This window comes from Sphingopyxis sp. (assembly GCF_050725615.1).
In the GTDB taxonomy this organism is placed as follows: domain Bacteria; phylum Pseudomonadota; class Alphaproteobacteria; order Sphingomonadales; family Sphingomonadaceae; genus Sphingopyxis.
On sequence record NZ_JBOHHU010000007.1, the window covers coordinates 1 to 57043 of the forward strand.

The window sequence follows — 57043 nt, forward strand, 5'->3', positions numbered from 1 at the left end:
CGGTGGCGCTTCGGCGCCGCCGGCCGCCATTCCCTGCAGCGACGGATGGACATGACGACAGACGAGCAGGCATCCGAACGCACCACCGGCGGCTGCCTGTGCGGCCGGGTCCGATACAGCTTTGGCGGTTCTCCCCTCCTCACCGCCATCTGCCATTGCCGGAACTGTCAGCGACAGTCGGGCAGCGCCTTCGGGATCGTGGCGGCGGTGCCCGACAGTGATTTCGTTCTCGACGGCGAAACCCGGATCTTCGACGACAGCAGCGACAGCGGGCGGACCGTCGCCCGCGTCTTTTGCCCGGCCTGCGGCTCGCCGATCCTCTCGACGATCGCACCGATGCCGGGCATGGTGCTGATCAAGGCAGGGACGCTCGACGACCCGAGCGGGCTGCAGCCCGCCATCGAAGTCTATTGCGACCGCGCCCTGCCCTTCCTGCCCGCGCTGGCCGGGACCGAACGCCACGCGCGATCGAACATCTAGGATCGACATATGACCGCGATTTTGAACCTGGCCGGCAAAGTCGCCGTCATCACCGGCGCCGCATCAGGCATCGGACGCCAGACCGCGACCCTGTTCCATGCACTCGGCGCGCGGCTGCTGCTCACCGACATCGACGCCGACGGGCTGGCCGCCTTTGCCGCCGAACTGGGCGGCGACGTGCTGACCGCGACGCATGATGTCACCTCCGAAGAGGCGTGGCACGCGGTCTTCGGACAGGTCGACGCGGCGTTCGGCCGGCTCGACATCCTCGTCAACAACGCCGGCATCATGGTGTCGAAACCCTTTGCCGACGCCGGGATCGAGGTGCTGCGGCGTCAGATGGCGATCAATGTCGAGGGCATCTATGTGGGCATGCGCGGCGCGCTGCCGCTGATGCGCGCGACCGTCGCGGCGGGGGCGCCCACCACGTCGATCGTCAACATCTCCTCGGTCTATGGCAAGGTCGGCGGGGCGCAATTCGCCGCCTATAGCGCGACCAAGGGGGCGGTGCGCGCCCTGAGCAAGGCGGTCGCGATCGAACTCGCCGGCACCGGCATCCGCGTCAACACCGTGCTGCCGGGTCCGGTGGCGACCAATCTCGGCGCAAGCTGGGAACCGCCGACCGATGCCGACGGCCATCCGCTCACCCCCGAAGCCGCGCTCGCCGCATGGACGACGTTGATCCCGATGGGGCGGCTGGGCGAGGCGACCGACATCGCACCGCTGATCGCCTTCCTCGCCAGCGATGCCGCCGCCTTCATCACCGGATCGGAATTCATCGCCGACGGCGGCTATACCGCCGCCTGATATCGGAGTGCAGACCATGGACGTCCAAGCCGCCGTCATTTCCGCCCCCGGCGCCGATTTCGCCATCGACACGCTGACCATCGGCGAACCGCAGGCCGACGAGGTACTCGTTGAGATCGCCGGCGTCGGCCTCTGCCACACCGACCTTGTATTCCGCGACGGCTTCGCGCCGGTGCCGTTCCCGATGGTGTTCGGGCACGAGGGAGCGGGGATCGTCCGCGCGACCGGTTCGGCGGTGACGAGCGTCGCGCCCGGCGATGCGGTGATCATCGGTTTCAGCAGTTGCGGTCATTGCGCGCGCTGCGACGAGAATCTGCCCTCCTATTGCCGGTCCTTTCCCGCGCTCAACTATGCCGGGGCGCGGCCCGACGGCAGCACCGCACTGGCGAAGGACGGGCAGCCGGTCGCCTCGCATTTCTTCGGCCAATCCTCCTTCGCTAGCCACGCCCTCACGCCGGCGCGCAACGTCGTGAAGATCGACCCGGCCGGGCTCGACCTCGCGACGCTCGGCCCGCTCGCCTGCGGGCTGCAGACCGGCGCGGGCGCGGTGATGCGTTCGCTCGACTGCGGCGCGGGCAGCACGATCGTCATCTTCGGCGCGGGGCCGGTGGGCCTCGCCGGGGTGATGGCCGCCAAAATCCGCGACTGCGCGCGCATCATCGTCGTCGAACCGATGGCGTCGCGGCGCGATCTCGCGGTCGAACTCGGCGCGACCGATGTCCTCGATCCCGGCACGGGCGACGTCGCCGAGGCGATCCGCGCGCTGCTGCCCGAAGGCGTCGATTTCGGACTGGAGACGAGCGGCCGCGACACCGCCATCGCCGCCGGCCTCGCCGCGCTCGGCAGTCGCGGGATGCTCGGGCTCGTCGGGGTGCCCCCGCGGCCCGAGGACATGCTGTCGGTCAATATCGCCGCCATGATCACCTTTGGCCACCGCGTCATCGGCATCATTGAGGGCGACAGCGATCAGCAAGGCTTCATCCCCGAGCTGATCGCGCTGCACCGCGAGGGGCGCTTTCCCTTCGACCGGCTGATCACCATTTTCCCGCTCGCCGCGATCAACGAGGCGATCGCGGCGCAGCATCGCGGTGAATGCGTCAAGGCTGTGCTGATCCCCTGACGTCAGGGCATCGCGCGTTCAAGCTCGGCAAGGTCGAAATAGTCGCGCCATGCGGCGATACGACCCTCACCATCGATCTCGAAAATCCCCGCGGCGCGAACCGAGGTCCAGTCTTTGCCCGCAAAGCGGAACCGATCGTCGCGTTCGGTGAAAATCGTCGCGCCGTTCGCGGCGATCGCCAGAATCCGCCAGTCGATCTCCTCCGCCGCGAGGAAGGGCGCGAGCATCTCCATCGTCGCGGCGCGGCCATGCGCGGGGTCGAGCGGGATGCCGGCGCAGACGACGCCCTCGGCGAGCAGACCGGCAATCGCCGCGCCGTCGCGCCGATTGAACGCCGCCACCAAAGCCTCGACGACGGCGATCGGGCCAGCGGTCACCCGAGCGGCACCTGCGTCGGCTGTCCCGATCCGGCGGTTACGCCGCCGTCGGCGACCAGGATCGAACCGTGCATGTAACTGGCGTCGTCGGAGGCGAGAAAGGCGACGATGCCCGCCATCTCTTCGGGCTGGGCGGGCCGCTGCGCCGGGATGCCCTCGAACCAGCGTTCGAGCAGGTCGGGCAGCGCCTTGAACGCGTCGGTGGCGGGGGTTTCGACAAAACCGGGGCAGAGCGCGTTGATGCGGATATTCTCGCGCGCGTGATAGACCGCCATCGCGCGCGTCAAATTGATCACCGCCCCCTTTTGCGCGCTGTAGGAGGGATAGGCGCCCTCGCCGCCGAGGCCCGAGATCGACGCGATGTTGATGATCGAGCCGCCGCCGCGCGCGCGCAGATGCGGGATCGCGGCGCGGCAAGCGAAAAAGACCGAGTCGAGATTGACCGCCGTGCTACGACGCCAATCCTCGGTGCTGTGATCGGGGATCAGGTCGATCGCCGCCTTGGCCGCATTGTTCACCAGCACGTCGAGCCCGCCGAACCGGTCGACCGCCGCCGCGACCAGCGCCTCGACATCCTTCTCGTCGCCGACGTCGGCGCGCTGGAAATGGGCGTCGGGGTGATCGAGCTGCGCCAGCGCCGTCGCGCCATTGGCTTCGCTCTGCCCGCAAAACAGGACTTGCGCGCCCTCATCGAGCAACCGCCGCACGATCGCGAGGCCGATGCCCGCCGAACCGCCGGTGACGATGCACGCCTTGCCCGCGATGCCTTTCATTGCGCTCACTCCTTATCCCGCATGGTCGTCAGAAATTGGCCGACGCGACGCGGCGCCGTTCGACCGATTGCGCGAGCTCGCGCCAAATGTCGCCGTCGAGCGCCCGGGAGTCGGCATCATCGCGGGCTTCGAGCCCCGCGTGGAGGCCGATCAGCGCAGCGCGCAGACGGTCGTTTTCGGTTTCGAGCGCCGAGACGCGGAGGTCGAGCTTCGCCGGGGCACAGGGTGCATCCATGCCGTCGACCAACGCCGCGCCGCGCGCCAGCAGCCCGCGCACCGCTTCATTCTCCTCGAACAGCCGTGCCGCCGCCCGATCGAATTCCTCGGCGATCATGTCGATCATCGCCGATCCCATCGCGACATTATTGGCGCGAAAACCGGTGAGTTCGGGAACGATCTCGCTGCGCAACCGCGCGGCCAGATCGGTGGCGGCAACGGGAATGGGCGGTTTCATAAATGCCCCATCAGTTCGAGGATCGCGCGGTCCTGCGCGTTGCGCAGCCACCAAGCGGCATAGGCGTGGATCACCTCGCGCTCGCCGCTCGTCGTGGTCCACGCGTGGGCACAGCTGTTCCAGATGCCCTGCCCCTTCACGCAGTTGAGGAGTTCCCACCAGTGAAGAGCGGCCGGATCGGCGGTCAGGCCGCTGGCGGCTTCCCAGATACGGATCGCCTCTTCGCGCGGCGCGATACCGCTGCGCCGATCATCCTTGCCAAAGGAAAAGACGCGCGCGAGGCTCCACGCCAGATCCTCGAGGGGGTCGCCGCGATGCGCCATTTCCCAGTCGAGTACCGCGATCAGATTGCCATCGTCGTCGTAGAGGAAGTTGCCGGCGCGGAAATCGCCATGGACCATCGCCAGCTTCTGCGCCGGCGGTGGCGGATTGCGGCGCAGCCAGCGGATCGCGGCGCGGGTGATCGGTTCGGGGCCGACGTCATTCTTGTCGAGCGTCGCTTCCCAGAAGTCGAGTTCCTGCATCGCGGTCGTCTCGGGCGTCGCCGGAACCATGAAATCGAGGTCGAGATCTTCGACCGGCACCGCCGCGAGCCGTCCCATCGTGCCCCACATCTGCTCGGCGATATGGGGCAGCTTGTCCTGCCAGGCGGGTTCCTGCAGCTGATATTCGCTGTTGTGATAGCCGCGCAGATCCTCGGCGATCGAGATCGCGCCGCCCATCGGGCCGGGGTCCTCCTCGAGCAGGATCATCCGCGGCACCGCGATGCCATGGCCATGGATCGCGCGATACGCGCTATATTCATGGTTGCGGTCGCTATCGACGTTGCTGACCGGGGGATCGCGGCGCAGGATCAGGCGGTCGCTGTGGGCGCCTTCGCCATCCTCATAGCTCAGGTCGAAACGATAGGTCTCGCGCGAGGCGCCGAGCGGCAGCCGGTGCAGGCCGTCGATCGTCACGTTGCGCCAGTCGGGGAAGCGCGCCGCCAGATAGGCGGTCATATCCTCTTGGGTCAGGGCTTTCATGTCGGCCTCACCATCAGTTTGATGTCGGATCCGCCGCCCGATAGCGACGCGAAGGCGCGGGCGACGTCGGCGAGGCCGACCGACCCGGTCACCATCGGCGCAAGGGCATCGGGGTTCGCCGAAATCATCGCGAAGGCATCGGCGAAATCGGCGGGCGAATAGGCAAAGACAAAGCGCAGTTGCAGCGCCTTTTGCAGGAAGAAGGCGGGTTCGATCGCGTCGCTTTCCATGCAGGTGCCGACGACGGTGATCGTCGCGCCGATCGGCGCCGACGCCCCGATCGCCATCAACATGCCGGGCTTGCCGACGCAGTCGAACAGCACCGCCCGCTCGCGTTTCTTGAGCTCGGGCGCCTGCGCCATCGCGTCGGACAGGCCGAGCGGCAGGCCGAGAGCGTCGAACCAGCTTTCGATCCCTTTGTCTCCCGGCGCGATGACGATATCGGCGCCCATGCGCGCCGCCATGTCGCGCCGCGCTGCATTGGGCTCGACCGCAAGGATCGGACCATAGCCCAGCGCCTTCAGCCGGGTGATGACGAACAGTCCGACCGGTCCGCAACCGAAGACGGCAAAGGCGCAATCCTTGTCGGCACCGCTTTCGGCCACCGCATGGACCGCGACCGACAAAGGTTCGGTCAGCGCCGCGATATCGGTTGCGACATGATCGGGGACGGCGAAGGCAGCGTCGGCCTGGAGCAGCATCTGTTCGGCGAAGGCGCCGTTGAAGCGGTTCGAATAACCGATCAGTTCGACGCCGTCGGGCCCGGCGATGAAGGGCTGCGCGACGACGCGCTGGCCGCGCGCAAAACCGCCGCCCGCCTCCAACACTTCGCAGCAATATTCATGCCCCATCACCACCGGCTTCGCCGGGTCCATGAAGCCGCGAAAGCCCGCGCGGTGGAGCAGATCGCAAAGGTGATCGCTATGATCCTTGGCGTGCAGATCGCTGCCGCACACGCCGCAGACGAGCGGCCGCGTCAGCAATTGCCCGGCGCCCGGCACCGGCTCGGCGATATCGGCCAAGGCGAGCGTGCCGCCGTCGAGGACCATTGCCTTCATCATCACCCATCCCGTCGTCGGCGCCGTCAACGGCGGCGCCCATCATAAGATGGGAGTAGAAAGCAGGGCGGTGGCCCGCCAGTGACGGAAACCCGCTATTGCCTTCAATGGCCGCCGAAAATCTTGGCAGTCATCGCGGCGCGATTGTGGACATTGAGCTTGCGATAGATGCGCCGCAGATGATTCTCGACCGTGAATTCGGAGATGCCGGCGATATAGGCGACCTGCTTGTTCTGCTTCCCCGCGCCGATCAGCTGCGCGATCTGCAACTCGCGCGACGACAGTTTGGCGGCGGTAGCATCGGCACTGGGACCGCCATCGTCGAGCGCCGCCTGCAACGTGCCGCGCCCGCCCGCGCCGGCCAATATCTCCTCGAACAACTGGCTCACCACCATCTGCGAGATCGCGGCGCTTTCCTGCTCCAGCAGGCCTTGCGCGACGTCCGACTTGCGATGCCCGGCCGGATGGCAATGCGCGCCGATCAACAGGTAGAAGTCGGGCAGGACCTGTTGCACCCACGCGCCGACGACATCGACCGAATGGCAGTTGATGAACTGGCGATATTCGGTCGCGCGATCGGCCACGCGGTCAAGCCGGTCCTCGCCCCAGCGGATCATGCGGCCGCAGCGGTCGGTGCGATCGATGACCTGCGTGAAGGGATCCTCCTCGAACACCCGGCCGTCCTTATAGGCATGCTGCGCTTCGTCGGACACGCCATGATGGAACAAATAGGTCAGGTTGGTCGCAGCCGCCGACTGGGCCAAAAAAAGATCGACAGGCTGTCGAGACCGCAAGACGCGATCATCTGGTCAGCCCGGGCCGCAATATCGCGTGAAACCAGCATGTTTCCTCGCTCCTCTCCCTTCGCGCACGGATATCCCCATGTCGCTTCGTTCAAATAGATTTGAACGATTTCGTCCTACCATATTGCGGCCCGGCGAGTCAGTCAATTTCGCAATGCAACGCGTTTTCCGGTGACTGCGCCATGCCGACGGCGGATTGTCAGGCCATGATGCCACCGGCATTGGCGTGCAGCACCTGCCCGGTGATGATGCTGGCGCGGTCCGATGCCAGGAACAGCACCGCCTCGGCGATTTCTTCGGGCTCGGCCATGCGTTGCAGCGGCAGCGACTGGGTCACCGCCTTGACGGCGCCGGTCGTATCCGATTCGACGAGCGCGCGGACCGTGTCGGTCAGCGTCGGCCCCGCCGACACCGCATTGACCCGCACGTCGGGCGCGGCCTCGACCGCCAGCGCGCGCGTCAGCCCCTCGACCGCCGCCTTGCTCGCGCCATAGGCCGCGAGACCGGGGGTTCCGAAGCGCGCGGCGGTCGACGACATATTGACGATCGCCCCGCCCGCTTGCTTGCGAAGTTGCGGCAAGGCGGCGCGGCAGAACATGAAGGTGCCGGTCAGGTTCGCCGCGATCGTCTCGGCATATTGCGCGTCGGTCGTGTCCTCGACGGTGGCGGTCGGAAACCAGCCGGCGATATTGGCCAGGATATCGAGCCGGCCGAAACGGGCGATCGCGACATCGACGGCCGCCTGCGCGGTGCTGGCCGATGCGATGTCGCCGAGGCAGCCGGCCGCATCGGCGACGCCGCGTCCGGCGAGACCGGCCAGCGCTTCGTCGAGGTTTGCCGCATCGCGTCCGACGACGACGACGCGCGCACCGCGATCGAGCAACATGCCCGCGAGCGTCCGCCCGATCCCGCGAGTGCCGCCGGTGACGATGGCGACTTTGTCGGCGAAGTCCTTGGTCGGCATCGCGTGCTCAGTTCAGACGCAGCGCGTGCGCGGCGTCGCGATCGGCGGCGGCGATGACGATGCGCACCCCGGCCTCCTTACTGTCGGGCGAGCAAAGGCCGGCATAGATCACCGTCTGGCCGCGCAGGCTGCCGACCGCCTGGTCGGCGATGCGATAGAGATGTGCGCCATGTTCGACATAGGTCCAGCCGCCGAGCAGGACGAGTTCGACCGCCGCGAGCGCGAAGGCGGTGCGCCGAACCAGCGGCCGCGCAAACCATGTCTTGATCCGCCGATAGATCGTGTCGTCGTCTTCATGCGCCCGCGGCTGCACCACGCCCCAGAAGATGCCCCAGCGCCGCACCATCGCCACGAACTGGGCGACAAGAAAGGCGGCGATGAGGCAGCAGACCATCGCCTAGCCCACCGGGACCAGATCGAGTTCGGTACGCCCGTTGAGGCCGACGGTCGCGCGCGCGGTGCCGTCGGCACCCGCGACGATCAGCGTATCGACCTGTTTCAGGCGATAGATCTTCCCCGGAACGAGCCGCGCAAAACCAAGCTTGGTGCGGCACGGCCCCTCGCCCGGATGGAGCACGAGATTGAGCGCCGTGCCGTCGGTCACCGCGCGCGCGACGATCGCTTCTGGATATTGGGCGTCGGCGAGGATCGGCCCCGTCGCCCAGGCGTCGGGCAGCCCCTTGGTCACCATGTCGCGCACCGTGTTGCGACCGCTCCACGTCATCGAGTCCGCGATGCCTTCGCCATAGCGCGCATCGATCGTCCGCCGCGTCGCCGCGATAACCTCCTCGTCCCCCATTTCGAGCGACGACCACAGCACCATGATCAGCGGGTTGAGTTCGGGCCATTTCGAGAAATCGGCCGGCTTGCGGGTGTCCCAGCCGAGCGGCAGCAGCTTGAAATCGAGCATGCCGTCGTCGGTGACCCGGATGAAGTCCTGCTTCAGCACCTGCCACAGCCGTTCGGCCTGGTCGGGCGCATAGGGGGTCATAAAACGGATGCCCCAGGTTTCGCCGAACAGCCCCGACAGGCTGGGCACCTGGAAACCGAAGGGGGTCGAGGTGCAGACCTTGATGCGGCCGTCGGCCATCATCATTTCCTCGTGCATCGTATGGTCGAAACGGTCGCTGATCTCGCCGACATAATCGGTGCCGTGGCGGGCATCATGGAGCGCAAGCGAGGTGCGGCCGACAAGGTTGCACATCGAATAGACCCATTTGGGCTCGCACGGGAACCAGCCGAGGTCATAGCGCTTGTAGTTTTTCACCACCTCTTCGAGCATCGTCGCATGGCTGTACGGAAATGCGGTCTTCTCGTCCCAGCGGAAGGTCAGCGCGCCCTCGTCCTTGAACGGCGAGGTGCCGCTCGCGGTCTCGAACAGGCCGAGGCTGACGCCGAGGAAGCCGGTGAGCATGATATTGTCGATATGCACCGGGTTCTTGTCGGGCTTCAGATTGCCCCACAGGCTTTCCCAATACCAATAATTCCACGTCTTGCGGTCGATATGCTTGCGGATCAGATTTTCCTGCGCGGTGTTGAGATAGCCGTGAAACGCAGGAAGCTGGGTATATTGGCCGAGCGCGAGGTTCCACGACATGGTGCAGATCTGATAGCGCAGCGCGCCGTCCTGCCAGGTATCGTCCGTCGAAAAGCCATCCCAGCTGTCGACCGGCTGCAGCGCCAGGTCGAGCATGCGGCGGAACTCCTTGATCTGGCTTGCGGGCATTTCGGGCGCTGCGGTGACCGGATGATCGCGCAGGATCGGCGCGACCTGGGTGATTTCGGCATTCAGCTTTGCCCCGCGCGCTTGCTGGATGGCAAAAGTCGAGCGGCGCTTGGCCGCGAAATAGAGATGCAGCGCGGCGACCGCGGCGGGGATCGCCGGCTCCATCCACGCGACGCCGGTGCCGCCCTCGATCCACGCCGCCGACAGCAGTGCCGTGCCGATCAGCACGCCGGGCGGGCCGAGGATAACCCCGCGCGCCCACCAGATGAACATGATCACCGCAAAGGCGGCGAACGACGCGACCGCCAACGCGATGCTGAGCGCGCTCCCGGCGTACAGGAACCCAGCCCCCGGAAAGAGCAGCCCGAGCCCGAACGCCTTCCATTGCGCACTCATCCCGAGCAGGATCGGCGCGACCCCGGCGGCGAACACCAGCGCCAGCATCGCGTAGAAGCGGCGCAGCCGATAGGCGGTGAGCGGGCCATGCGCCTTTTTCCGGGACGGAATCGGCGGGATGCGTTCGACGATCGGCGGCGCATTGCCCCCCGCCCGATGCGGATTCGCGGCGTCATTCGCTAACAGGGTGGCCATCACTCTCTCCATTCGGGTGGTGCATCGCCCGCACGGCAGCACCGTGCGGGCGATATTGGGCAGCCTTATGTTTGGCTTATCGTAGAACGATTCCGTCAAACGGACAAGGTTACTGTTGTCGCGATCAATAGCGCCAGCTGACCTGGACCCCATAAGTGCGTGGCATGCCGGCGAAGCGGGAGACCGACGCCAGAGTGTCCTGCACATTGGTCCAGTAATAGGTGTTGCCGACGTTGCGGATGAACACCCCGGCGCGGACCTTGCTGTCGGGAATGTTGATCCCCGCGCGCAGGTCGATCAACGTATAGCTGCGCATGTCGAACCGCGCGTCGCGGTTGATCGTCGCGGTGTCGCTGTTCGCCAGCGTCGACGACGTCTTGCTGTTATGCGTCATCGACACGCCCAGATAGGCGTCGACCGAGGATCCGACCGGGAATTCATATTCGGCGTCGGCGATCGCGGTCAGCTTCGGCGCGAACGGAAAGCGCTGCCCCTTGAAATCGGCGGTCGTCGCGTCGGGCTGGAACCCGATGAAGCGCTGGATCTTGGTATCGACATAGGTGCCGCCGATGCTGATCCGGAGGCCATCGACCGGTCGGGCAAGCAGGGACATTTCGATACCCTGCACACGGCTCTTGGGAATCTGCACCAGGCCGTCGAGCGTCCCGAAGACGGGATCGGGCAGGCGGCCGCGCAGCTGCTTGTCCTGATAGTCGTAGTAGAAGGCGGCGGCGGTCAGTTCGAGCTTGCGGTCGGCAATCGGCGCCTTGATGCCGACCTCATAGGCTGTCACCGATTCCTGCGTCACCGGCGTATAGCCGAGTCCGCTGGCCACCGAGGCGGTCGGGAAACTGCCCGACTTGTAACCCCGGCTGACCCGGCCGTAAAACAGCGTGTCGCCCGGCGTCTGGTAGTTGACGCCGACGTTCCACGACAGATTGTCCTCGTTGAGCTTGTCGAACACCGCCGGGTTGTACGGCGTCAGGGCCGGATCGAGCGTGAGGCACCCTCCCGGCTGAACATTGGTGCCGAAGAGCGCGTTCCACCAGGTCGCGGTGCCGCCCTGATAGTCGTTGGTGCAGCCTTGGAAGTCGCGGTTGGTCTTCGTGTAGCGCGCACCGCCGATCAGGGTCAGGCTGTCGGTCAGCTTGAATTCGACATTGCCGAAGAAGGCGTAGGCCTCGATATCCTGATCCGAATAGTTGAAGGTCAGCTGGCCCTGCGGCGAATTGGGAATCGTGAACAGCGGGTCGGACGAGGGTCCCTGGCTGAAATTATAGAACAGCCGATCGAAGGTCGACGCCTTGTTGTAATTGCCGCCGATGATGATGTTGGCGCGATCGAGCGTCGCGGCGAGCCGCAACTCCTGCGAGAAGTCGCGGATATAACCGCTCGTATTGGTATCGACCGACGCCAGGACGGTGCCGTCGAAATCCTGGACCGAGTCGGTCTTGTAATCCGAATAGGCGGTGATCGAGGTGAGCGTCAGCACCTCGCTGAGGTCGATGTCGGCACGCAGGCTGAACTGGTAGAAGCGGTCGTCGCGCTTCGGCCGGCGCCCGAACTGGCCCTGCTCGCTATAGTCGAACTGGCTGTAATCGGTCGAGGCGTTGAAGTCGTTGAAGCCATTGCGATAGATGCCATAACCCCAGTCGGCGGCGCGGGCGTTTTGCGGCGCGAGCGGATAGTTGGCGAAGGCGATGCCGGCCGGGCTGCCGCACGTCGGTGCCGGGGTCACCGCGCAGGTATCGCTCTGAATCTGCGCCGCCTGGGTGTCGCCCTTGTCCATCCAGCCATTGGCATTGAGCAGCAGGCGAACATTGTCGCTGGGTTCCCAGAGCAGTTGAATGCGTCCCTGGAGCTGATCCTGCTTGCCCAGCTTGTCGTCGCGCGTGAAGCTCTTCTGCCAAGCGCCGCCCTGGACGGTACGCAGCGCAATACGCGCCTTCAGCGTGTCGCTGAGCGGACCGCTGACGAAGCCCTGCACATCGAAGGTCGCGAAGCGCGCGAAGCTGGCATCGGCGCCCGCCTCGAACGTATCGGTCGGCTTGGCCGCAACATAGTTGATCGCGCCGCCGGTGGTGTTCTGACCGAAGAGCGTGCCTTGCGGACCTTTGAGCACTTCGACGCGCTCGACGTCGAAGGCCGCGCCCTTGGTGGTGGCGCTGAACGGCAGCTGGATTTCGTCGACATAGACCGCGACGGTCGGCGCCGCCGACAGCGTCGTTTCGTAGAAACCCACCCCGCGCAGCGTATAGACCGGGGTGTTGAACGGCGAGGGCTGGACGGTCAGGCCGGGGACGATCTTGCCGAGGTCGGTCGGCGAGGTGATCCCGCGCGTGATCAGTGCATCGCCGCTTTCGGCGGTGATCGACAGGCCGACGTCGAGAATATTCTGGTCGCGCTTGTTCGCGGTGACGATGATGATGTCGGGATCGTTGGCGGCCGAACTGTCGGTCGCCGCCCCCTGCGGCGTGGCCTCCTGCGCAAAAGCGGGCACGGTGGCCGCGCCGAGCATGGCGAGCGAGCAACCTGTCAATATGACGAAACGCGCGGATTTCATGGCGTATGATCCTTCCCAAAGTGGCCCGCTTTGTTGCGAGTCCATTACGGACAGGAACCCCCATCCGTCGCCGTTCATTTCATATTGACGGACATCCGTCAATATCGTTCGACGATTTCGTGTGATGACAGTGTAAGACGCTTTTGCGACAGAAGATGGACGACCAGCGCGACTTGGGCTACATGAGGGGAAATCTGGGGCAGGAACAACGATGGCGACGAGCATGAAAACGGCGCAAAAAAGCGCGGCTGCGGACGATGTGGCGGAGGCAAAAACGGCGAGCGACGGATCGGTCGCCAGCGCCGCCGACCGGGTGTCGGAATCGATATTGCAGGGCATCCGGTCGGGCTCTTTTGTTCCCGGCCAGCATCTTCTCGAACCCGATCTGACGCGCAGACTCGGGATCAGCCGGGGTTCGCTGCGCGAGGCGCTCAAGCATCTGGCCGCCGCCGGCATCGTCACCCTCAATCGCTTTCGCGGCGCCTATATCAGCACCCTCGACCGCAAATCGGTGCTCGACCTGCTCGACACGCTGGAGCCGCTGGCCCGCCTCGGCGCGCGCCTCGCCGCCGAAAATTGCGGCAGCGAAGCGCAGCGCAAGCGGATGCTGGCCGCCGCCGCGAACATCGACGCCGCGACCAAGGAACGCAATCGCGGTCTCTATCTCGATCGGCGCCGGCAGTTCTATGACGCGATGATCGACATCGGCGGCAATATGGAACTGGCGCGTGCGATGCCGCTCAGCCGCACCGACCTGTTCCGCGCCCAGGTCGAGACGATCCAGACCGAACGACAGCGGATGTTGCACGCATCGGGCTATGCCAAGATCACCAAGGCGATCGTCGAAAACGACCCCGTTTCCGCCGACAAAGCCGTCAAAAAACACTTCGACGGCACCCGAAAAACGATCAACGAACTGCCCCCGCACGCCTTCCCATCCTTGGAAATCTAGGATTTTTGGACAACCGACCGTCCATGCACTCTTGTCGCGTCCGCTAAAATCACTGGACGAAATCGTTCGACACGTTTAGGCCTTCACCCAACGAGCCGCGACGAATCGCGCGCCGCGGGAGAGGTCTGGCATGCTGTGCATCACAGCCATTTATCCGAATGATCCGGGCAGCCGGTTCGATGCGGGCTATTATACCGCCGCGCACGCACCGCTCGCCGAAGCGCTGCTGTCACCGCACGGCCTGCGGACGATTCGCACGACGATCGGCCTCGCCGGCCTCGACGGATCGCCGCCGCCTTTCTGGGCGGTCAGCGAAATGCATTTCCCCTCGCGCGCGGATTTCGACGCCGCGATCGCCGCGAGCGGCGACGCGCTGTTCGCCGATATTCCCAATTACACCAATGTCACCCCGATCCTGCAGGTCAGCGAACTGGCCGCAGCCTAATTTTATCCAGGAGAGCGCGTAGATGTCCGGTTACAATCCCAACACCCCCTATGTCCGTAACGCGATGAGCGACATCGGGATGATCACCGCGCTCGACGAGGTGCTGAACCACCAGATCGTCGACACTTTCTCGACCGTCGCGACCTCGGAGCAGAGCTGGACCGAGAAGATCTGGTCGGCGATCGTTCGCAAGGACGGGACGATGGGGATCGATTTCGGGCTTGGCCGCTATCATAATCGCGGCGTGCTCGACGGCTGGGCGGCGGTATCGCGCGGCAGCGAACAATGGACGGTGCGCGCCAACCGCGAACTGCGCGACGACCCGTCGATCACCCAGGTCGGCCCGCTGACCTATGAGATCATCGAACCGCTGAAGAAGGTCCGCTACGCGCTCGCCAAGAACGACGCGCAGCCGATCAGCTATGACATCGTCTTCACCGCCGAAATGCCGCCCTTTTTTGAGGACCGTCACAAGCAGCGCGAACGCGACGGCTTTCGTGTCGGGTCCGACGTCGTGCGTTATCACCAGATCGGCGTGCCGTCGGGCTGGGTCGAGATCGAGGGCGAGCGCTTCGAGATCAATCCCGAGGAATGGACCGAATATCGCGACCATAGCTGGGGCACGCGGCTCGACGTCGGCGCGCATAATGCCGACGTCCGCCCCTCGTCCGATTTCGGCGACGTCAAATTCGGCGAAGGCGAGTTCGTGCTGATCTGGAGCCCGTTCATGCTCGAAAGCCCGAGCGGCGAGCGGACCAGCTATCATTTCTATTATATGTCGAAACAGGGCCACATCTTCTACTCGTCGGGCTATCGCAATCTGCCCGACGGCACGCAGGAAAAGGTCGCGCGCGTGCGCCCCGAAATGCGCTTCGACGACAAGACCCGGCGCCTGCTCGGCGGCACGGTGCATTTCGACATGCTGCAGGGCGGCACCCACAGCGTCGAGGTCGAGGTCGTCGGCACCTCGGGCGTCCACCTCGGCCCCGGCCTCTATCTCGGCTTCGACGGGCGCAAGCATGGATCGTGGCACGGCCCGCTGACCATCGAAGGCGAATATTTCGCCGACACCATGGATGTCCCGACGCTGCAGCGCATCCGCCAGCTCCGCGATTGCCCGATCAAGGTGACCGAGGGCGACGCGGTCGGCTATGGCATCATGGAAACCATCATCCACGGCGCGCACCCCGAAATGGGTCTGACCGCCGCGAACTCGCTGGTCTGATCGGGTGGCGCGCGACACCGCCCTGCTCGCTGCGGGCCTCCGCGACTATCTGCCGCGCGGCGCCGGAATCACCGGGGTGACCACGCTGTCGGCGGGGCATTCGAACGAGACCTATCTGGTCGACGGCATCGGCGAAGTGCTCCGCATGCCGCCGTCGGAGGAGGGCCTGTTGCCCCCCTATGACATGGCGCGCCAGCATGCGGTGCTGTCGGCGGTCGCGGGCGCGGCGCCGGGCGTACCGCTGCCGCCCGTTCTCGAACTCTGCACCGACCCTTCGGTCATCGGCGACGAATTTTTCCTGATGGGTCAGGTGAAGGGCGACGCGTTCGAATATGCGGTGCCCGACTGGCTCGCCGCCGATCCGGTTGCGGGGGCCGACAGCGTCTGCCGCCAATGGTTCGACGCGCTGATCGCGCTGCACAATATGCCCGCCTCGGCGATGCCGCCGGGCGAACGCACCGTGCAGCAGGAAGCGCAGCACTGGCTCGACGTCGCGCGCGGCGCGGAGTCGATGCCGGTGCTGGTCGATATTCTCGAGGATCTGGCGAAACGCCCGCCCGCGACGAGCGGCCCGGCGACGCCGGTGCATGGCGACCCCAAACATGGCAATTGCCTGTGGCACGACGGCAGACTGACCGCGCTGCTCGACTGGGAAATGGCCCAGATTTCGGAGCCGCTGCTCGACCTCGGTTATGTGCTGATGTTCCACGACCAGGGCGAAGCCTCGCTCGCCGATGCTGGCTTCGACCTGCCGGGCTGGTGGTCGCCCGAACGGATGATCGCCGAATGGGAACAGGGCACCGGACGCACTGCGGTCGACGTCGCGCGCTATGCGGTGCTCGGACAGGCGAAGGTGTCGGCGATCATCTCGGTCGGCGCCTATCTGTTCAACAGCGGCCGCATCGCCGACCCGCGCTTCCAGGCCTTTGCCGGGGTGCTCCCCGCCTATGTCGCGCTGCTCGAAAAGCGGGCGATGGCGGCGGGGTAGCACCCACCCCATATCCCGTCATTGCGAGCGCAGCGAAGCAATCCAGGGCGGTTTACGCCACTCCGGATTGCTTCGCTGCGCTCGCAATGACGAAAGGATTCAGGCCGTTTCCATCCGCACCAGCGGCGCGCCATATTCGACCAGGTCGCCATCCTGCGGCAGGATCGCGGCGATCCGGCCCGCGACGTCGCTGACCACATCGGTCGGCTCGCCGAGCTTGTCGACCTGGCCGATCACCGTCCCGACGTCGACCACTGTCCCCGGCGCCACGCGCGCCGAGAAGATACCAAGATGCGGCGCGGTCACCTCGCGCAGCGCCGCGACGACGGCGGCGACCGCCGCCCCCGCGCGCGCCAGCATCGGATTGGGGCCGCCATCGGCCTTCGCCATGAACAAGGACCAGCCACCCGAACGGACATGCAGGTCGCGCCAGGGCGAGGCGGCAAAGCTGGCGAGCAGCGCGCGGACTTCCTCGATCGTCGAACTCATGCCGCGTCTCCCATCATCGTCAGCAGCACCGGCAGCACCGGCTCGGTGACGATCGTTACCGCCCCCGCGTCACGCGCGATGCGGGCGATATCGTCCTGCGCGAGCGCATGGCCGCGCACCACCGACGCGCCGCCGATCGCATCGGCCAGCCCCTCGGCATCCCCCGCCGCGAGCGCGCGATCGACGTCGAAACCCTCGGGGCCATGGGCAAAATCGAGCACCGCCACCGGGCTCGCCGCGCGCGCCCAGTCGATCAACTGGCGCAGATGCGCATCATCGCGTTCGCTCGGCGCTTCGGTCGCGAGCGTGCCAGCATAGACCAGCCCGGCCGCGCCATCGACTGTCACCACCGTTCCCGTCTTCGCCACCGCGCCGTCGCCGACGCCGACGACGCACGGTCGTCCGAGCGCGCGGCTGACTACCGCAGCGTGCGAGGTCGACCCGCCCTGCTCGGTGACCACCGCGCGCGCGGCGATCATGCCATGAACATCGTCGGGACTGGTCGTCTTGCGCACCAGGATCACATCTTCGCCCGCCGCCGCACGCCGTTCGGCCTCATCGGCGTCGGCGACGAGCACGCCCACGGCCGCACCGGGACAGGCGCCCTCGCCCGTCGCCAGCACTGCGGCGCCATCGGTCGCGCCATCCTTGAGGCGCGGCAACAGGAGCGTGCGGACCTGCTCGGCGCTGACCCGCGACAGCGCAGTCGCGGGATCGATGCGCCCTTCGGCGACCATATCGACGGCAAAGCGCACCGCCGCCGCCGGCGCGCGTTTCGCGGCGCGCGATTGCAGCAGGTACAGCTGGCCCGACTGGACGGTGAATTCGATGTCCTGCACATCGCCATGTTCGCGCTCGAGCCGGTCACTCGCGGCGAGCAGCGCGGCATGCGCCGCAGGCTCGGCCTCCGCCATCGCTTCCAACGGCAGCGGCGTGAATTTTCCCGACACGACATCCTCGCCCTGCGCGCGCGGCAGATATTCGCCATAGGGCAGATTCTCGCCGGTCAGCGGATTGCGGCTGAACAGCACGCCGGTGCCGCTGCGGCCGTCGAGATTGCCGAACACCATCGCCTGGATCGTCACCGCCGTGCCGAGGTCGTGCGGGATATTATTATGCTCGCGGTAACGCCGCGCACGCCGCGTGTTCCAGCTTTCGAACACCGCCCGCACCGTCGCGAGCAACTGATCGCGCACGCTGGCCGGCACCGGGCCGCCCGCCGCCTCGACCGCACCACGCCAGGCGGCGGGTTCGTCATCGGCTTCCAGTTCGACCGGCGCCTTCAATACGATCGACGCATAGAGTTCGAGGAAACGACGATGCGTATCACGCGCAAAGCCGGGCAGCCCCGTCTCGCTCGCCAGCGCCGCTTCCCCCGCATCGTCGACGCCGAGGTTGAGCACCGTGTCCATCATCCCGGGCATCGAAATCGCCGCGCCCGAGCGCACCGAGAGTAGCAGGCGCTTGTCGCCGGCGCCGAAACCACGACGGGTCTCGCCTTCGAGCCACGCGAGGCCCGCGTCGATCTCCTCGACCAGCCCTGCGGGAAAATCGCCGCTGTCGAGATAGGCGAGACACGCCTTGGTCCCGATCACGAACGCCGGCGGCACCGGCAGCCCCAACCCGCGCATCCGCGCGATCGACCAGGCCTTGCCCCCCGCCGCTTCCTTGGTCGGCAATTCCGACCCGTCGAGCCGGATCGTCCAGCCGCTCATTCGTCGCGCTCCGTACCCATGATGCGCAGCAATTCCTCGTGCAGTTCGAACCAGACGGTGTGATAGCTGTCGCGGCGGATATCGCTGACCCATTCGGTGTCGCCATCCTCGGCGGCCTCGAGCGCGGCGAGCAATTTGTCGCCATAGATTTTCAGCCGCGGCAGCCCGCGCGCCAGCCCCGCCAATATCGGTTCGGCCTGTTCGTGCAGCCCGCCAAGCCGATCGACGATCTTCGCATCATAATCCTTGTCGCGATGATCGTTCGCGACCTTCTGCCCGCCGACGTCGAGCGTCTGCCAGTCGGTGATGATCTGCTTGAGCGTCCGGTTGATCCGCTCGAACCCGTCATAGGCGGTGCGGAAAGCGGCATCGTCGCGCAGATGCTGAAAATGCAGACCATAGCGCGATTGCAGCGCGACGCCCGCAAGCGGGGTGAGCGCATAGGCCCCCTTCGCCTCGATCGCGCGGCCGGTCGCGACCGCTTCGGCCAGCAGCGCGGTCGTGCGCTCCTCCGACAATCCGACGAGTTCGCCAATGGCCTTGGCGGGTGCATGGCGCTTGATCGCGGCGCCGTGCAGCGCGAGGTCGCGGTCGTTCATGCGTCCGCTCCCGCCAACAGCCAGACGCGGCCGACACGCTCGACGCCCTCCTGATAATCCTCGGTGGTCTTTGCGGGCGCGCTCGCCTCGATCACCACCGTGTCGCCCTCGCGGATGCCGGCGATCTTGGCGTTCATCAAACAGGGAATATTATATTCGCGGGTCAAGATGCCGAGGTGCGAGCGCACCGTGCCGCCCGCGCAGATGACTCCCGCGAACTGTTCGATGATTGGCGCGGTCAGCGTGCCGCCGCTGTCGTCGATCACCGCGATCGTGCCCGGCGGGACGCCGTCGGTCAGATAGGCGAGCACGCGTTCGTTGGACCGGATATAGCGCGCGGTGCCTTGCATGTCCCGGGGATGCTGGACGACATTGTCGCCAACCCCGCGCAGCGCACGCCCCTCGCCATCCGCCTCGCCGCTCGGCGCATCGGGATGGACAAAACCGGCGTCGGTCGCGGCATCGTCGCCCGCGGCCTTATAGGCGTCGGGCCGCTCGGCGACCGAAATGCTCGCCGACCAGTCGAAGCGGTGGCCGCTGGCCAGCAGCCGCGCCTCGATCGCCGCGAAATCCTCCCTGGTCAGCAGGTCGTCGGCGCCGGCAAGGGTGAAGTCGTTCCAATTCCGGCCCGATTCGGACAACCGGTTGCGCACCAGTTCCTGCACCAGCCCCAATGTGGCCTCGACCAACGGCGAGGCCGGCGGCTTCACATAGAGCGCATCGTCGATAGGCAGCTTCGCCAACCCTCTTCCCCTAAATGTCGTTTTCTTTGTCCGCTAGGTGACCGAAGGCGGCGGCGATGTCAATAAGTATCGGGCAAAATCGTTCGACGATATTGACCAATGAACCTTCTTGCCGCTATGAGGCGCTCATAAGCAATATTGGGGAAGGATATCGATATGGGCCTGCCGGCAAATCCGCGCATCCTGGTGGTCAACGACGACGGCATTGACGCACCCGGCATCGTCCTGCTCGAAGAGATCGCGCGCCAGTTCAGCGACGACGTCTGGGTCGTCGCCCCCGATGAGGAACGATCGGGCGCCGGCCATTCGATGTCGATCAGCCACCCGGTGCGCGTCGTCCAGCGCGACGAACGCCATTGGGCGGTGCGCGGCACCCCCACCGATTGCGCGCTGCTCGGCATCTATGAATTTATGACCGACAGGAAACCCGATTTGATCCTGTCGGGGGTCAACCGCGGCCCCAATCTGGCCGAAGACATCACTTACTCGGGCACCGCGTCGGCGGCGATGGAGGGCGCTGTGCTCGGCATCCCCGCGATCGCACTCAGCCAGATCATCCGCTACCAGAGCGAAATCCACTGGGACACCGCGCGCAAATATGCGCCGATCGTGATCAGGCAGTTGCTCGAACTCGACTGGAAACCCGGCCTGTTCGTCAACGTCAACTTCCCCAACTGCCCGGTGGGCGAGGTCACCGGCATCCGCGCAACGACGCAGGGCCAGCGCCCCTCGGGCTGCTTCCGCCCGGTCCGCCGCGTCGACGAGCGCCACGTCCCTTACTGGTGGATCAAGATCGGCTTTCCCGACGGCGGCGACGACGATGGCAATGATTTGCACGCGGTGCTCGACAACAAGGTGTCGGTGACGCCGCTGCAGTTGGAGATGACCGCGCATGCCATGGTGCCGGAGATTGCGGCGTTGTTTGCGGAAGCGGGCGCGAGCGCCGATTGAGGCTTTGCTTCGGGGGGTGATTTGCCCCCCTATTTCCGTTCGTGTCGAGCGAAGTCGAGACACCCCGCAGGTAAGCGCTTCCAAGCGTGTCTCGACTTCGCTCGACACGAACGGGATTCTATGGGTCGGTTCACCTACCCCCGCGCCAAAATCGTCACCGCCGACATGCCGTCCTCGACGCCGTAGAAGCCGCCGCTGTTCTCCGCGATCGCGATGCGCGCGCCTTCGACCTGCCGCGCGCCGGCTTGCCCACGCAGATGGGTGACCAGCTCGAAAATCTGGCCCAGCCCGGTGGCGCCGAGCGGATGCCCTTTCGACACGAGCCCGCCCGAGACGTTGACCGGGATGCGCCCGCCAAGCGCGGTCTCGCCGCGTTCTGCCGCAACTCCGGCTTCGCCCGCCGCACAAAGGCCGAGCGCTTCGGTCTGGATCATTTCGCCGATCGAACTCGCGTCATGCACCTCGGCCACGTCGATGTCGCTAGGACCGACGCCCGCCTTTTCATAGGCCCGCATCCCGACAAGACGGGTGACGTGGTTCGCATAATCGTCGGGCGCGCGGTCGCTGCCGGTCTGCGATTCTGCCGCCAGCACCCGTACCACGCGGGCGTCCGGGAAACGCTTCGCCCAATCAGCGCTGCACACGATCGCCGCCGCCGCGCCGTCGCTGATCGGCGCGCACATCGGGTTGGTCAGCGGCCAGGCGACCGTCGGCGCCGCGAGCACCTCGTCGACCGACATGGCCTTGCGATACTGGCTGAGCGGGTTGTGCACCGAATGGCCGTGATCCTTGGCCGCGACCGCCGCGATCTGGCGCTGGGTCGAGCCATAGGTCGCGATGTGCAGCCGCGCCTGCGCGGCATAGGCCTGCATCAGGATATTGGGGCTTTCGCTTTCGCCCCCCGGCGGCACCGGCGCGAGCAGGTCGGCGGTCTTTGCAAGATAGGCCTCGGCCTCGACCAGGTCGCGCGGCTGCTGGAACACCGCAAATTTCTTGGCGCGGTCGTCCGAATAGAGCTTCTCGACCCCGACGATCAGCACGCATTCGGCCAGCCCCGCGCGGACATAATCGACCGCGACGTGCAGTCCCATCGTCGAGCTGGCGCACGCCGCCTCGACATGCAGCGAGCGCGCCCCCGAAATGCCGAGCGGACGCAGCGCATATTCGCCGGGGATCGACATCTCGCCCGCAAAAAAGCCCTGGATGACATTAGCATAGAGCGCCATGTCGATCGCGCTCGCCGGCACGCCGCTGTCCGCCAGCGCCTCGCGCACCGCCCATTGGGTGAGCTGCTCATGGCTCTTGTCGAGGTGGCGCCCGAAGGGCGTCATGCCGACGCCGAGGATCACGGCATCGCGCATCAGATCGCCCGTCCCGCAGCGGTCCAGCGGTCACGCCGCAACTCGGCGCGCAGCACCTTGCCCGCATTGCTGCGCGGCAACGCGGCGACGATCTCAATCGCCTTTGGCGTCTTGACCGGTCCCAGCGCCTCGCGCGCCGCCGCCATCAACGCATCAGCGTCGATCGTCGACCCGGCACGCGGCTCGACCACCGCGACCACCGCCTCGCCCCATTTGTCGTCGGGCACACCGATCACCGCGCAATCCTGAACATCGGGATGCGCAAGGATCGCCTGTTCGACCTCGGCGGGATAGATGTTGAACCCGCCGGAGATGATCATGTCTTTCTTGCGGTCGACGACGTAGAACCAGCCGTCCTCGTCGCGCACCCCGACATCGCCGGTGTGGTGCCAACCGAACGCCGAAACTTCGGCCGTCGCCTCGGGATTCTTGTAATATCCCGCCATCACCAGCGGCCCGCGCACGACGATCTCGCCGCGCTCACCGGGGGGCAGGATATTGCCCTCCTCGTCCATGATCTCGACGATCGACAACAGGTTCGCACGGCCGCAGCTCCCCGGATGCGCCAGCTCGCCATCGGCGTTCAGATGTTCGTGCGGCGGCATCGCGGTGACGCACATCGGCGCCTCGGTCTGGCCGAAGCTGGCGTTCATCACCGGGCCGAGCACGGCAATCGCTTCCTTCAGCCGGTCGAGCGACATCGGCGCCCCGGCGTAGCTGATATATTCGAGGCTCGAGAGGTCGGCGGTCCGCACGCCCGGCTCGGCGAGCAGCATGTAGATCGCGGTCGGCGGCAGGAACATATAGGTCACGCGGTGGCGCTCGATCGCGTCGACCACCGCCGGCGGATCGAATTTCGGCAGCACCACCACCGTCCCGCCGAGTGCCATGCTCGCGAGCGCGAGCGGCCCCGCGGCATGCGTCATCGGCGCGGCGACGAGATTCACCGGCGGTACTTTCATCGGCATCGACGCGACGAGGCTCGACACCAGCGCCTGCCAGTTGCGGTTTGACAGCATCACACCCTTCGGCCGCCCCGTCGTCCCGCCGGTGTTGCCGAGGAAGGCCAGCTCATCCTCATGCCCCGAGCGCCGCTGCGGCGCCGGTTCGTCCGAGGCATCCAGCATATCCTCAAGGAAGATATCGGCCTCGGCAAAGGGCCGGTCGAGCGCGACATAGCGGCGGATGTTCGGACATTCGGCGCGGAAGGTCGCGATGCGGTCGGCGATTTCGCTGTGGACGAACAAGGTATCGACGTCGAGCAGGTCGAGCAGATAGGCATTTTCGCCCACCGCCGCGCGGTTGTTCGCCATCACCCACACGCCGTCGGCGCGCAAGATGCCAAGAATGGCCTCAAAGGCGGTCATCGCATTGCCGCTGAGCACCGCGGCGTGCGCGCCGGGCGCAAAACCGTCGGCGATCAGCGCGCGCGCGATGGCGTGGCTACGCGCCGACACCTCGGCATAGGTCCGCGCGCTGTCACCCGCGATCATGCATGGCTTGTCATGCGCCATGCGCGCGCCGCGATCGAAATAGTCGATCATCCGCACGGCGGCACTACCTCCGCATGACGAGGTCGAGTTCGGCCGACTTGATCTGCACATAGGGCGCGTTCGCCACCTGCATCAGCCGCCGTACCTGCTCCATCTCGGGCGAGGAGATCGTCGGATAGTCGCGCTTCAGCGGCCCGGCAGCGCGCATCTTGTCGATGTCGGTCGCGGGGACCAGCGCGCGCAGGATCAGCTCGTCCTCGTCGTCGGTGCCGTGCTGGCGCTTCAGATCCTCGAGCGTCGGCTCGGGCGGCGGGCTGCCGAAAATCTCCTTGGCGCGCGGCGCGGCGGCGATGCGGTCCATGACGTTCGGATCGATTGGGGCTGGCGGCTCGCCATAATAGCCCGCCGCATATTGGATCACCTCGTCGGGGATCGCGCCATAGCGTTTACCGGTAACGATATTGAGCACCGCGAGCGTGCCGACGAGCTGCGCGAACGGCGTCGCCATGCCCGGATAGCCGAGCTCGCGGCGCACCGCCGCCACCTCGTCGAGCACTGCGGGGAGCATATCGAGCATATTCTGCTGGATCAGCTGGTTGCGCAGCGTCCCCATCATCCCGCCGGGAATCTGCGTGGTCAGCGAGGTGACGTCATATTCATAATGCTGGTCGTGCAGATAGCCGGCCGTCTTGGCCACCTTGCGGAAATGATCGGACACCGGGTGGAGCTTCGACACGTCGATGTCGTGGGTGTGACCCAGCGTCTCCATATTCTTGACCATGATGTCGATCGACGGGATCGAGGGACCGTTCGCCATCGAGCGCGCGGCGGTGTGCAGCACCGTGACCCCGAACTCGACCGCGTCGCAATAGGCCTTCGCCGATTGCCCCAGCATGTTGTTCGAATGCATCTCGACCGGCTTGCCGCGCGCATTGGCGACGATCGCGGGCACCAGCGTCTTGATCCGGTCGCGGTCGAGTACCCCGCCGGTGTCATAGAGCAACAGGCTGTCGACCTCGGGGATCGCCGACAATTTGTCGGCCTTGTCGGCCCAGAAAGCGTCGTCGTGCACCGGCGACAGGGTGAACAGCATCGTCGCCGCGACCTTGCAGTCATATTTCTTCGACAGCTTGGCGAGCCGCGTCATCTTGTCGATGTTGAAGAGGACGTCATAAATCCACCAGCTGCGCACGCCATGGACGCACAGCCGCTCCATCCACAGGTCCATCAGCACCTGCGGGGTGAAGCCGAAGGTCACCGACCCGTTCGAGCGGATCCCGCCGCGCACCGGCGTGTTCTTGATCTGGCTCATCATCAGGTCGAAGCCCGCCCAGGGATCCTCCTGGCAATGGCGGACGAGCACCTCGAACAGAGACGATCCGGCCAGGCTGATCGTCGAATAGCCGGTCTGGTCGATCGTCGGCAGCACCGGATAGGCCTGCCCCGCCTGCATCCGCATGCCCCACAGGCTCTGCTGGCCGTCGCGGCAGGTCTCGTCGAGGAATTTGATATGCGCCATGGACTACTCCGCTGCGATCGCCGGTTCGGCGAGCATCTTTTGTTCGAGCCAGCGCGTGTGGAAGGCGTTGGCGATGAAATCGGGGTGGCGGACGATCTGGCGGTGCAGGTCGATCGTCGTCGGCACGCCTTCGACGGTAAAATCGTCGAGGGCATCGGTCAGCCGCGCGACCGCCTGCGCGCGATCCTTGCCATGGACGATCAGCTTGCCGACCATCGAGTCATAGAAGGGCGGGATCGCGGCGCCGCTGCCCATATGGCTGTCGAGGCGGATGCCTTCGCCCTCGGGCGGCGCCCAGCGGCTGATCGTGCCGGGCACCGGGGTGAAGCCGCGCGCGCTGTCTTCGGCATTGATCCGGCATTCGATCGCGTGTCCGGTCAGCACGACATCATCCTGGTCCATCGATAGACCAAGGCCGCCCGCGACGCGCAGCTGCTGCTGGACCAGATCGACGCCGCTCACCATCTCGCTCACCGGATGCTCGACCTGGATGCGCGCATTGACCTCGATGAAATAGACCTCCTGCCGCATCACGTCGTACAGAAACTCGACCGTGCCAGCATTGCGGTAGTCGACGCTCGCGGCCAGATCGACCGCCGCCTTGTGCAACTCGGCGCGTAGCGTGTCGGGCATGGCGACGCTCGGCGCCTCCTCGATCAATTTCTGGTAGCGGCGCTGCACCGAACAATCGCGCTCGCCGAAATGGACGACCTTGCCCTGCCCGTCGCCGATCAGCTGCACCTCGACATGGCGCGCCTCGGGAACGAAGCGTTCCATGAACAAGGTGCCGTCGTTGAACGCCGCCAGCGCCTCGGCGCTCGCGCGGCCATAGCCCGCCTCGACCTCGTCGGCGTTGTTGGCGATCACCATGCCGCGTCCGCCGCCGCCTGCCGCGGCCTTCAGCAGCACCGGATAGCCGATCTGGTCGGCGATCCGCCGCGCGTCGGCCGCGCTGCCGATCTCGCCGCTGCCCGGCACCAGCGGCACCCCCGCCGCCGACGCCATTTCGCGCGCCCGCAATTTGTCGCCCAGCGCGTCGATGATCCCCGGCTGCGGCCCGACAAAGACGATGCCATGGTCCTCGCAGAGCTGCGCGAACATCGCACGCTCGGACAGGAAACCATAGCCGGGATGCAGCGCGTCGCATCCCGTCGCCTTCGCCGCCTGCACGACCAGCCTGGCGTCGAGATAGCTTTTCGCCGCCGGCCCCGGTCCCATCACCACAACGCGGTCGACGAGCCGCGCCGCCGCGCTGTCGCGATCGGCTTCGGACACGCCCAGCACGGTTTCGATATTGAGCGCCTGCGCGGCGCGCGCGACGCGGAGCGCGATTTCGCCGCGATTGGCGATGAACAGGCGGCCGATCGCCATGCTCAGTCCTTCACGATCACGAACAGGGGTTGGTCCGCCTCGACCAGCGCCCCGTCGCTCGCGAGGATCGCGTGGACGATACCGCCGCAATCGGCGCGAACGGTGGTGAACAGCTTCATCACCTCGACCAGGCATAGTTCGGATTCGGCAGTCACCGCACTGCCGACCTCGACATAAGGCGCCGAGCCCGGCTTGGGCGCACGATAGAAGGTGCCGAGATAGGGCGCCCGGATCACCACCGCGCCCTCGGGTATGTCGTCCCCGGCGGGAGCGGACGGCGATGCGGCGGCAGGGGCGGCCGCGACCGGAGCCGCGACGGGGGCAGCAGCGACTGCCGATGCCGACGCGATGCCCGCGCCCGTGTTCAACCCGACGCTGTTGCTGTCGTTCGACAGATAGATTTCGACGCCGTCGCGCACGACATGCAGTTCGCGCAGCCCCGATTTCTCGAACTCGGCGATCAGCTGCTCGAGCTCGCCGCTCCGGTTGACGCCGCTCATTGCCCCGCCCCCCGCAGGCCTTCGATCGTCGCCCGACTCAGTCCCGCGCCCTTGCCCGCGATCCGCGATCCCCGTTGCTCGTCGCGGTACATCGCCTGCACCGCCGCATCATTCGCGTGATATTTGACCGTCGTATCGCACAGGAAACGATAATCGGCCGCCATCTGCCGCGGCACGAAGGCGGCGGCGCGCGCATTATATTCGGCGAGGGTCAGCGTCCCGGCGGTGGTTGTGTAACGATCGGCCTTGGGCCCGAGATGCGTGACGCCTTCCGCGATCGGCGCCAGCGTCGGCGCCCCGCCTTCGCGACCCAGCGTGCTGTACGGAATCTGCGAGATATAGCGCACCGGAGCATTGTTGTGCTGCATCATCGCATAGTCGCTGATCCGCTGGCTCGGCAGGTCGACCAGACCGACCATCTCGCCCAGGAAATCGCGCCCGAACTCGTCGTTGAGCAACGGCCGGAACCGGTCGGCGCGGGCGTCGATCGTCATCCAGTCATTGACGTCATAGACCCCGGCGATATGCGCGAAATCCTTCGCCATCGAAAAATAGACCAGCGCGCCCGCGTCCATCATCTGGTCGCGCGTCCAACCCGCGACGCGCTTCCACAGCGCAACGGTCGCGACCCGGACCTTTTCGGTCAGATCCTCGAAGGTGTCGGCGAGCTCATCGGCTGACCCCATGCCGACCGGCACAAAACCTTCGGACAGCGCATCCGACGTATAGAGTCCGACCCCGGTCAGCTTCTCGGCGGTGAATTCGGGGCGCGATTCAAAGCTGCCCCAATCGTCCATCAGATAGAAATGGCACCCCGTCGCCTCCATCGTGACGGTCAGATTATTATAGGGAATGTCGCCGGCAATCCCGTCGAGCCAGGGATAGTCGCCCTCGGCCAGATCGCTGAATTCGCGAATGATCAGCTCGCGCTCATCGTCGAGCTTGTACGGACCATTGTTGTTGAGCGACACGCGGCTCTCGCACGACACGAGGAAGCCATATTGCGATACGGTGGCGAGGAACGCCTGCGCCGCCTTGTGCAGCCGGTCGCCTGCGACGCAGGCGTGGAGGTCGGCGTGGAAGCGCTGGACGCGGCGCTCGGGCAGCAATTGCACCCGCTGCCCGAACTCGCGCGCATTGAGATGCCCGTCCTCGCGCTGCTGCGCCAGTTTGAAGCGCCGCCAGAAATCCATCACATAGGCGACATCCTCGGCGCCATCCTCGGGCGCGAGCATGCCGAAATTGATCAGCATCTCACGGCCCAGCAGATAGAAGGTCGGCAGGCCCCAGCCGGGCAGGTTGCCGAATTTGCCGCCCATCGCGCGGGCGCGGTCGCCGACCTCCTCGGCCGACATCTTCGCTTCGACCTTCCGCAGCAGCTCGGGATAGCGATAGAAACAGCAGAGGTACGAGAGCAGCATGTACGACGGCACGGGGAACAGTTTCGATTCCTGCACCGTCCGCGTCACGCACAGCCAATAGGTATCGTCGCCCAGCGTCTGGATCGCATTATTGGCTTCCAGCAATCGCGTGTAATTCAACATCACTCACCCCTTGCCCGGGCCTTTCGTTCACCGTGAAAGCCCTGATCGCATCGCCGGACTAGCACCCTTGACGCCAAAGCGAAAGAGTGTTTAGGCGAAATCGTCGAACGAAATCGAACTTTCTTGCGCGTGGCGGTCGAGCCTGATTCAGCATATCCGCTTGATTCAATATGCTTATCATCCTCGCCATCGCCCAGTGACGGAAATACGTCATGCCAGGATAATGACGATTTTTGGCACCACGGCCAGCGGGACGGCCCACCGAATCACGGGGGCCGACGCAGCCAGTTCGGGAGAGACTTTGATGACCCTATCGGACCCGCGGCGATGAGCGCGCTGACGCAGGACGCCAATGCCGGCACCACTGCGGTGCGCGACGCCTATCGCTTCGACGAGGCGGCGCTCGCGCGCTGGATGGCGGACCATGTCGACGGCTTTTCCGGGCCGATGACGGTCGAACAATTCAAGGGCGGCCAGTCGAACCCGACCTACAAGCTGGTGACCCCGACCGCCGCCTATGTCCTTCGCCGCAAGCCGCCGGGCCAGGTGCTCGCCGGCGCGCACGCGGTCGACCGCGAGGCGCGTATCCTGTCGGCGCTGGGAGCCACCGGTTTTCCCGTCGCGCATATCCATGGCCTGTGCACCGACGACGGCGTCATCGGCAGCTGGTTCTATGTGATGGAAATGGTCGAGGGCCGGATCTTCTGGGACGCGACCTTTCCCGATGTCGCGCGCGACCAGCGTCCGGCCTATTTCGATGCGATGAACGCGGCGATCGCGCGGCTCCACGGCCTCGACTACCGCGCGCTCGGGCTCGAGGATTATGGCAGGCCCGGCAATTATTTCGCGCGCCAGATCGATCGCTGGTCGAAACAATATCTGGCGGATGGCGACGCCGGGCGCGACCCCGATATGGACGCGCTCGTCGCATGGCTGCCCGCCAACATTCCCGACGGCGATGAGAGCAGCATCGTCCATGGCGATTTTCGCTGCGACAACATGATCTTTCATGCGACCGAGCCGCGCGTCATCGCGGTGCTCGACTGGGAATTGTCGACGCTCGGCCACCCGCTCGCCGACTTCGCCTATCATGCAATGATGTACCAGATGCCGCCGCATATCGTCGCGGGGCTGGCCGGCGCCGATCTCGCCGCGCTGAATATCCCGTCGGAGGCGGATTATGTCGCAGCCTATTGCGCCCGAACCGGACGCGACGGCATCGCCAATTGGGATTTCTACATCGCCTTCAACTATTTCCGTCTCGCCGCGATCTTCCACGGCATCAAGGGCCGCGTCATCCGCGGCACCGCCGCGTCCGAACATGCGCGCGAGCGTGCCCAAAGCTTCCCGCTACTGGCGAAACTCGCGCATCGATCGATGCAGAAGTGCCGGGCCTAAAAAAGGGACGAGAGACATATTGAGCCAACGCCGCCGCTTGCGGCCGGGAGACGCGCGAAGGCAGGCGCTCCTTCGCGGAAGAAAACCGCCCCGCCACCTCGTCTGCGGCGCCATGTGGGGCCCGCAAAACCGCCGAATGCGGCGCAAAACCAGATTCCGCGCCACGATACTTGTCTTCGCCCCGACACGCTGATAGAGGCGCCCCTCGTTGCCGCTTTAGCTCAGTTGGTAGAGCACATCATTCGTAATGATGGGGCCACAGGTTCGAGTCCTGTAAGCGGCACCACTCCTCCCTGCTTCTCTGCTCTCCACCCGGAAATCCGATCCGGCGACCTGTCCTCGCGCGCCCATTTCGGGGCCTTGGCATCATGGCGCGCCCGCCCGGCTCCGAGGGGCCCGGCGCCTAGGCGGCGACGCCCCCTCAAGATGCGCGATTTTCCTGCCACAACGGCTTGTAGAAGATGCTCTCCGGGGACCGTCTTTTCGACGATCCCCCAGCGTTTTTAGTGCTTCGAGAGAAATGGTGCCAGATACAGCCCCTTGGCATCGGCCTTTTTATAGGATGTATCGCCCGCCCGAAAGGCGCTGATTTCTGCGGCTTTCAGCGACATTTGGGGGCATCGCTTTTTGTGATTTGGGGGCATTTGGGCATATATGCCCCCAACCATGCCCCCAAGTCCGACGGATTATCCAGAAACGCCATGACACACCCCGCTGCAAAGAGGGACAACTATTGGCAGATTTCTGCCGCTTTTTCAAGCATTGGGGGGCTTTGGGGGATAAGGAAATGGTGCCCAGAAGAGGACTCGAACCTCCACGACCTTGCGATCGCCAGCACCTGAAGCTGGTGCGTCTACCAATTCCGCCATCTGGGCACGGGGTAGGAGCGGGCGCTTAGCGGCGGGGCCGTCGGCTTGTCAACCGCGCAGCGGGCACAGCCACGCATTTTATCGCAAAGTCGCGCTTTTCGGTGCGGCGGCGGCGCTCTCCCCTTGCCCGCCCCCGCGCTTCGCGGCATGGGAACCCGACGGCGGACACGCCAAGGCAGAATCATCACGGGCTCATGCGATGCGAAATCTCGACGGACAATTGATCACGGTGCTGGGCGGCGGCGGCTTTATCGGCCGCTATGTCGTGCAGAAGCTGCTCGCCCGCGGCGCGCGGGTGCGCATCGCCGAGCGCGAGCCGCGCAAGGCCGTCTTCCTGAAACCGCTCGGCGGGCTTGGCCAGACGCAGTTCGTCGCCGCCGATGTCCGCGACGCGGCGAGCGTGGCGCGCGCCATCCAGGGCAGCGACGCGGTGATCAACCTCGTCGGCAGCTTCGACGACATGCAGGCGGTGCACGCGGCGGGCGCCGGCCATATCGCCAGCGCGGCCGCGAACGCGGGCGTCGCGACGCTGCTCCATGTCTCGGCGATCGGCGCCGACCGCGAAGCCGCCTCGGCCTATGGCCGCAGCAAGGGCGACGGCGAAGCCGCCGTGCGCGCCGCCTTCCCCGCCGCGACGATCCTGCGCCCCTCGATCGTCTTTGGCCGCGAGGACAAGTTCATCAATCGTTTCGCGGCGATGATCCGCATGGCGCCGGTGATCCCGGTGATCGCGCCGGGCGCGAAATTCCAGCCGGTGTTTGTCGGCGATGTCGCCGACGCCGTCGTCGCGGCGCTCGACGCCGCGCCGGGCAGCATATTCGAACTCGGCGGGCCGCAAGTGCTGACGATGGCCGCGCTGCAGCGCTGGATCGCCGAGGCGACGGGCCGCAGCCCCTTATTCGTCGACGTGCCCGATGCGGTCGCCGGAGCGCTCGCCAGCGGCTTCGGCTGGGCGCCCGGCGCCCCGATCACCAAGGACCAATGGCTGATGCTCCAGCGCGACAATGTCGTCGCGGCGGGCGCGGCGGGCGTTGCCGACCTGGGCATCGTGCCGGCGTCGCTGGCGTCGGTCGCCGACGGCTGGCTCGTCCAGTATCGCCGCAACGGCCGCTTCGCCGAACTCGCCGCGCGCTGATCCCGGCTGCCCATCGCCCGCGCGCCTTGTTCCAAGGTGTGCGACGCGCAGTTCAAATAGCGGCTGGCCAAGCATCGCGGCGCGCCTTAGGGCAAGCACAGGACGGGGGCGTCCGGCATCGACCGGACGCCCTCGCCTTGTATTGGCCGCCAATCGCAGGACCTCCATGACCGAAATTATGACCGCCATCATCCTCGGCATCGTCGAGGGGCTGACCGAATTTCTGCCGGTATCGTCGACCGGCCACCTGATCCTCGCGACCGAATTGCTCGGCTATGACGCGTCGCGCTGGGCGATCTTCAACATCGCGGTCCAGCCCGGCGCGATCCTGGCGATCGTCGTGCTCTACCGGAAACTCTTCTGGGACATGTTCACCGGCCTGTTCCGCCGCGACCCGGTGGCGATCGCCTTTGTCCGCAATCTGTTGCTCGCCTTTTTCCCGGCAGTCATCCTCGGCCTCGCGCTCGGCGATTATATCGAGTTGCTGCTGGAAAATGCGGTGGTCGTCGCCTGGGCGCTGATCGTCGGCGGTTTCGCGATCCTGCTGGTCGAGAAATATGCCAAGCCGAAAGAGAGCGGCGGGGTCGCCAATCTGTCGGTCCGCCAGTCGATCCTGATCGGCCTCGTCCAGTGCATCGCGATGATTCCCGGGGTCAGCCGCTCGGGCGCGACGATCCTCGGCGCGATGTCGCTGGGGGTCGACCGCAAGACCGCCGCCGAGTTCAGCTTCTTCCTCGCGCTGCCGACGCTGACCGGCGCGACCGCGCTGCAACTGATCAAGCATCGCGATGCGATCACGACGAACGACCTCGGCCTGATCGGCATCGGCGCCTTCGTCTCGTTCGTCGTCGCCTGGGCGGTGATCAAGGCGTTCCTCGCGGTGGTGACGCGTTACGGCTTCACCCCCTTCGCCTGGTACCGAATCATCGTCGGCGCCGCCGCGCTGGTCTGGCTTGCCGCCAGATAGGGCCGAATTTATACCATTAATGTAAGATAGTTGCGCGGGAGACGATTTCGCGACCGAACTGCCGGAAATTTAGGTCAATATAACTGACCTAACGGCGATTTCTTTCGTGACAAGCCCCGTTTGACGATGCAATCGCCCGGCAACGAAGGGGAAATTGCATGGCTGCCGATCGCATGCTTCAATTTGTGGGGCGTGACCAAAATTATCCGGACAAGCGCTCCGCCGAAGACCGCGCGCGCGATTTCCGCGAAATCGCCGAGCGCTATGCCGCGCCCGACGCCGACGAACAGGCCGCGCGCTGCTCGCAATGCGGCGTGCCCTATTGCTCGGTGCACTGCCCGCTGCACAACCATATTCCCGACTGGCTGCGCCTGACCGCCGAGGGCCGGCTGCGCGAGGCCTATGAGCTCAGCAACGCGACCTCGACCATGCCCGAGATCTGCGGCCGCATCTGCCCGCAGGATCGGCTCTGCGAAGGCAATTGCGTGATCGAATTTTCGGGCCATGGCGCGGTGACGATCGGCAGCGTCGAGAAATATATCACCGACACCGCCTGGGCCGAGGGTTGGGTCGAACCCGTGCATCCCGGCAAGCCGACCGGCCAGTCGGTCGGCATCATCGGCGCCGGGCCCGCAGGCCTCACCGCCGCCGAATATCTGCGCGTCGCGGGGCATGAGGTCCATGTCTATGACCGCCACGACCGCGCCGGCGGGCTGCTGACCTATGGCATCCCGGGCTTCAAGCTCGAGAAGGACGTGGTGATGCGCCGCGTCGAGCGGCTCGAGGCCGGCGGCATCCACTTCCATCTCGGTTTCGAGGTCGGCGCTGACGCGACGCTCGACGAGCTTCGGCAAAAGCATGACGCGATCCTGATCGCGACCGGCGTCTACAAGGCGCGCGAGATATCGGTGCCCGGCAACGAAGCCACCGGCGTGATCGCCGCGCTCGACTATCTGATCGCCTCGAACCGCAAGGGCTTCGGCGACAGTGTCGCGGCGTTCGACGACGGCAGCCTGAATGCAGCGGGCAAGCATGTCGTCGTCATCGGCGGCGGCGACACCGCGATGGACTGCGTCCGCACCGCCGTGCGCCAGGGCGCCAAATCGGTGAAGTGCCTCTATCGCCGCGACCGCGAGAATATGCCGGGGTCGCAGCGCGAGGTCGCCAATGCCGAGGAGGAAGGCGTCGAGTTCGTCTGGCTCTCCGCCCCCGAAAGCTTCACCGCCGACAAGAGCGTGAAGCAGGTCGCCGTCGCCGGCATGCGCCTCGGCGCCCCCGACGCCAGCGGTCGCCGCAGCCCCGAAGCCGATCCCGGCCGCAATTTCGACCTGCCCGCCGACATGGTGATCAAGGCGCTCGGCTTCGATCCCGAGGAACTGCCGCACCTGTTCGGCGCCCCCGATCTCAGCGTCACGCGCTGGGGCACGCTGCGCGTCGATCACCAGACGATGATGACCAGCCTGCCCGGCGTCTTCGCGGCCGGCGACATCGTGCGCGGCGCCAGCCTCGTCGTGTGGGGCATCCGCGACGGCCGCGACGTCAGCGACCAGATGGCGAAATGGTTGAAAGTCCGCGCGGAAAGCGAAATGAAGGCAGCATGACCATCAGGGGAAGGAATCAGTCTATGTCGACCTGGAAATCCATGCTGCTCGCCGGCACCGTCGCTTTTGCGCCGCTCGGCGCCCATGCCGCCGCACCCGAAGAGGCGCCGGTCGCCGAGGTGATGGCGAACGACGCCGCCCCCGATGGCGGGATGTCCAAAGAAGCCCTCGCCGACGCCAAGGCCAAGATGCAGAAGGAAATGGACCAGGCCATCGCGCTGGTCGAAAAAATGTTCGGCACCAAGGACCTGCCGCCGGTCGATCCCGCCCGGCTGGCGCTGGCGCAAAAGACCACTGCGGCGCTGATCCCCGCCGGCGGGCTCGAGAAGATGCTCGACAATGTCTATGGCAAGATGTTCGACACGATCATGGAAGAAATGGGGGCGACGTCCGACCTCAGCCTGTCGATCAAGACCGGCGTCGAAAGCGACAAGATCGCGGCGCTCGACGCCGACACCAAGAAGGCGGTCGCCGACCTGTTCGACCCGCACCGCAAGGAACGCGACGATCAGATGCTGAAGGTCGTCCGGCCGCTGATCAGCGAATTTCTGACCGACCTCGAACCCTCGATGCGCGACGGCCTCGCCCATGCTTATGCCCGCAAGTTCACCGGGCCGCAGCTGAGCGAAATGAACGGCTTTTTCGCGACCCCGACCGGCAGCCTCTACGCCGGCGAGTCGATGGCGCTCAGCGCCGACCCCGAAGTCATGGTCGCGATGATCAAGGCGCTGCCCCCGGTGATCAGCAAGTTCATCGATCGCGGCCCCGAGCTGGAAAAGCAGTTCAAGGAATTGCCCAAGGAAAAGGGGCTCACCGACATGAGCGACGCCGAGCTGGCCCAGCTCGCCAGGCTGATGAAGGTCGACGTCAAGGTGCTGAAGGACAATCGCGACATGTATAACGGCATGGGCGACGACACGGTCGCGGTCGATGCCGCCGCCGACGACTGGAGCGCGGCCGATGGGGCTGCCGACGCCGCCGCAGCCGCCGCCGATGCGGCGGGCGACTTCGACGCCGGTTACGACCGCAGCAACTGGTCCGACGCCGATCGCGAAAAGGTCGAAGCGCTCGAAACCGCCGTCAGCGAAGCGACCTCGGCCGCCTATGAGGCGGAGGCCGCCGCCGCCGCCAACGCCCGCAAGAAGCTCGGCCTGCCCGACCCGGCCGAATAAGCGCCGCCAACAGAATAGCGTCAGGACTGCGAAGATGACCCATTACCCCACCCCCGAACATGCGCGGCTCGAAGCCGAGGGCATGTACCGCCCCGACATGGAATCCGACGCCTGCGGCGTCGGCATGGTCGCAGCGACCGACGGCAAGGCCTCGCGCCGCGTCGTCGAGGCGGCGATCGAGGCGCTGCGGGCGGTCTGGCACCGCGGCGCGGTCGATGCCGACGGCAAGACCGGGGATGGGGCGGGCATCCATGTGGACCTGCCGGTGCGCTTCTTCGACGATGCCATCGCGGCGTCGGGACATAAGGCGCTGCCGAACCGCCTCGCGGTCGGCATGATCTTCCTGCCGCGCACCGACCTCGATGCGCAGGAACATTGCCGCACGATCGTCGAGGCCGAGATCATCGACGCCGGCTACACCATCTATGGCTGGCGCCAGGTGCCGGTCGACGTGTCGGTGATCGGCGACAAGGCGCAGCGCACCCGCCCCGAGATCGAGCAGATCATGATCGCCGGCCCGCTGCCCGACGCGCAGTCGCTCGCCGAGTTCGAAAAGCGCCTCTATCTCGTCCGCCGCCGGATCGAAAAAAAGGTCATCGCCGCCCAGATCGCCGATTTCTACATCTGCAGCCTGTCGGCGCGTTCGATCATCTACAAGGGGCTGTTCCTCGCCGAGAGCCTCGCCGATTTTTACCCCGACCTGACGAACAAATTGTTCGAAAGCCGGGTCGCGATCTTCCACCAGCGCTATTCGACCAACACCTTCCCGCAATGGTGGCTGGCCCAGCCCTTCCGCTGCCTCGCCCATAATGGCGAGATCAACACGATCCGCGGCAACAAGAACTGGATGAAAAGCCACGAGATCAAGATGGCGAGCCTCGCCTTTGGTGAGCATAGCGAAGACATCAAGCCGGTGATCCCGGCGGGAGCGTCGGACACCGCTGCGCTCGACGCGGTGTTCGAGGCTTTGTGCCGCGCCGGCCGCGATGCGCCGACGACCAAGCTGATCCTCGTCCCCGAAGCCTGGGGCGACGACGCCGAGGTGCCCGACGCGCACCGCGCCATGTACTCCTATCTCGCCAGCGTCATGGAACCGTGGGACGGCCCCGCCGCACTCGCGATGACCGACGGCCGCTGGGCGGTCGCGGGCATGGACCGCAACGCGCTGCGCCCGCTGCGCTACACGCTGACCGCCGACAATCTGCTCGTCGTCGGTTCCGAAAGCGGGATGGTGCTGCTGCCCGAAGCGAGCATCCGCAAGAAGGGCCGCCTCGGCCCCGGGCAGATGATCGCGGTCGATCTCGACGAAGGCACGCTCTACGAAGATCGCGCGATCAAGGACAAGATCGCCGGCGCCGCCGACTATGCGGCGCGGGTCAAAGGCTTCCGCAGCATGGCCGACCTGCCCAAGGGCGGCAAATCGACCCTGCCCGCCTTCGACCGCAGCGACCTTCTGCGCCGCCAGGTCGCCGCCGGCCTGACGATGGAGGATATGGAGCTGATCCTGTCCCCGATGGTCGAGGACGCCAAGGAAGCCATCGGCTCGATGGGCGACGACACGCCGCTCGCGGTCATCTCCGACAAGCCGCGCCATGTCGCGCAATTCTTCCGCCAGAATTTCAGCCAGGTCACCAACCCGCCGATCGACAGCCTGCGCGAACGCCATGTGATGAGCCTGAAGACGCGCTTCGCCAACCTTGCCAACATCCTCGACGAGCGCGGGCAGAGCGACCATGTCCTCGTCATCGACAGCCCCGTGCTGGTCGGCGACGATTGGGATCGCCTCCGCGCCTATTTCGGCGACGCGGTCGCCGACATCGACTGCACCTTCAAGGTCGGCGGCGACGCGTCGACGCTGCGCGAAGCCATCGCCCGCGTCCGCAAGGAAGCCGAAGACGCCGTCCGCGCCGGACGCAGCGAATTGTTCCTGAGCGACGAAAAGATCGGCGAAGGCCGCGTCGGCATGGCGATGGTGCTCGCCGCCGCCGCCGTCCACACGCATCTCGTCAGAAAAGGCCTGCGCAGCTACGCCTCGATCAACGTCCGCTCGGCCGAGGTGCTCGACACCCACGCCTTTGCGGTGCTGATCGGCGTCGGCGCGACGACGGTGCAGGCCTATCTCTCCGAAGCCGCAATCGCCGACCGCCATGCGCGCGGGCTGTTCGGCGGCGAGCTGTCGCTCGACGATTGCCGCAAGCGGTTCCGCAAGGCGATCGACGACGGCCTGCTCAAGATCCTCGCCAAAATGGGGATCGCGGTGATCTCCTCCTATCGCGGCGGTTATAATTTCGAGGCGGTCGGTTTGAGCCGCGCGCTCGTCAACGACCTCTTCCCGGGCATGCCCGCGAAGATCTCCGGCGAAGGCTATCAGTCGCTGTTCATCAACGCGACCGAGAAGCATGAGGCGGCGTATGACAAGCGCGTCACCACCCTGCCCATCGGCGGCTTCTATCGCCAGCGCGCGGGCGGCGAGACCCACGCTTACTCGGCGCAGCTGATGCATCTGCTCCAGACGGCGGTCGCGACCGACAGCTATTCGACCTATCTGCAATTCGCGCGCGGCGTCGCCGACCTGCCGCCGGTGTATCTGCGCGACCTGATGGAGTTCAACTATCCGGCGCAGGGCGTCGCGCTCGACAGCGTCGAGGCGATCACCGAGATCCGCAAGCGTTTCGTCACCCCCGGCATGTCCTTGGGCGCGCTTTCCCCGGAAGCCCATGAGACGCTGGCGATCGCGATGAACCGCATCGGCGCCAAGGCGGTGTCGGGCGAAGGCGGCGAAGCGAGCGAACGCTACCAGCCCTATGCCAATGGCGACAATGCCAACAGCAACATCAAGCAGATCGCGAGCGGCCGTTTCGGCGTCACCGCCGAATATCTCGGCGCCTGCGACGAGATCGAGATCAAGGTCGCACAGGGCGCCAAGCCCGGCGAGGGCGGCCAGTTGCCGGGCTTCAAGGTCACCGAATTCATCGCGCGCCTGCGCCACTCGACCCCGGGCGTGATGCTGATCTCGCCGCCGCCGCACCACGACATCTATTCGATCGAGGATCTGGCGCAGCTGATCTACGACCTCAAGCAGATCAACCCGCGCGCGCGGGTGTGCGTCAAGCTCGTCAGCTCGGCGGGCATCGGTACTGTCGCTGCAGGGGTGGCCAAGGCGCATGCCGACGTGATCCTCGTCTCGGGCAACACCGGCGGCACCGGCGCCTCGCCCCAGACCAGCGTCAAATATGCCGGCACGCCATGGGAAATGGGCCTCAGCGAGGTCAACCAGGTGCTGACGCTCAACGGCCTGCGCCACCGCATCCGCCTGCGCACCGACGGCGGGCTCAAGACCGGGCGTGACATCGTCATCGCCGCGATCCTCGGCGCCGAGGAATATGGCATCGGGACGCTGAGCCTCGTCGCCATGGGCTGCATCATGGTGCGCCAGTGCCACAGCAACACCTGCCCCGTCGGCGTCTGCACCCAGGACGAAAAGATGCGCGCCAAGTTCACCGGCTCGCCCGAGAAGGTCATCAACCTGATGACCTTCATCGCCGAGGAAGTGCGCGAGATCCTCGCCAAGCTCGGTTACCGCAGCCTCGACGAGGTGATCGGCCGCACCGAATTGCTGCGCCAGGTCAGCCGCGGCGCCGAACATCTCGACGACCTCGACCTCAATCCGATCCTCGCCAAGGTCGACGCCCCCGACAACGAGCGCCGCTCGCATGGCCTGCTCCGCAATCCGGTGCCCGACAGCCTCGACGCGCAGATTCTGAACGACGCCAAGCCTTTGTTCGAGCGCGGCGAGCGGATGCAGCTGACCTATAATGTCCGCAACACCCATCGCGCCGTCGGCACCCGCCTCTCGGCGGAAGTCACCGCGCGCTTCGGGATGAAGGGGCTCGCCGACAATCATGTCCAGGTCCGTCTGCGCGGCACCGCGGGCCAGTCGCTCGGCGCCTTCCTCTGCCAGGGCATCACGCTGGAAGTGTTCGGCGACGCCAACGACTATGTCGGCAAGGGCCTGTCGGGCGGCCGCATCGTCGTGCGCCCGACCGTGTCGAGCCCGCTGGTCAGCCAGCACAACACGATCGTCGGCAACACCGTCCTCTATGGCGCGACGGCGGGCACGCTGCTCGCGGCGGGCCAGGCGGGCGAGCGTTTCGCGGTGCGCAACTCGGGCGCCCATGTCGTCGTCGAAGGCTGCGGCGCCAACGGCCTCGAATATATGACCGGCGGCATCGCGGTGATCCTCGGCAGCGTGGGGTCGAACTTCGGCGCCGGCATGACCGGCGGCATGGCCTTCGTCCTCGACACCGACGATCATTTCGAACGCCGCGCCAACCCCGAATCGATCCTCTGGCAGCGCGTCGAAAGCGGCCATTGGGAAGGCGTGCTGAAGGCGCTGGTCGAGGATCATGCCAAGGCCACCGGCAGCAAATGGTCGAACGAGGTGCTCGCCGACTGGGACCGCTGGCTCGGCCAGTTCTGGCAGGTCTGCCCCAAGGAAATGGTCAGCCGCCTGTCGCACCCGCTGCGCGATGAAGCGATGGCGGTGGTCGCAGCCGAGTAAAGACCGTCGCCCCCGCCGGCGCGGGGGCGGCGATTTGTCGCATCGCCGTTTCGCCCTACCGCATCTCGCGCTATGTTCAGCGCAGCGAAAGCGTTGTTTCGGTATCAACCGCGCCTTCGCTGACCCCGCACCCTTCCCGGAAAGGAAGATGCCGATGACCCGCTGGACCCGTAAACTTCCTTTGGCCGCGCTTCCCCTGGTGGCGCTCGCCGCGCCGCTTTCGGCGCAAGCCGCCGATGTGCGCGATGCCGCCGCGACGCTGACCGACCCGGTCGCGGCCGACCGCATGGCCGAAACCGTGACGGTGCTGGTCGATGCGCTGATGCGCACCAACATCGGCCCGCTCGCAGAGGCGATCGCGCGCGTCGACCCCGACTCGGACGCGGCCTATATCCCGCACGACGCAACTTTGGGCGACGTCACCGGCAGCGATCCCGACGCCGGCCGCCGCATGGGCGACGATGTCCGCGCGACCTCGCGCATGGCGGGCCATCTCGCCACCGCCGCTGCGGCTTATGCACCGGTTCTCAAGGATATGGCGCGCGATATGGCGGCACAATGGCAACGCGAACGCGACGCCGCGCGCCGCTGATCCACAGCGCTTCGCACCGCATCGCACCATAGCCGTTGCGCGTCGCGGCCCGCTGCCGCTATGCCCACGCCATGTGGCAACTTTACCAATATCCGCTCTGCCCCTTCTCGCGCAAAATCCGCCTGCTGCTCGGGGAAAAGGGCGTCGGTTACGATCTCGTGCGCGAATCGCCGTGGGAACGCCGCGACGAATTCATCGACCTGAACCCCGCCGGGCGCACCCCGGTGATGGTCGACAATGCGCGCGGCCAGGTGCTGATCGACAGCATGGCGATCGCCGAATATTTCGAGGAAACGGTCGAGGGCAAGGCGATGATCAACGGCACCGCCGCCAATCGCGCCGAAATCCGCCGCCTCTCCGCCTGGTTCGACCAGGATTTCTACTATGAAGTCACCGGACCCTTGCTGTTCGAACGGATGCAGAAGCGCATCGTCCACCGCCAGCCGCCCGACGGCGGCGCGCTGCGCGAGGCGATGAAGGCGGCGAACCAGCATCTCGACTATGTCGATTATCTGATCGACCACCGCACCTGGCTCGCCGGCGCGACGATGAGCCTCGCCGACCTCACGGCCGCCGCGCATATCTCGGTCGCCGACTATCTCGGGGGCATCGACTGGACCGGGCACGAGCAAACGAAGGGCTGGTATTCGGGCCTCAAGTCGCGTCCCTCCTTTCGCCCGTTGCTGGCCGAACGGATGGAAATCGTGACGCCGCCGAAATATTATGAGGACGTGGATTTCTAGGCCTCAGCAGGCCTTATATTTCCAGTTGCGATCCTTGCCCTCGGCAACCTGCGCGACGATCGTTTCGATGCGCTTCACCCGCGTCTCCTCGCGCTTCGCCTCGACCACCCATTCGATATAGTCGCGCCGCTTGCCCGGCGAGAAGGCGTCCCAATGCCCCTGCGCTGCGCCATTGGCCTTGAGCGCCGCGCTCAGATCATCGGGCAAGTCGAGCGCCGCCTTTGGCTCGGGCTTGGGCCGCTTGGCCTTGCCCTCGGCGCATAGCGCCGCCGCCTTGGCGATATAGGCCGCCATCACGTCATCCGACGGCAGGTCGGCCAACGTCGTCAGCCGCCCCATGCTCCCCATCGCGCCGGTGTCGCGCGGCGAACCGGTGACATCCTCGTCGCGCCAGAAGCCGAAGGTCGCGTGGCTTTTGAACGCAGCCATCCCCGCGAGATTCTGCCCGCCGAGCGTGAAATGCGGCACGCCCCACTTCAGCGTCTCTTCGGCGCCGGGCGCGTGCGCATGTACCAGTTCGCGCAAATGGGTCAGGATCGGTTGCGCGAAAGCCTGCCGCGCGGCGATATAGGCATCGACGCGCGGGTCGCGGGTCATCCCGGCCACCGCGCGGTGACGAGGTAATTGAGCGCCTCACTGCCGCCGAGCTTGAAGCCTTTCGCCGCCGACGGCGACAGCCCGGTCCGGTCGATGACCTCGAGCCCGGCATCCTCGACCAGCTTGGTCAGCTCCTCGGGTTTCAGAAACTGGTCCCAGTCGTGCGTCCCGCGCGGCACGGCGCCGATACGTTCGGCGGCTTCGACGAGCAGCAGTTTGGATGCGACGGTGCGATTGGGCGTCGACAGGATCATCAACCCGCCGGGCGTCAGCCGCGCCGCGAGTTCGCCGATGAACGCTGCGGGATCGGTGACATGCTCGACGACCTCCATCGAGGTGACGAGGTCGAAGGTTCCGGGCGCCAACGCCGCCAGTTCCCCCGCGTGATACGTGATCGCCAGCCCCTGCCCCGCCGCATGCGCGCGCGCCACCGCGATATTTTCGGGCGCCGCATCGACCCCGGTCACATCGGCGCCCATCCGCGCCAGCGGCTCGGCGAGCAGCCCGGCGCCGCACCCGACATCGAGCGCATATTTGCCGACCAGCGGCCGCCGCTCGCGCGTATCGCCGTGCCAATGCGCGTCGATCTGGCTGCGGATATAGGACAGCCGCACCGGGTTCAGCTTGTGCAGCATCGCCGATGAGCCATGCGGGTCCCACCAGTCGGCGGCCAGCGCCCCGAAATGGGCGGCTTCGTTCGGGTTGATCGTGGCGGCGCTCATGCCCCGCGATGTGGCACTGCGGCATCGCCGGTGCAAGAAATTCTATTCCCCGACCACCCCCGCTCCTCTTGCCTTCGAGCGCCCCCTTCCCTAACAGCGGCGCGCCGCAATCTTGTACGAATGTTGCGGCGGACACCAGTTTTTTGAAAGCGGGGCGAGATGGCGCGGATCGTGATGAAATTCGGGGGCACGTCGATGGCGGGCACCGAACGAATTCGCACCGTGGCGAAACTCGTCGCGCGCGAAGTCGCCAACGGCAACGAGGTCGCGGTCGTCGTCTCGGCGATGGCCGGCGAGACCGATCGCCTCGTCAATTTCTGCCGCGAGGCGAACCCGCGCTACGACCCCGCCGAATATGACGTCGTCGTCGCGGCGGGCGAACAGGTGACGTCGGGCTTGCTCGCGCTCACCTTGCAGGCGATGGGCACCCCGGCGCGCAGCTGGCTCGGCTGGCAGCTCCCGATCCGCACCGAGGAAGCGCACGCCCGCGCGCGCATCACCGACATCGACACCGGCGCGCTCGGCGCCGCGATGGCGCGCGGCGAGGTCGCGGTGATCCCGGGTTTCCAGGGCATGATGGACGACGGCCGCATCTCGACGCTCGGGCGCGGCGGCTCGGACACCAGCGCGGTCGCGGTCGCGGCGGCGCTCAAGGCCGACCGCTGCGACATCTACACCGACGTCGACGGCGTCTACACCACCGACCCGCGCATCGTCGCGCGCGCGCGCAAGCTCGACTATGTCACCTATGAGGAAATGCTCGAACTCGCGAGCGTCGGCGCCAAGGTGCTCCAGACCCGCTCGGTCGGGCTCGCGATGAAGATGGGCGTGCGCGTGCAAGTGCTGTCGAGCTTTGTCGAGGGCGATGAGGCTCCCAAAAGAGGCACGATGATCGTGAGCGACCAGGAAATAGAGGAACATCAGATGGAACGGCAGCTGATCACCGGCATCGCCCACGACAAGAATGAAGCGAAGATCATCGTCACGCGCGTGCCCGACAAGCCGGGCGCCGTGGCGAACATCTTCGGCCCGCTCGCCGCCGCCGGGATCAATGTCGACATGATCATCCAGAACGTCGGCCGCGAAAAGGGCGAGACCGACGTGACCTTCACCGTCCCCGGCACCGACCTGCTGCGCTCGATCGACCTGCTCGAGGGCGCCAAGGAAAAGATCGGCTTCAACCGCATCATCAGCGACGACAAGGTCGCCAAGATCAGCGTCGTCGGCGTCGGCATGAAGAGCCACGCGGGCGTCGCGAGCACGATGTTCCGCGCATTGGCCGACCGCGGCATCAACATCCAGGCGATCTCGACCAGCGAGATCAAGGTCAGCGTGCTGATCGACGAGGACGAAACCGAACTCGCGGTGCGCGTGCTGCACACCGCCTACGGGCTCGACGCCGAATAAGGCAACCCGCTCAGTTCCAGTCGCGCGCCAGGAAGCGTTCCTTCGCGCCGCCGAGCACTGCGATAGCGCGTTCGACATTGCGCTGCCGCGCCGCGTCCGATTTCAGATTGGCGAGATAGCGCAATATTTCCTTCTGCAGGCTGGGGGTCAGGCCTTCCCATCGGGCCTTGGCGGCGGGATTCGCATCGAGGCGCGCCGCGAATTCGGGCAGCATATCGTGCTGCGGGCCGCTCGGGTACGCGTCGTCGAAGACCACCGACACATCGACTATGTCGCCCACATCCGTGCCCGACGCCTTGCGCACGGCGCCGTCGAGATAGAGATAAAAGCTCCCGTCGCCCGCCGGCATCATATTGACGCGCCACGCCGGATCGGGCTGGCCATTGACCTGGACCAGCACGGGCATCGGCCTTTTCCAGCCGGCCCTGATCCGCTCCGCCAGCGCCGGGCTCACCAGCACATAGGGATTGATGCCTCTAAGTTCGATCTTCGCTTTGAAATCCATCCCCGACCCGTAGCAGCGATCAGGACGGCGTGACCACAGGCGCCGCGCCGATATCCGCCGCCCGCCGCCGCAGCCGCGCCTGGCCGACGAAATGCACCACCGCGATGTGGATCGCAAACAGCCCGAATTTCGACGCCAGCGGAAACACGCCGATGAACAGCGGCCACCACTGGGTGAAGAAGATCGCGATCACCAGGTTGAGCCCCGCGCTCGCGAACATCAGCGCCGCCCAGATCTGGCCGAAGCGGTCCATCACGTCGCCGACCAGCGCCATCTGCTCGGGCAGGATATAGCGGCTCAGCCAGCCCTTGCGCAGCATCACCGTGCCGACGATCAGATAGACGATCGTCGGCTTCGCCATCACGAAGCGCGGATCGCCGGTGAGCAAGGTCGCGGCGGCGGTGAACAACACCGAGGCGAGGCTGATCCATTGCAGCGCGGCGACCTTGCGGCGGCGCGCCAGTTCGTACCCGACGACCGCGACGGCGACGATTGTGCCTGCGACGACGGCAGGAACGATCCCCGCGCCGACGCCCAACAATATCGCAAAGACGATGATCCCGAGCGAGTCGAACAGCATCGGCCCGAGAGCATAGAGCAAGGTTCGCATGGCGCGTCCTTTCGCGACTCAATGTTACTGTCGTAAACATTGATCGGGCGACGCCGCGCGGTCAAGTCGAAATTTACATCGTTAACATGATGTGCGGCGAAGCGAGGCGATCGCAGCGATCAGTCGCGCAGCCGCACCTTCGCAGTCACCGACAGCCCGGGTCGCAGCTGCGCCAGCGCCGCCTGCCCCACATCGAGGTGGATGCGCACCCCGACACGCTGGACGATCTTGGTGAAATTGCCCGATCCGGGTTCGAAGGGCAGCAAGGTGAACTCGCTCGCCGAGCCGGGCGCGAGGCTTTCGACGGTGCCGGTCAGCGTTTCACCGAGCGCGTCGACATAGACCTCCGCCCTCTGCCCCGGCCGCATCGCATGCGTCTGGGTTTCCTTGAAATTGGCGACGACATAGAGCGCGCGCGTCGGCACCAGCGTCAGCAGCCGCGACCCCGGCTGCACATAGTCGCCGACCTGCACCTGCCGGTTGCCGACGACCCCCGATATCGGCGCGCGGACCAGCGCGTGGCCGCGATCCTGCTTCGCCAGCGCCAGCGCGGCGCGCGCCTTCAGCGCTTCGGCTTCGGCCGCCTGGATCTGCGCGAGCAGCACCGGGCGCCGCGCGCGGGTCACCGCCGCCTGTTCGTAGCTGGTGCCGAGGTCGGCGCGCGACCGCTGTGCCGCCGATGCCGCGCCGACCGCCGTCGCGCGCACCTGATCGGCATCGCGGCGGGTGACGAAGCCATCGACGAGCAGCGCGTCATACCGTTTAAGATCGGCCGAGGCGCGCGAGGATTCGGCGTCGGCGGCGGCGATCTGTGTGCCCACCGCGCGAATCTGCGCCGCCGCAAGCCGTTCGTCGGCGCCGAGCGCGGCGAGCGCCGCTCTGGCCGTCGCGACCTGCGCATCGGCGTCGGCCACCGCAGCCTGGGCCGATTGCAGCCGCGCGTCATAATCCTCGGCATCGATGCGGACGAGCGGGTCGCCGGCCTGTACCGCCTGATTGTCGCGCACCAGCACCGCCGCGACCAGCCCGCCCACCTTGGGCGCGACATTGCTCGAATCGGCCTGCAGATAGGCATTGTCGGTCGATTCGGCGGTGCGCGGCGCGGTCAGCCACCCGATGCCCGCCGCCGCGACGAGCAGCGCGATCAGCCCCATCGTCCACGCCTTTCGCGGCAACGCGAAGCGGGGCTTGCCCCCGCCCAGCGGCAGCTCGGCCTCGGCGGCGATCGCGGTCTGCGCGTTCATGCCTGCATCACCAGCAGGGTCGAGGTCGCGGTGGCATAGAGCCGCCCCTCGGCGTCAATCAGCTTCGCTTCGACATAGGCAACGCGGCGGCCCACCGAAATCACGCGCCCCTCGGCACGGACCTTGCCGGTCTTGTCGGTCATCGCCTTGAGGTACGATGTCTTGAGCTCGAGCGTCGTCATCGCCTGATCGTCGGCGAGCTTCGTCACCACCGCGATGCCACAGGCCGAATCGAGCAGCGTCGCGGCATAACCCCCATGCACGATGCCCATCGGATTATAATGTTCGGGTCCCGGCACCCCCTCGAACGCCGCCCAACCCTCGCCCGCATCGACGAGCTGGAACCCCAGCGTATGCCCGATCGGCGGCCGCCCGCCCGACGCGATCAGCCCCTGCACCTTGGCGAGCGTCATGGCGCGATCTCCAGTCCATAGCGCGCGACGATGCTGGCATGGGTGTCGACCAGCAGTGCATCGGACAGCGCCGGGTCGCCGACTGCGCGCGCCAGCGCGACGCCGCCGACCAACTGCGCGAGCAGCGCATGCGATTCCGCTTCGGCGTAACCGAGCGTCGCCAAGGGCACGGCAAGCCGCGATGCGATGCCGACGACGCCGGCGCCAAACCGGTCGCGCGTCGCGGGTTCCGACCGCGCAAAATCACCCGACAGCGTCGGTAGCGGACACCCCCGATCGCGGCTGTCGCGATGCGCGGACGAGAGGTAGAAATCGATGTAGGCGCGCAACACGGCTTTCGGGTCGCCGGCGGCATCGATCCGCTCGGTGCGCGCCCGGGCATCGGCGAACATCGTCCCGATCGCCTCGCCGACCAGCGCGTCCTTCGATGGGAAATGGGCATAAAAGCCGCCGTGGGTCAGTCCCGCGCGCGCCATGATGCCCGCGACCGCGACATTGTCGGGACCCTTGGCGCGAATTTCCTTCGCCGCTTCCTTCAACACCCGTTCGCGCGTTTCGGCGCGATGCCCACTCGAATAGCGCACTTGCGATCTCCTTTATATGATGCATATAATATAAAGACTGCAGGACACAAGCCCGATGGCATCGATTCCCCTCTCCGCCGGGTCTGGCCCCGCTCCCACCGACGCGCCGTTCAACCCGGCAGCGATGCCCGATGCGCGCAAATATCTGATCTTCGCGGTGATGGCGTTCGGCCAGTTCATGGCGCTGATCGACATCCAGATCGTCGCCGCCTCCTTGAACGAGGTACAGGCGGGATTGAGCGCGGGCCCCGACGAGATCAGTTGGGTGCAGACCGCCTATCTGATGGCCGAACTGGTGATGATCCCCTTCGCCGCCTTCCTCGCACAGGCGCTGTCGACGCGCTGGCTGTTCGCGGCGTCGGCGGGGCTGTTCACCATCGCCAGCATGGCGTGCGGCCTGGCCTGGAATATCGAATCGATGATCCTGTTCCGCGCCATCCAGGGCTTCGTCGGCGGCGCGATGGTGCCGACGGTGTTCGCCACCGGCTATATGCTGTTCGAGGGCAAGCAGCGCGCGATGATTCCCGCGATCCTCGGCATGGTGTCGGTGCTCGCGCCCACGCTCGGCCCGACGGTCGGCGGCTGGATCACCGACGCGCTGGGATGGCGCTGGGTGTTCTTCATCAATGTCGCGCCCGGGATCGCCGTCACGATCACGATCCTCGCGCTGGTCCGCGTCGACAAGGCGGATTGGTCGATGCTGCGCCGGATCGACTGGGTGCATCTGGGGTCGATGGCGGTGTTCCTCGCCGGCCTCGAATATGTGCTCGAGGAAGGGCCGAAGCACGACTGGTTCAGCGAACCGTCGATCGCGATCGCGGCCTGGCTGTCGCTCGTCGCCTTCGCGCTGTTCCTCGAACGCTCCTTCCGCTCCGACGGCCCGATCGTCAAACTCACGCCTTTCCGCAAGCCGACCTTCGCCTTCGCCTGCGTCTTCAACCTGGTGATCGGTTTCGGCCTTTATGCCGGCACCTATCTCGTCCCGATCTTCCTCGGCCGGGTGCGCGGCTATAATGCGGCGGAAATCGGCACGACGGTGTTCGTCTCCGGGCTGGCGCAATTGCTCGGCGTGCCGATCGCGGCGGCGCTGTCGCAGCGCGTCGACCCGCGCATCATCATCACCTTCGGGCTCAGTCTGTTCGCTCTGGGACTGTGGATGTTCAGCTTTATGACCCCCGACTGGGGTTTCGCGGCGCTGTTCTGGCCGCAGGTCGTGCGCAGCTTCGCGATCATGCTGTGCATCGTCCCCTCGGTCGGCCTCGCGCTCGGCAATTTCGAAGGCGCCGAGCTGCGCTACGCCTCCGGCCTGTTCAACCTGATGCGCAATTTGGGCGGCGCCATCGGCATCGCCCTTGTCAACACCTGGCTTGGCGACAATGCGCGCCTCCACGCGCTGCGCATTTCGGAAGCGCTCGGCCAGTCGGCGCAGGGGGCGCAGCAAGCGGCCGCGCAATTGACCCATTATATCGGCACCTGGGTTTCCGACCCGCAGCAGGCCTCGCTGATGGCCGACGCGACGATGGCGCGCATCGTCGGCCGCCACGCGCTGACGCTCGCGTTCGACGATGTCTTCCGCCTGATGTCCTATGTCTTCCTGACGGCGCTGGTCATGGTCCCCTTCTGCAAGCCGCCACCGATCGGCGGCCCGGCACCGACGGATGCGCATTAGCCTCGCTCGCTGCCGGAACCCGATTGGCGGCAAGCGACCGATTGCGGCCGTCAGCGATCCTCCCCCACGGGGGAGGGGGACCACCCGAAGGGTGGTGGAGGGGCACGGGAGGTTTACGGAACCCCGACCGAACAGCCATCCTTTCCGGCAAGTAAGCCGCCTGCGCCCCTCCACCAGCTTCGCTGGTCCCCCTCCCCGTTTCGGGGAGGATCGGCAGCCTCCGCTCCCCACCCCCAAAAAAGCGCTGTCCTAATTTACTTCGCTATGTTCCAAACTGGCAGATGGAACACACCGACTCATCCGCCGCGCAACTCGCCGGCACCTGCCTCGCCTTCGCGCCGGTCCCCGCGCAGCGCCATCGCGCCGACGGCTGGACGCCCGAAACCCAGGCCAATTTCATCCGCGCGCTCGAAGCGATGGGTTCGGTGGGCAAGGCCGCACGCGCCGTCGGCATGGGCCGCGCGTCCGCCTATCGCCTCCGCGAACGGGCGGAGGCGGCAAGCTTCGCCGCCGCGTGGGACCGCGCCATATCGATGGGCCGCACGCACCAGTTCAGCATCGCGATGGACCGCGCACTCAACGGCGTCACCACCGTCCGCGTCCTGAAGGGCGGGGCCATCGACGTCAGCGGCGGTCCCGACATGGCGGTCGTCCACGCCGCGCTGCGCGACGAAGGCTTCGCTAAAGCGACAAAGGAGACATTTTGAACGCGTGCGTGCGTATCCTTTGTCGCTTTAAGCCAAAAGAAAACCCGCCCCCGGGCTCATGTCCCCGGGGGCGGGTTCCTGCGACCCGTCGCTATTACCGATCAGGCAAGGTCGAAACGGTCGGCGTTCATCACCTTGGTCCAGGCCTTGACGAAGTCCTTGACGAACTTCTCCTCATGGCCGGTCTCGGCATAGACCTCGGCAACCGCGCGCAGTTCAGAGTTGGAACCGAACACCAGATCGGCGCGGGTGGCGCGCCAGGTCTCGCCGCCGCTCGCACGGTCGGTTGCGACATATTCCTCGTCACCCGAGCCATCGACGGCCTTCCACACATTGGTCATGTCGAGCAGGTTGACGAAATAGTCGTTGGTCAACTGGCCCGAACGCTTGGTGAAATGGCCATGACCGCGATTGCCGTGATTGGCTCCAAGGACGCGCAGGCCCCCGACCAGCACCGTCATTTCGGGCACCGATAGACCCAGCAAGGATGCGCGGTCGAGCATCATTTCCTCGGTCTTCACCGCCAGCTTCTTCTTGCCGAGATAGTTGCGGAAGGCGTCGGCCTCGGGCTCCATCACCGCGAAGCTGTCGGCGTCGGTCTGTTCGGCGGTCGCATCGCCGCGACCGCCCGTGAACGGCACCGTCACGCCGAAGCCCGCGTCCTTGATCGCCTTTTCCAGGCCGACCACGCCGCCCAGCACGATGGCGTCGGCCCGCGACAGATTGCCGCGCAGACCGTCGAGCGTGCTCAGCACCTTGCCGAGAACCGCCGGTTCGTTGACGTCCCAATCCTTTTGCGGGGCCAGCCGCACGCGCGCGCCATTGGCGCCGCCGCGGAAGTCCGACTTGCGATAGGTGCTCGCCGACGCCCAGGCCGCCTTGACCAGTTCGCTGACGCTCAGGCCGCTGGCGGCGATCTTGTCCTTCACCGTCTGGACGTCGGCGTCGGACGGCGCGGTGCCGGTGGGGATCGGGTCCTGCCAGATCAGGTCCTCGGCGGGCACTTCGGGGCCGAGGTAGCGGACCTTGGGACCCATGTCGCGGTGGGTCAGCTTGAACCAGGCGCGGGCGAAGGCGTCCTTGAACGCGCCATGGTCGGTCCGGAATTTCTCGCTGATCACGCGGAATTCGGGATCGATCTTCAACGCCATGTCGGCGGTGGTCATCATCGTCGGAACCTTCAGGCTCGGATCCCAGGCCGCCGGGGCCATGTCCTCTTCCTTCTGGTTCACCGGCTGCCACTGCTGGGCACCGGCGGGCGAGTGGACGAGCTCATAATCATAGTCGAGCAGCAGGCGGAAATAATTCTCCGACCACTCGGTCGGGGTATTCACCCACGACCCTTCGATGCCGCTGGTCACGCTATGCTCGCCGAGACCGCCGCTTTCGTGGCTGCTGACCCAGCCGAAGCCCTGCGCCGCCAAGTCGCCGCCCGAGGGCGCCGCGCCGAGCAGCGAGGCATCGCCATTGCCATGCGCCTTGCCGAAGGTGTGGCCGCCCGCAGTCAGTGCGACGGTTTCCTCATGGTCCATCGCCATGCGTTCGAAGGTTTCCTTGATGTCGCGCGCCGACAGCAAAGGATCGGGGTTGCCGCCCGGACCTTCGGGATTGACGTAGATCAGACCCATCTGGATCGCGGCGAGCGGGCCTTCGATGTCCAGTCCCTTGTCGGGATCGATGCGGGTCTGGACACCTTCATTGACCCATTTGTCTTCCGAACCCCAATAAATGTCGCGCTCGGGCTCGAACACATCGGCACGGCCGCCGCCGAAACCGAAGACCGGGCCGCCCATGCTTTCGATCGCGACATTGCCGGCCAGGATGAACAGGTCGGCCCAGCTGATCTTGTTGCCGTACTTCTGCTTGATCGGCCACAACAGGCGCCGCGCCTTGTCGAGGTTGCCATTGTCGGGCCAGCTGTCGAGCGGCGCGAAACGCTGCTGCCCGCTGTTGGCGCCGCCGCGCCCGTCGGCGGTGCGATAGGTGCCCGCCGCGTGCCAGGCCATGCGGATGAAGAAGGGACCATAATGACCATAATCCGCCGGCCACCAAGGCTGGCTGTCGGTCATCAGCGCAGTCAGGTCATTCTTCAGCGCCTGATAGTCGAGCAACGCGAACGCCTTCGAATAATCGAAATCGGCGCCGAGCGGGTTCGACGAGCCATTGGGGGTGAGGATCTCGGTCGCCAGCATCTCGGGCCACCAATCCTTGTTGGTGCGGCCGAGCAGCGCGCGGACGCCGCCGGGCTGGTGAACCGGGCAACCGCTGCCGATGGGGGTCTGGTCGTTCATGCAGTCTCTCCTTTGGGGCTTTTTCTTTGCGGATCGTGGCGGCGGGCGATGACCGGCGCATGACGCGCCGACGCGAGGGTCGCGTGGCGGGCTTCGACAGGGGCTGGCCGCGAGTCGATGGGGTCATCCTTTCGCCTTGGGATGGAAAGGATAGGCGGCACCCCTCCATCGACATAACCGAATAAGCTGAATTCAGTCATTGAACGAACCGATCACAGACGCATGGGTTGCCGCAAGGATAATATGTTGGTCGCGCCGTCGCCACGTCTGAACGAAAGGCCTGGCCGGGCACGCAACATCCCGCCTGTCCAAAGGGTTGCTCTGGCGTCACGCGCCCCCGCCGTGGCATCAGGAGAAAGCAAGTGGCTGACCAAAAACCCAATGAGCAGCAGCAGCGCGACGAAGAACAGCGTCGCAAGCAGCAGCAGCAACAGCAGGGCGGCACGGATCGCCAGCAGGGTGGTCAGCGGCCCGATCAGGACCGCGACGACCAGCAGCAGCGCTGACACACAGCCTGCATGAGAAAGGGGCCGCTCCAGCCGGAGCGGCCCCTTTTCCTTTGCGCAATCCGGTGCGGGGTCAAAAGCTGACCTTGACCGTCCCGCCCCAGGTCCTGGGATCGCCTGCAGCGCCCGCGATCAGTCCGGTGTTGCCCGGCGCGACCTGCAGCAGGTCGATATAATTCACGTCGAAAGCATTGCGGACCCAGCCGAAGATATCGATGCCGTCGCCGCGGAAACCGACACGGAAGTTGGTCAGCGCATAGCCCTTCACATCGGTGTAGATCGACGGCGAGGCGTTCGAATTCCAATGCGAACGGTAATTGCCGTCGACGCCGAAATAGATCTGCCCGTCCTTCGCCAGCAGCGTGACCGGAACATTGGTCTCGGCGCCATAGGAGAAGGCATATTTCGACACGCCCGGCAGACGCGCACCGGAGATGTCGCACTGCCGCGGGCTGAGCGCCCCGGGGACGCCGGGCTGCGAATAGTCGGGCGTAGCGCCGGACGGCTGGAAGGTGCCGCCCGACAGTTCGGGCGGGCACGGCGCGCTGGTGAACTTCTTGTATTTGGCGTCGGTAAAGGCGCCGTTGGCATAAGCGGTGAAGCGGTCGCTGGTCCGGATCTTGAAGTCCGCCTCGATGCCCTGCGACACGACCTTTTCGGCATTGGCGAGATAACCGCGCACCGTCCCGAACTGACCGCCGTTCACCGTGGCCTGGAAATTCTTGATCTCGGTGCGGAAGGCGGTGAGGTTGAAGGTCGCCCGGCGATCGAAGAATTGGGTCTTCAGGCCGACCTCGAAATGATTGACCGATTCGGGCAGCACCGTGCTGGCGCTGAGCACCGGCTGGTTGTTGGTGTCGAGCGGCAGGCCATTCTGGTTGATGCCGACCGTCTTGAAGCTCTTGGCATAGGTCGCATAGGCCAGCACGTCCGGCGCAACCTTGTAGTTCACGTTCAGATCATAGCTGAAGTTCCAGTCGCTGACCGAAGGCTGGGTGAGCTGCGGCTGATAAACCCCGCACTGCGCCGTCAGCACGGCATTGCCAGCGGTCGCCGTCGGGGCGCAGCTGGTGATCACCTGCCCCGCGCCGGTGGTCACCACGCGCTGGTAGAAACCGTCTTTCTTGTCATAATTGACGCGAATGCCCGGCTGGATCGTCAGCTCGGGCGTCACCTTGTAGCTCAGCTGGCCATAGAATGCCGCGCTGTCCGCCTTCAGATATTGGGTGTTGGTGGCTGTCAGGCCGTTCAGCACCTCGGGGCGGTTGTAGACATTGTTCGGATCGTTCGACGGCGCCAGGCTGAAGCGTGTCGCGTCGATCCCCTGCTGCTCGGTGCCCTGGGTGTCGATCCGCTGCTTGAAACCGAACAGCCCGGCGACGAAGTCGAGCTTGTCGCCTTCGTAATTGTATCGGAATTCCTGGCTGTACTGGTCCTGCTGCGACGGATTCTGCGACTTGGAGACGACCGAGGCGCCGGTAAAGTCGCGATCGTTCTCGGGCTGCCAGTCCCAGAAGCGCCAGGCGGTGATCGAGGTGAAGGTGCCGGGACCAACGTCCCATTTGACGCGCAGCGAAGCGCCGCCGATCTTGTTGCCGGCGTTCAGGCTGGCGTCGATGTCGGTCAGGCGATCATAGACGTTGCGGCTCGGCACGATGTAATTGTAGTTCGGGTTGGCAGCCTGAAGCCGCGCGATGATCGCATCATATTGGCGGGTGAGCGCCCGCTGCGTCGTGCCGACGCGGACAAAGGCCGTGCCGCAGCATTCGGGATCCTGCTTGCTGTAATCGCCGGCCAGCGTGATCGACAGATCGTCATTGGGCTGGAAGAGCAGCTGGCCGCGAAGGCCCAGATTGTCCTGTTCGTTGATCCACCGGTCGGTGCGGGTGTTGAACAGCGTGCCGCGCCGGCTGGTCGCCGCGATCGCGATGCGCGCGGCGATCTTATCGGTCAGCGGGCCGGACACAGCGGCTTTTGCCTGACGGTAGTTGAGATTGCCGACGGTGACCTCGGCCCGGCCCTCGAAATCGAAGGTCGGCTGGTTGGTGGTGATGTTGATCGCCCCGGCGGTCGTGTTCTTGCCATAGAGCGTGCCCTGCAGTCCGCGCAGCACCTCGACCTGGTCGACGTCGAGGAAGTCGAAGGTCGCGGCGGCGACGCGCGAATTATAGACGTCGTCGACATAGATGCCGACACCCTGTTCGAACCCGTCGCTGGTCAGCCCGAACGGAACGCCGAGGCCGCGGATGTTGACCGACGTGTTGCGCGGGTTCGAGGTGTAGACCTGCAGCGTCGGCGCGAGCTGCTGAAGCTTCACGACGTTGAAATTGCCGGTGGCCTCGATCGAATCGCCGCGGATCACGGAGATCGCCACCGGTACTTCCTGGGCGGTTTCCTGGCGGCGACGGGCAGTGACGATGATGATGTCGCCACGGCTGACATCGTCGTCGAGCTGGGCGGCGGCATCGGCCGTATTGGCGGTTGCGGCGGCGGCCACCGCGACGGCGGTGCCGTCCCCGGCATGGGCGGTCGATGCTTCTTCGGCGGCGGCGGCGGGCGTGGTTCCGAGCGCGAGAATGAAGGAGAGTGTGAGTAGCGAAGCCGGCGCGCGGCGACGAACGGACGGGTATTTGGAGGTCATGGCAATTTCCTGTTGCTTTGATGATGCACGAAAATTGCCACATCCGGTCGTCCGGTCTGCGGCAGTTTTGATCGGGGCAAGGCAAGCCCCATTTGGGAGCGGGTCTAGTTCGGGTAGCGGTGGCGCTCGGTCACATCGACCTGCACCAGCTTGCCTTCGTGAACGGTGAGCTGAATGGCGCCGAAGCGCAGCTTTTCGAGGGCGTCGAGGACCGTTTGCACGGCCCGCGATGTCCCCTCTTGATTGCCAGATGCCTGGTTGGACGAAGCGGACATTGTTTCCCTTTCCCTGAACGATTCGCCCATCAGCATATGCCAAGTAATTTAGTTGACAATGATTGATTTGCTTTCTGCGCCGAAAGGTTCGGTTCGCGCGCCCAAGCGAGATGATGCCGATTGGCGTGTTTTGCGCGCGCAATACGCTAGGGATTGCGCGCGAGTCCCAGTGCTGGCAAAGGCATGGGCGATGACAAAAATTAACGATCTGATGGCGCGCGGAACCGCCCTTCTGGGCAGCGAATACGCGATTTTATGCGGTGCGATGAGCTGGGTTTCCGAACGAAACCTGGTCAGCGCGATCAGCAATGCGGGCGGTTTCGGCGTCATTGCCTGTGGCGCCATGACACCCGAATTGCTCGACACCGAAATCGCCGCAACCAAGGCGTTGGCGACCAGGCCGTTCGGGGTCAACCTGATCACCATGCACCCGCAATTGTTCGACCTGATCGACATTTGCGCCAAGCATGATGTCGGCCATGTCGTCCTCGCCGGCGGCCTGCCGCCCAAGGGCAGCCTTGAGGCGATCAAGGCCTCGGGCGCCAAGGTGATCTGCTTTGCGCCGACGCTGGCGATGGGCAAGAAACTGATCCGCTCGGGGGTCGACGCGCTGGTGATCGAGGGCATGGAGGCCGGCGGCCACATCGGCCCGGTATCGACGAGTGTCCTCGCACAGGAAATCCTGCCGACGCTCGCCGATGAAGTACCGGTGTTCGTTGCGGGTGGTATCGGCCGCGGCGAGGCGATCGCCGGCTACCTGGAAATGGGCGCATCGGGGGTCCAACTCGGCACCCGCTTCGTCTGCGCGACCGAGAGCATCGCGCATCCCAATTTCAAAAAGGCCTTTATCCGCGCTTCGGCGCGCGACGCCGTGGCCAGCGTCCAGATCGACCCGCGCCTGCCGGTGATCCCCGTCCGCGCGCTGAAGAATGCCGGGACCGAGGAATTTACCGCCAAGCAGCGCGAAGTCGCGAACCTGCTCGATGGCGGCGCCGTCGACATGATGGAGGCACAGCTTCAGATCGAACATTATTGGGCGGGCGCGCTGCGCCGCGCGGTGATCGACGGCGACGTCGAAAATGGCTCGTTAATGGCAGGGCAATCGGTCGGCATGGTAACCTCCGAAGAGTCGGTGGGGGACATTATCGTGTCACTGGTGCAACAGGCCGAAGCGGCCTTGCACGCACGGGGTTGATGC

General features: G+C 65.8%; 51 protein-coding genes and 2 tRNA genes. 21 read left to right on the forward strand and 32 right to left on the reverse strand.

The window, feature by feature from the left end:
• The 3 genes from ACREB7_RS02745 to ACREB7_RS02755 form a co-directional block, all read left to right on the forward strand.
• The coding region (locus tag ACREB7_RS02745) for a GFA family protein (protein WP_431590755.1) at positions 1-480 on the forward strand (480 nt) is incomplete at its 5' end.
• A 9-nt stretch (positions 481-489) separates the two neighbouring features.
• Positions 490-1287 (forward strand): SDR family NAD(P)-dependent oxidoreductase, encoded by a 798-nt coding sequence (locus ACREB7_RS02750; RefSeq protein ID WP_431590756.1) that lies wholly within the window; start codon positions 490-492, stop codon positions 1285-1287.
• A gap of 16 nt (positions 1288-1303) precedes the next feature.
• A complete protein-coding gene (locus tag ACREB7_RS02755; RefSeq protein WP_431590757.1) occupies positions 1304-2407 on the forward strand; it encodes an NAD(P)-dependent alcohol dehydrogenase in 1104 nt (367 codons plus the stop codon).
• Positions 2408-2409: 2 nt separating this feature from the next.
• Here the strand turns inward: ACREB7_RS02755 and ACREB7_RS02760 are convergent, their stop codons facing one another.
• The 10 genes from ACREB7_RS02760 to ACREB7_RS02805 form a co-directional block, all read right to left on the reverse strand.
• Positions 2410-2784, reverse strand: coding sequence for a limonene-1,2-epoxide hydrolase family protein (locus tag ACREB7_RS02760; RefSeq protein WP_431590758.1), 375 nt, complete (start codon positions 2782-2784; stop codon positions 2410-2412).
• On the reverse strand, positions 2781-3557 hold the full coding sequence (locus ACREB7_RS02765) for an SDR family NAD(P)-dependent oxidoreductase (protein ID WP_431590759.1): 777 nt from the start codon (positions 3555-3557) through the stop codon (positions 2781-2783). Before ACREB7_RS02765 ends, ACREB7_RS02760 begins: the two co-directional genes overlap by 4 nt.
• Before the next feature lie 28 nt (positions 3558-3585).
• Entirely contained in the window at positions 3586-4011 is a 426-nt protein-coding gene (locus ACREB7_RS02770; protein ID WP_431590760.1) for a hypothetical protein, read from the reverse strand.
• Positions 4008-5036: a phosphotransferase family protein gene (locus tag ACREB7_RS02775; protein ID WP_431590761.1), complete on the reverse strand. Its 1029-nt coding sequence runs from the start codon at positions 5034-5036 to the stop codon at positions 4008-4010. Before ACREB7_RS02775 ends, ACREB7_RS02770 begins: the two co-directional genes overlap by 4 nt.
• Complete coding sequence (locus ACREB7_RS02780) at positions 5033-6094, reverse strand: zinc-binding dehydrogenase (RefSeq protein ID WP_431590762.1); 1062 nt, start codon at positions 6092-6094, stop codon at positions 5033-5035. Before ACREB7_RS02780 ends, ACREB7_RS02775 begins: the two co-directional genes overlap by 4 nt.
• Positions 6095-6198: 104 nt before the next feature.
• Positions 6199-6858 carry a response regulator transcription factor gene (locus ACREB7_RS02785; protein WP_431590763.1) on the reverse strand — a complete coding sequence of 220 codons (660 nt, stop codon included), beginning with the start codon at positions 6856-6858 and terminating at the stop codon, positions 6199-6201.
• Between the two features lie 238 nt (positions 6859-7096).
• On the reverse strand, positions 7097-7861 hold the full coding sequence (locus tag ACREB7_RS02790) for an SDR family NAD(P)-dependent oxidoreductase (protein WP_431590764.1): 765 nt from the start codon (positions 7859-7861) through the stop codon (positions 7097-7099).
• A gap of 7 nt (positions 7862-7868) precedes the next feature.
• Positions 7869-8255 (reverse strand): hypothetical protein, encoded by a 387-nt coding sequence (locus ACREB7_RS02795; RefSeq protein ID WP_431590765.1) that lies wholly within the window; start codon positions 8253-8255, stop codon positions 7869-7871.
• A 3-nt stretch (positions 8256-8258) separates the two neighbouring features.
• The gene (locus ACREB7_RS02800; protein ID WP_431590766.1) at positions 8259-10178 is read right to left on the reverse strand and encodes a hypothetical protein; all 1920 of its coding nucleotides are present in this window, start codon (positions 10176-10178) and stop codon (positions 8259-8261) included.
• Between the two features lie 124 nt (positions 10179-10302).
• Positions 10303-12741, reverse strand: a complete 2439-nt coding sequence (locus tag ACREB7_RS02805; protein WP_431590767.1) for a TonB-dependent receptor — start codon at positions 12739-12741, stop codon at positions 10303-10305.
• A gap of 223 nt (positions 12742-12964) precedes the next feature.
• Between ACREB7_RS02805 and ACREB7_RS02810 the strand changes: the two genes are divergently transcribed.
• From ACREB7_RS02810 to ACREB7_RS02825, 4 genes are all read left to right on the forward strand, one after another.
• The gene (locus ACREB7_RS02810; protein WP_431590768.1) at positions 12965-13693 is read left to right on the forward strand and encodes a GntR family transcriptional regulator; all 729 of its coding nucleotides are present in this window, start codon (positions 12965-12967) and stop codon (positions 13691-13693) included.
• A 130-nt stretch (positions 13694-13823) separates the two neighbouring features.
• Positions 13824-14138 carry an EthD family reductase gene (locus tag ACREB7_RS02815; protein ID WP_431590769.1) on the forward strand — a complete coding sequence of 105 codons (315 nt, stop codon included), beginning with the start codon at positions 13824-13826 and terminating at the stop codon, positions 14136-14138.
• A 22-nt stretch (positions 14139-14160) separates the two neighbouring features.
• A complete protein-coding gene (locus ACREB7_RS02820; protein WP_431590770.1) occupies positions 14161-15363 on the forward strand; it encodes a hypothetical protein in 1203 nt (400 codons plus the stop codon).
• Between the two features lie 4 nt (positions 15364-15367).
• A complete protein-coding gene (locus tag ACREB7_RS02825; protein WP_431590771.1) occupies positions 15368-16351 on the forward strand; it encodes a phosphotransferase family protein in 984 nt (327 codons plus the stop codon).
• Between the two features lie 99 nt (positions 16352-16450).
• On the opposite strand, the gene ACREB7_RS02830 is transcribed toward ACREB7_RS02825, so the two are convergent.
• The 4 genes from ACREB7_RS02830 to ACREB7_RS02845 are packed head-to-tail and all read right to left on the reverse strand — an operon-like array spanning position 16451 to position 19897.
• Complete coding sequence (locus ACREB7_RS02830; RefSeq protein WP_431590772.1) at positions 16451-16840, reverse strand: biotin/lipoyl-containing protein; 390 nt, start codon at positions 16838-16840, stop codon at positions 16451-16453.
• On the reverse strand, positions 16837-18555 hold the full coding sequence (locus ACREB7_RS02835) for a pyruvate, phosphate dikinase (protein ID WP_431590773.1): 1719 nt from the start codon (positions 18553-18555) through the stop codon (positions 16837-16839). The genes ACREB7_RS02830 and ACREB7_RS02835 overlap by 4 nt, the downstream gene beginning before the upstream one ends.
• Complete coding sequence (locus tag ACREB7_RS02840; RefSeq protein ID WP_431590774.1) at positions 18552-19154, reverse strand: hypothetical protein; 603 nt, start codon at positions 19152-19154, stop codon at positions 18552-18554. The genes ACREB7_RS02835 and ACREB7_RS02840 overlap by 4 nt, the downstream gene beginning before the upstream one ends.
• On the reverse strand, positions 19151-19897 hold the full coding sequence (locus ACREB7_RS02845; protein ID WP_431590775.1) for a PEP-utilizing enzyme: 747 nt from the start codon (positions 19895-19897) through the stop codon (positions 19151-19153). The genes ACREB7_RS02840 and ACREB7_RS02845 overlap by 4 nt, the downstream gene beginning before the upstream one ends.
• A gap of 156 nt (positions 19898-20053) precedes the next feature.
• Here ACREB7_RS02845 and surE point away from each other — a divergent pair, with 156 nt between their 5' ends.
• Complete coding sequence (surE, locus tag ACREB7_RS02850; RefSeq protein ID WP_431590776.1) at positions 20054-20848, forward strand: 5'/3'-nucleotidase SurE; 795 nt, start codon at positions 20054-20056, stop codon at positions 20846-20848.
• Between the two features lie 134 nt (positions 20849-20982).
• On the opposite strand, the gene ACREB7_RS02855 is transcribed toward surE, so the two are convergent.
• From ACREB7_RS02855 to ACREB7_RS02880, 6 genes are read right to left on the reverse strand one after another with little or no spacing between them, the layout of a single operon-like run.
• Positions 20983-22209 (reverse strand): thiolase family protein, encoded by a 1227-nt coding sequence (locus ACREB7_RS02855; RefSeq protein WP_431590777.1) that lies wholly within the window; start codon positions 22207-22209, stop codon positions 20983-20985.
• On the reverse strand, positions 22209-23753 hold the full coding sequence (locus tag ACREB7_RS02860; RefSeq protein WP_431590824.1) for a class I adenylate-forming enzyme family protein: 1545 nt from the start codon (positions 23751-23753) through the stop codon (positions 22209-22211). Before ACREB7_RS02860 ends, ACREB7_RS02855 begins: the two co-directional genes overlap by 1 nt.
• Before the next feature lie 13 nt (positions 23754-23766).
• On the reverse strand, positions 23767-25221 hold the full coding sequence (locus tag ACREB7_RS02865) for a pyruvate carboxylase (RefSeq protein WP_431590778.1): 1455 nt from the start codon (positions 25219-25221) through the stop codon (positions 23767-23769).
• Positions 25222-25224: 3 nt separating this feature from the next.
• Positions 25225-26592: an acetyl-CoA carboxylase biotin carboxylase subunit gene (locus ACREB7_RS02870; protein WP_431590779.1), complete on the reverse strand. Its 1368-nt coding sequence runs from the start codon at positions 26590-26592 to the stop codon at positions 25225-25227.
• 2 nt (positions 26593-26594) lie between these two features.
• The gene (locus ACREB7_RS02875) at positions 26595-27092 is read right to left on the reverse strand and encodes an acetyl-CoA carboxylase biotin carboxyl carrier protein (protein WP_431590780.1); all 498 of its coding nucleotides are present in this window, start codon (positions 27090-27092) and stop codon (positions 26595-26597) included.
• Positions 27089-28636 carry a hypothetical protein gene (locus ACREB7_RS02880; RefSeq protein ID WP_431590781.1) on the reverse strand — a complete coding sequence of 516 codons (1548 nt, stop codon included), beginning with the start codon at positions 28634-28636 and terminating at the stop codon, positions 27089-27091. The genes ACREB7_RS02875 and ACREB7_RS02880 overlap by 4 nt, the downstream gene beginning before the upstream one ends.
• A 327-nt stretch (positions 28637-28963) precedes the next feature.
• Here ACREB7_RS02880 and ACREB7_RS02885 point away from each other — a divergent pair, with 327 nt between their 5' ends.
• Entirely contained in the window at positions 28964-30034 is a 1071-nt protein-coding gene (locus ACREB7_RS02885; protein ID WP_431590782.1) for a phosphotransferase, read from the forward strand.
• Between the two features lie 210 nt (positions 30035-30244).
• Positions 30245-30320 (forward strand) — tRNA-Thr (locus ACREB7_RS02890).
• A 502-nt stretch (positions 30321-30822) separates the two neighbouring features.
• Here ACREB7_RS02890 and ACREB7_RS02895 read toward each other — a convergent pair.
• A tRNA-Leu gene (locus tag ACREB7_RS02895) sits at positions 30823-30909 on the reverse strand.
• Between the two features lie 193 nt (positions 30910-31102).
• Between ACREB7_RS02895 and ACREB7_RS02900 the strand changes: the two genes are divergently transcribed.
• The 7 genes from ACREB7_RS02900 to ACREB7_RS02930 all read left to right on the forward strand — a co-directional run bounded on the left by ACREB7_RS02900 (position 31103) and on the right by ACREB7_RS02930 (position 41674).
• Entirely contained in the window at positions 31103-32038 is a 936-nt protein-coding gene (locus ACREB7_RS02900) for a complex I NDUFA9 subunit family protein (RefSeq protein ID WP_431590783.1), read from the forward strand.
• 166 nt (positions 32039-32204) lie between these two features.
• A complete protein-coding gene (locus ACREB7_RS02905) occupies positions 32205-33005 on the forward strand; it encodes an undecaprenyl-diphosphate phosphatase (protein ID WP_431590784.1) in 801 nt (266 codons plus the stop codon).
• A 158-nt stretch (positions 33006-33163) separates the two neighbouring features.
• Complete coding sequence (locus ACREB7_RS02910; protein ID WP_431590785.1) at positions 33164-34606, forward strand: NAD(P)-dependent oxidoreductase; 1443 nt, start codon at positions 33164-33166, stop codon at positions 34604-34606.
• Between the two features lie 23 nt (positions 34607-34629).
• The gene (locus tag ACREB7_RS02915; protein WP_431590786.1) at positions 34630-35778 is read left to right on the forward strand and encodes a DUF2059 domain-containing protein; all 1149 of its coding nucleotides are present in this window, start codon (positions 34630-34632) and stop codon (positions 35776-35778) included.
• 34 nt (positions 35779-35812) lie between these two features.
• Positions 35813-40339 (forward strand): glutamate synthase large subunit, encoded by a 4527-nt coding sequence (gene gltB, locus ACREB7_RS02920; protein WP_431590787.1) that lies wholly within the window; start codon positions 35813-35815, stop codon positions 40337-40339.
• A 154-nt stretch (positions 40340-40493) separates the two neighbouring features.
• Complete coding sequence (locus ACREB7_RS02925) at positions 40494-40931, forward strand: hypothetical protein (RefSeq protein ID WP_431590788.1); 438 nt, start codon at positions 40494-40496, stop codon at positions 40929-40931.
• A gap of 71 nt (positions 40932-41002) precedes the next feature.
• Positions 41003-41674: a glutathione S-transferase family protein gene (locus ACREB7_RS02930; RefSeq protein WP_187140240.1), complete on the forward strand. Its 672-nt coding sequence runs from the start codon at positions 41003-41005 to the stop codon at positions 41672-41674.
• A 3-nt stretch (positions 41675-41677) separates the two neighbouring features.
• On the opposite strand, the gene ACREB7_RS02935 is transcribed toward ACREB7_RS02930, so the two are convergent.
• Both ACREB7_RS02935 and ubiG read right to left on the reverse strand, forming a co-directional pair.
• Complete coding sequence (locus ACREB7_RS02935; protein WP_431590789.1) at positions 41678-42271, reverse strand: YdeI/OmpD-associated family protein; 594 nt, start codon at positions 42269-42271, stop codon at positions 41678-41680.
• On the reverse strand, positions 42268-42993 hold the full coding sequence (gene ubiG / locus ACREB7_RS02940) for a bifunctional 2-polyprenyl-6-hydroxyphenol methylase/3-demethylubiquinol 3-O-methyltransferase UbiG (protein ID WP_431590790.1): 726 nt from the start codon (positions 42991-42993) through the stop codon (positions 42268-42270). Before ubiG ends, ACREB7_RS02935 begins: the two co-directional genes overlap by 4 nt.
• A gap of 159 nt (positions 42994-43152) precedes the next feature.
• Here ubiG and ACREB7_RS02945 point away from each other — a divergent pair, with 159 nt between their 5' ends.
• Positions 43153-44400: an aspartate kinase gene (locus ACREB7_RS02945; protein WP_431590791.1), complete on the forward strand. Its 1248-nt coding sequence runs from the start codon at positions 43153-43155 to the stop codon at positions 44398-44400.
• A gap of 10 nt (positions 44401-44410) precedes the next feature.
• On the opposite strand, the gene ACREB7_RS02950 is transcribed toward ACREB7_RS02945, so the two are convergent.
• The 5 genes from ACREB7_RS02950 to ACREB7_RS02970 all read right to left on the reverse strand — a co-directional run bounded on the left by ACREB7_RS02950 (position 44411) and on the right by ACREB7_RS02970 (position 47756).
• Positions 44411-44905 (reverse strand): YdeI/OmpD-associated family protein, encoded by a 495-nt coding sequence (locus ACREB7_RS02950; protein WP_431590792.1) that lies wholly within the window; start codon positions 44903-44905, stop codon positions 44411-44413.
• 19 nt (positions 44906-44924) lie between these two features.
• Positions 44925-45515, reverse strand: coding sequence for an inner membrane-spanning protein YciB (locus ACREB7_RS02955; RefSeq protein ID WP_431590793.1), 591 nt, complete (start codon positions 45513-45515; stop codon positions 44925-44927).
• 119 nt (positions 45516-45634) lie between these two features.
• Positions 45635-46759, reverse strand: a complete 1125-nt coding sequence (locus tag ACREB7_RS02960) for an HlyD family secretion protein (RefSeq protein ID WP_431590794.1) — start codon at positions 46757-46759, stop codon at positions 45635-45637.
• Entirely contained in the window at positions 46756-47172 is a 417-nt protein-coding gene (locus ACREB7_RS02965; protein WP_431590795.1) for a PaaI family thioesterase, read from the reverse strand. The genes ACREB7_RS02960 and ACREB7_RS02965 overlap by 4 nt, the downstream gene beginning before the upstream one ends.
• Positions 47169-47756, reverse strand: a complete 588-nt coding sequence (locus tag ACREB7_RS02970; RefSeq protein WP_431590796.1) for a TetR/AcrR family transcriptional regulator — start codon at positions 47754-47756, stop codon at positions 47169-47171. Before ACREB7_RS02970 ends, ACREB7_RS02965 begins: the two co-directional genes overlap by 4 nt.
• A 55-nt stretch (positions 47757-47811) precedes the next feature.
• On the opposite strand from ACREB7_RS02970, the gene ACREB7_RS02975 reads away from it, so the two are divergent.
• Positions 47812-49425 carry a DHA2 family efflux MFS transporter permease subunit gene (locus ACREB7_RS02975; RefSeq protein ID WP_431590797.1) on the forward strand — a complete coding sequence of 538 codons (1614 nt, stop codon included), beginning with the start codon at positions 47812-47814 and terminating at the stop codon, positions 49423-49425.
• 281 nt (positions 49426-49706) lie between these two features.
• A complete protein-coding gene (locus tag ACREB7_RS02980; RefSeq protein WP_431590798.1) occupies positions 49707-50132 on the forward strand; it encodes a hypothetical protein in 426 nt (141 codons plus the stop codon).
• 101 nt (positions 50133-50233) lie between these two features.
• On the opposite strand, the gene katG is transcribed toward ACREB7_RS02980, so the two are convergent.
• The 4 genes from katG to ACREB7_RS03000 all read right to left on the reverse strand — a co-directional run bounded on the left by katG (position 50234) and on the right by ACREB7_RS03000 (position 55791).
• Positions 50234-52423, reverse strand: coding sequence for a catalase/peroxidase HPI (gene katG / locus ACREB7_RS02985; RefSeq protein ID WP_431590799.1), 2190 nt, complete (start codon positions 52421-52423; stop codon positions 50234-50236).
• A 212-nt stretch (positions 52424-52635) separates the two neighbouring features.
• Positions 52636-52932, reverse strand: a complete 297-nt coding sequence (locus ACREB7_RS02990; RefSeq protein WP_431590800.1) for a hypothetical protein — start codon at positions 52930-52932, stop codon at positions 52636-52638.
• Positions 52933-53002: 70 nt separating this feature from the next.
• Positions 53003-55570 carry a TonB-dependent receptor gene (locus ACREB7_RS02995; RefSeq protein ID WP_431590801.1) on the reverse strand — a complete coding sequence of 856 codons (2568 nt, stop codon included), beginning with the start codon at positions 55568-55570 and terminating at the stop codon, positions 53003-53005.
• A gap of 104 nt (positions 55571-55674) precedes the next feature.
• The gene (locus ACREB7_RS03000; RefSeq protein WP_431590802.1) at positions 55675-55791 is read right to left on the reverse strand and encodes a YezD family protein; all 117 of its coding nucleotides are present in this window, start codon (positions 55789-55791) and stop codon (positions 55675-55677) included.
• A 244-nt stretch (positions 55792-56035) separates the two neighbouring features.
• Between ACREB7_RS03000 and ACREB7_RS03005 the strand changes: the two genes are divergently transcribed.
• Entirely contained in the window at positions 56036-57040 is a 1005-nt protein-coding gene (locus ACREB7_RS03005; RefSeq protein WP_431590803.1) for an NAD(P)H-dependent flavin oxidoreductase, read from the forward strand.
• Positions 57041-57043: the final 3 nt, after the last annotated feature.

Excerpts from the sequence above, each read along its gene's own strand:
- ACREB7_RS02750 (WP_431590756.1), top strand. The coding sequence starts at position 490 with ATGACCGCGATTTTGAACCTGGCCGGCAAAGTCGCCGTCATCACCGGC.
- ACREB7_RS02755 (WP_431590757.1), top strand. The coding sequence starts at position 1,304 with ATGGACGTCCAAGCCGCCGTCATTTCCGCCCCCGGCGCCGATTTCGCC.
- ACREB7_RS02765 (WP_431590759.1), bottom strand. The coding sequence starts at position 3,557 with ATGAAAGGCATCGCGGGCAAGGCGTGCATCGTCACCGGCGGTTCGGCG.
- ACREB7_RS02770 (WP_431590760.1), bottom strand. The coding sequence starts at position 4,011 with ATGAAACCGCCCATTCCCGTTGCCGCCACCGATCTGGCCGCGCGGTTG.
- ACREB7_RS02775 (WP_431590761.1), bottom strand. The coding sequence starts at position 5,036 with ATGAAAGCCCTGACCCAAGAGGATATGACCGCCTATCTGGCGGCGCGC.
- ACREB7_RS02780 (WP_431590762.1), bottom strand. The coding sequence starts at position 6,094 with ATGAAGGCAATGGTCCTCGACGGCGGCACGCTCGCCTTGGCCGATATC.
- ACREB7_RS02790 (WP_431590764.1), bottom strand. The coding sequence starts at position 7,861 with ATGCCGACCAAGGACTTCGCCGACAAAGTCGCCATCGTCACCGGCGGC.
- ACREB7_RS02795 (WP_431590765.1), bottom strand. The coding sequence starts at position 8,255 with ATGGTCTGCTGCCTCATCGCCGCCTTTCTTGTCGCCCAGTTCGTGGCG.
- ACREB7_RS02800 (WP_431590766.1), bottom strand. The coding sequence starts at position 10,178 with ATGGCCACCCTGTTAGCGAATGACGCCGCGAATCCGCATCGGGCGGGG.
- ACREB7_RS02805 (WP_431590767.1), bottom strand. The coding sequence starts at position 12,741 with ATGAAATCCGCGCGTTTCGTCATATTGACAGGTTGCTCGCTCGCCATG.
- ACREB7_RS02810 (WP_431590768.1), top strand. The coding sequence starts at position 12,965 with ATGAAAACGGCGCAAAAAAGCGCGGCTGCGGACGATGTGGCGGAGGCA.
- ACREB7_RS02815 (WP_431590769.1), top strand. The coding sequence starts at position 13,824 with ATGCTGTGCATCACAGCCATTTATCCGAATGATCCGGGCAGCCGGTTC.
- ACREB7_RS02820 (WP_431590770.1), top strand. The coding sequence starts at position 14,161 with ATGTCCGGTTACAATCCCAACACCCCCTATGTCCGTAACGCGATGAGC.
- ACREB7_RS02830 (WP_431590772.1), bottom strand. The coding sequence starts at position 16,840 with ATGAGTTCGACGATCGAGGAAGTCCGCGCGCTGCTCGCCAGCTTTGCC.
- ACREB7_RS02835 (WP_431590773.1), bottom strand. The coding sequence starts at position 18,555 with ATGAGCGGCTGGACGATCCGGCTCGACGGGTCGGAATTGCCGACCAAG.
- ACREB7_RS02840 (WP_431590774.1), bottom strand. The coding sequence starts at position 19,154 with ATGAACGACCGCGACCTCGCGCTGCACGGCGCCGCGATCAAGCGCCAT.
- surE (WP_431590776.1), top strand. The coding sequence starts at position 20,054 with ATGGGCCTGCCGGCAAATCCGCGCATCCTGGTGGTCAACGACGACGGC.
- ACREB7_RS02855 (WP_431590777.1), bottom strand. The coding sequence starts at position 22,209 with ATGCGCGATGCCGTGATCCTCGGCGTCGGCATGACGCCCTTCGGGCGC.
- ACREB7_RS02860 (WP_431590824.1), bottom strand. The coding sequence starts at position 23,753 with ATGATCGACTATTTCGATCGCGGCGCGCGCATGGCGCATGACAAGCCA.
- ACREB7_RS02865 (WP_431590778.1), bottom strand. The coding sequence starts at position 25,221 with ATGGCGCATATCAAATTCCTCGACGAGACCTGCCGCGACGGCCAGCAG.
- ACREB7_RS02870 (WP_431590779.1), bottom strand. The coding sequence starts at position 26,592 with ATGGCGATCGGCCGCCTGTTCATCGCCAATCGCGGCGAAATCGCGCTC.
- ACREB7_RS02875 (WP_431590780.1), bottom strand. The coding sequence starts at position 27,092 with ATGAGCGGCGTCAACCGGAGCGGCGAGCTCGAGCAGCTGATCGCCGAG.
- ACREB7_RS02880 (WP_431590781.1), bottom strand. The coding sequence starts at position 28,636 with ATGTTGAATTACACGCGATTGCTGGAAGCCAATAATGCGATCCAGACG.
- ACREB7_RS02885 (WP_431590782.1), top strand. The coding sequence starts at position 28,964 with ATGAGCGCGCTGACGCAGGACGCCAATGCCGGCACCACTGCGGTGCGC.
- ACREB7_RS02900 (WP_431590783.1), top strand. The coding sequence starts at position 31,103 with ATGCGAAATCTCGACGGACAATTGATCACGGTGCTGGGCGGCGGCGGC.
- ACREB7_RS02905 (WP_431590784.1), top strand. The coding sequence starts at position 32,205 with ATGACCGAAATTATGACCGCCATCATCCTCGGCATCGTCGAGGGGCTG.
- ACREB7_RS02910 (WP_431590785.1), top strand. The coding sequence starts at position 33,164 with ATGGCTGCCGATCGCATGCTTCAATTTGTGGGGCGTGACCAAAATTAT.
- ACREB7_RS02915 (WP_431590786.1), top strand. The coding sequence starts at position 34,630 with ATGTCGACCTGGAAATCCATGCTGCTCGCCGGCACCGTCGCTTTTGCG.
- gltB (WP_431590787.1), top strand. The coding sequence starts at position 35,813 with ATGACCCATTACCCCACCCCCGAACATGCGCGGCTCGAAGCCGAGGGC.
- ACREB7_RS02925 (WP_431590788.1), top strand. The coding sequence starts at position 40,494 with ATGACCCGCTGGACCCGTAAACTTCCTTTGGCCGCGCTTCCCCTGGTG.
- ACREB7_RS02930 (WP_187140240.1), top strand. The coding sequence starts at position 41,003 with ATGTGGCAACTTTACCAATATCCGCTCTGCCCCTTCTCGCGCAAAATC.
- ACREB7_RS02935 (WP_431590789.1), bottom strand. The coding sequence starts at position 42,271 with ATGACCCGCGACCCGCGCGTCGATGCCTATATCGCCGCGCGGCAGGCT.
- ubiG (WP_431590790.1), bottom strand. The coding sequence starts at position 42,993 with ATGAGCGCCGCCACGATCAACCCGAACGAAGCCGCCCATTTCGGGGCG.
- ACREB7_RS02945 (WP_431590791.1), top strand. The coding sequence starts at position 43,153 with ATGGCGCGGATCGTGATGAAATTCGGGGGCACGTCGATGGCGGGCACC.
- ACREB7_RS02950 (WP_431590792.1), bottom strand. The coding sequence starts at position 44,905 with ATGGATTTCAAAGCGAAGATCGAACTTAGAGGCATCAATCCCTATGTG.
- ACREB7_RS02955 (WP_431590793.1), bottom strand. The coding sequence starts at position 45,515 with ATGCGAACCTTGCTCTATGCTCTCGGGCCGATGCTGTTCGACTCGCTC.
- ACREB7_RS02960 (WP_431590794.1), bottom strand. The coding sequence starts at position 46,759 with ATGAACGCGCAGACCGCGATCGCCGCCGAGGCCGAGCTGCCGCTGGGC.
- ACREB7_RS02965 (WP_431590795.1), bottom strand. The coding sequence starts at position 47,172 with ATGACGCTCGCCAAGGTGCAGGGGCTGATCGCGTCGGGCGGGCGGCCG.
- ACREB7_RS02975 (WP_431590797.1), top strand. The coding sequence starts at position 47,812 with ATGGCATCGATTCCCCTCTCCGCCGGGTCTGGCCCCGCTCCCACCGAC.
- ACREB7_RS02980 (WP_431590798.1), top strand. The coding sequence starts at position 49,707 with ATGGAACACACCGACTCATCCGCCGCGCAACTCGCCGGCACCTGCCTC.
- katG (WP_431590799.1), bottom strand. The coding sequence starts at position 52,423 with ATGAACGACCAGACCCCCATCGGCAGCGGTTGCCCGGTTCACCAGCCC.
- ACREB7_RS02995 (WP_431590801.1), bottom strand. The coding sequence starts at position 55,570 with ATGACCTCCAAATACCCGTCCGTTCGTCGCCGCGCGCCGGCTTCGCTA.
- ACREB7_RS03005 (WP_431590803.1), top strand. The coding sequence starts at position 56,036 with ATGACAAAAATTAACGATCTGATGGCGCGCGGAACCGCCCTTCTGGGC.